At 64.1% G+C, this 56,214-nt stretch carries 49 protein-coding genes and 4 tRNA genes (1 of these 53 only partly in view); 29 read left to right on the top strand and 24 right to left on the bottom strand.

The window, feature by feature from the left end; all coding sequences use genetic code 11:
- The 6 genes from IB255_RS27680 to IB255_RS27655 all read right to left on the bottom strand — a co-directional run.
- On the bottom strand, positions 1 to 488 hold the 5' portion of the coding sequence (locus IB255_RS27680; RefSeq protein ID WP_192211140.1) for a nucleotidyltransferase domain-containing protein. 313 nt of this gene lie to the left of the window's left edge; 488 of the gene's 801 nt are visible here — the first part of the coding sequence; the start codon lies at positions 486 to 488; the stop codon falls past the left edge of the window.
- An 18-nt stretch (positions 489 to 506) separates the two neighbouring features.
- A complete protein-coding gene (locus tag IB255_RS27675) occupies positions 507 to 1,085 on the bottom strand; it encodes a hypothetical protein (protein ID WP_192211200.1) in 579 nt (192 codons plus the stop codon).
- A gap of 9 nt (positions 1,086 to 1,094) precedes the next feature.
- The gene (locus tag IB255_RS27670) at positions 1,095 to 2,321 is read right to left on the bottom strand and encodes an RtcB family protein (RefSeq protein ID WP_081517321.1); all 1,227 of its coding nucleotides are present in this window, start codon (positions 2,319 to 2,321) and stop codon (positions 1,095 to 1,097) included.
- On the bottom strand, positions 2,318 to 2,716 hold the full coding sequence (locus IB255_RS31075) for a zinc-ribbon domain containing protein (RefSeq protein ID WP_192211139.1): 399 nt from the start codon (positions 2,714 to 2,716) through the stop codon (positions 2,318 to 2,320). The genes IB255_RS27670 and IB255_RS31075 overlap by 4 nt, the downstream gene beginning before the upstream one ends.
- A 31-nt stretch (positions 2,717 to 2,747) precedes the next feature.
- On the bottom strand, positions 2,748 to 3,890 hold the full coding sequence (locus tag IB255_RS27660; RefSeq protein ID WP_081517323.1) for a slipin family protein: 1,143 nt from the start codon (positions 3,888 to 3,890) through the stop codon (positions 2,748 to 2,750).
- A 361-nt stretch (positions 3,891 to 4,251) separates the two neighbouring features.
- Positions 4,252 to 4,324: transfer RNA gene (locus IB255_RS27655), tRNA-OTHER, on the bottom strand.
- Positions 4,325 to 4,608: 284 nt separating this feature from the next.
- Here IB255_RS27655 and rtcR point away from each other — a divergent pair.
- Genes rtcR through IB255_RS27635 form a run of 4 tightly spaced genes read left to right on the top strand, consistent with a single transcriptional unit; the run spans position 4,609 to position 8,828 of the window.
- The gene (gene rtcR / locus IB255_RS27650) at positions 4,609 to 6,222 is read left to right on the top strand and encodes an RNA repair transcriptional activator RtcR (RefSeq protein ID WP_151189392.1); all 1,614 of its coding nucleotides are present in this window, start codon (positions 4,609 to 4,611) and stop codon (positions 6,220 to 6,222) included.
- Between the two features lie 35 nt (positions 6,223 to 6,257).
- Entirely contained in the window at positions 6,258 to 6,827 is a 570-nt protein-coding gene (locus IB255_RS27645) for an NADAR family protein (RefSeq protein ID WP_192211138.1), read from the top strand.
- A complete protein-coding gene (locus IB255_RS27640; RefSeq protein ID WP_192211137.1) occupies positions 6,820 to 7,776 on the top strand; it encodes an SMI1/KNR4 family protein in 957 nt (318 codons plus the stop codon). Before IB255_RS27645 ends, IB255_RS27640 begins: the two co-directional genes overlap by 8 nt.
- Positions 7,773 to 8,828 (top strand): hypothetical protein, encoded by a 1,056-nt coding sequence (locus IB255_RS27635; protein WP_192211136.1) that lies wholly within the window; start codon positions 7,773 to 7,775, stop codon positions 8,826 to 8,828. Before IB255_RS27640 ends, IB255_RS27635 begins: the two co-directional genes overlap by 4 nt.
- 47 nt (positions 8,829 to 8,875) lie before the next feature.
- Here the strand turns inward: IB255_RS27635 and IB255_RS27630 are convergent, their stop codons facing one another.
- The gene (locus IB255_RS27630) at positions 8,876 to 10,741 is read right to left on the bottom strand and encodes a DUF4105 domain-containing protein (RefSeq protein WP_192211135.1); all 1,866 of its coding nucleotides are present in this window, start codon (positions 10,739 to 10,741) and stop codon (positions 8,876 to 8,878) included.
- Between the two features lie 61 nt (positions 10,742 to 10,802).
- Positions 10,803 to 11,291 carry a DUF3015 domain-containing protein gene (locus IB255_RS27625; protein ID WP_038803701.1) on the bottom strand — a complete coding sequence of 163 codons (489 nt, stop codon included), beginning with the start codon at positions 11,289 to 11,291 and terminating at the stop codon, positions 10,803 to 10,805.
- A 231-nt stretch (positions 11,292 to 11,522) separates the two neighbouring features.
- Between IB255_RS27625 and IB255_RS27620 the strand changes: the two genes are divergently transcribed.
- The 6 genes from IB255_RS27620 (at position 11,523) to IB255_RS27595 (ending at position 16,760) form a co-directional block, all read left to right on the top strand.
- Entirely contained in the window at positions 11,523 to 11,846 is a 324-nt protein-coding gene (locus tag IB255_RS27620; protein ID WP_045217219.1) for a TraR/DksA family transcriptional regulator, read from the top strand.
- A gap of 96 nt (positions 11,847 to 11,942) precedes the next feature.
- Positions 11,943 to 14,450: a Lon protease family protein gene (locus IB255_RS27615; RefSeq protein ID WP_081517329.1), complete on the top strand. Its 2,508-nt coding sequence runs from the start codon at positions 11,943 to 11,945 to the stop codon at positions 14,448 to 14,450.
- A 146-nt stretch (positions 14,451 to 14,596) separates the two neighbouring features.
- Positions 14,597 to 14,938 carry a hypothetical protein gene (locus tag IB255_RS27610; RefSeq protein ID WP_081517330.1) on the top strand — a complete coding sequence of 114 codons (342 nt, stop codon included), beginning with the start codon at positions 14,597 to 14,599 and terminating at the stop codon, positions 14,936 to 14,938.
- Between the two features lie 185 nt (positions 14,939 to 15,123).
- Positions 15,124 to 15,618, top strand: coding sequence for a TIGR00645 family protein (locus tag IB255_RS27605; RefSeq protein WP_017521628.1), 495 nt, complete (start codon positions 15,124 to 15,126; stop codon positions 15,616 to 15,618).
- Positions 15,619 to 15,744: 126 nt separating this feature from the next.
- Entirely contained in the window at positions 15,745 to 16,041 is a 297-nt protein-coding gene (locus tag IB255_RS27600) for a DUF6482 family protein (protein ID WP_045217224.1), read from the top strand.
- 101 nt (positions 16,042 to 16,142) lie between these two features.
- Complete coding sequence (locus tag IB255_RS27595) at positions 16,143 to 16,760, top strand: FKBP-type peptidyl-prolyl cis-trans isomerase (RefSeq protein WP_045217227.1); 618 nt, start codon at positions 16,143 to 16,145, stop codon at positions 16,758 to 16,760.
- A 133-nt stretch (positions 16,761 to 16,893) separates the two neighbouring features.
- On the opposite strand, the gene IB255_RS27590 is transcribed toward IB255_RS27595, so the two are convergent.
- Together IB255_RS27590 and IB255_RS27585 are read right to left on the bottom strand one after the other, a co-directional pair.
- Complete coding sequence (locus IB255_RS27590; RefSeq protein ID WP_045217230.1) at positions 16,894 to 17,118, bottom strand: hypothetical protein; 225 nt, start codon at positions 17,116 to 17,118, stop codon at positions 16,894 to 16,896.
- A 170-nt stretch (positions 17,119 to 17,288) separates the two neighbouring features.
- Positions 17,289 to 18,257, bottom strand: coding sequence for a polyprenyl synthetase family protein (locus IB255_RS27585; protein ID WP_081517332.1), 969 nt, complete (start codon positions 18,255 to 18,257; stop codon positions 17,289 to 17,291).
- A gap of 241 nt (positions 18,258 to 18,498) precedes the next feature.
- On the opposite strand from IB255_RS27585, the gene rplU reads away from it, so the two are divergent.
- The 5 genes from rplU to IB255_RS27560 all read left to right on the top strand — a co-directional run bounded on the left by rplU (position 18,499) and on the right by IB255_RS27560 (position 22,135).
- Positions 18,499 to 18,810, top strand: a complete 312-nt coding sequence (rplU, locus tag IB255_RS27580) for a 50S ribosomal protein L21 (RefSeq protein ID WP_015475683.1) — start codon at positions 18,499 to 18,501, stop codon at positions 18,808 to 18,810.
- Between the two features lie 41 nt (positions 18,811 to 18,851).
- Positions 18,852 to 19,109 (top strand): 50S ribosomal protein L27, encoded by a 258-nt coding sequence (gene rpmA / locus IB255_RS27575; protein ID WP_017521622.1) that lies wholly within the window; start codon positions 18,852 to 18,854, stop codon positions 19,107 to 19,109.
- A gap of 158 nt (positions 19,110 to 19,267) precedes the next feature.
- Positions 19,268 to 20,488, top strand: coding sequence for an Obg family GTPase CgtA (gene cgtA / locus IB255_RS27570; RefSeq protein WP_081517333.1), 1,221 nt, complete (start codon positions 19,268 to 19,270; stop codon positions 20,486 to 20,488).
- Between the two features lie 61 nt (positions 20,489 to 20,549).
- On the top strand, positions 20,550 to 21,668 hold the full coding sequence (gene proB, locus IB255_RS27565) for a glutamate 5-kinase (protein ID WP_081517334.1): 1,119 nt from the start codon (positions 20,550 to 20,552) through the stop codon (positions 21,666 to 21,668).
- An 11-nt stretch (positions 21,669 to 21,679) separates the two neighbouring features.
- The gene (locus IB255_RS27560) at positions 21,680 to 22,135 is read left to right on the top strand and encodes a CreA family protein (RefSeq protein WP_081517335.1); all 456 of its coding nucleotides are present in this window, start codon (positions 21,680 to 21,682) and stop codon (positions 22,133 to 22,135) included.
- 130 nt (positions 22,136 to 22,265) lie between these two features.
- Here the strand turns inward: IB255_RS27560 and rpsT are convergent, their stop codons facing one another.
- On the bottom strand, positions 22,266 to 22,535 hold the full coding sequence (rpsT, locus tag IB255_RS27555; protein ID WP_009617555.1) for a 30S ribosomal protein S20: 270 nt from the start codon (positions 22,533 to 22,535) through the stop codon (positions 22,266 to 22,268).
- Between the two features lie 253 nt (positions 22,536 to 22,788).
- Here rpsT and murJ point away from each other — a divergent pair, with 253 nt between their 5' ends.
- The 6 genes from murJ (at position 22,789) to ispH (ending at position 30,217) form a co-directional block, all read left to right on the top strand.
- On the top strand, positions 22,789 to 24,327 hold the full coding sequence (gene murJ, locus IB255_RS27550; protein ID WP_081517336.1) for a murein biosynthesis integral membrane protein MurJ: 1,539 nt from the start codon (positions 22,789 to 22,791) through the stop codon (positions 24,325 to 24,327).
- Positions 24,328 to 24,433: 106 nt separating this feature from the next.
- Entirely contained in the window at positions 24,434 to 25,372 is a 939-nt protein-coding gene (gene ribF / locus IB255_RS27545; protein ID WP_081517337.1) for a bifunctional riboflavin kinase/FAD synthetase, read from the top strand.
- Positions 25,373 to 25,393: 21 nt separating this feature from the next.
- Positions 25,394 to 28,228 carry an isoleucine--tRNA ligase gene (gene ileS, locus IB255_RS27540; RefSeq protein WP_081517338.1) on the top strand — a complete coding sequence of 945 codons (2,835 nt, stop codon included), beginning with the start codon at positions 25,394 to 25,396 and terminating at the stop codon, positions 28,226 to 28,228.
- Positions 28,221 to 28,730 (top strand): signal peptidase II, encoded by a 510-nt coding sequence (gene lspA, locus IB255_RS27535; protein ID WP_081517339.1) that lies wholly within the window; start codon positions 28,221 to 28,223, stop codon positions 28,728 to 28,730. The genes ileS and lspA overlap by 8 nt, the downstream gene beginning before the upstream one ends.
- Positions 28,723 to 29,175, top strand: coding sequence for an FKBP-type peptidyl-prolyl cis-trans isomerase (gene fkpB, locus IB255_RS27530; protein ID WP_081517340.1), 453 nt, complete (start codon positions 28,723 to 28,725; stop codon positions 29,173 to 29,175). The genes lspA and fkpB overlap by 8 nt, the downstream gene beginning before the upstream one ends.
- A 97-nt stretch (positions 29,176 to 29,272) precedes the next feature.
- Positions 29,273 to 30,217: a 4-hydroxy-3-methylbut-2-enyl diphosphate reductase gene (gene ispH / locus IB255_RS27525; RefSeq protein ID WP_081517341.1), complete on the top strand. Its 945-nt coding sequence runs from the start codon at positions 29,273 to 29,275 to the stop codon at positions 30,215 to 30,217.
- Between the two features lie 48 nt (positions 30,218 to 30,265).
- On the opposite strand, the gene IB255_RS27520 is transcribed toward ispH, so the two are convergent.
- The 7 genes from IB255_RS27520 to IB255_RS27490 all read right to left on the bottom strand — a co-directional run bounded on the left by IB255_RS27520 (position 30,266) and on the right by IB255_RS27490 (position 38,193).
- On the bottom strand, positions 30,266 to 30,679 hold the full coding sequence (locus tag IB255_RS27520; RefSeq protein ID WP_081517342.1) for a type IV pilin protein: 414 nt from the start codon (positions 30,677 to 30,679) through the stop codon (positions 30,266 to 30,268).
- Between the two features lie 42 nt (positions 30,680 to 30,721).
- Complete coding sequence (locus tag IB255_RS27515; protein ID WP_081517343.1) at positions 30,722 to 35,443, bottom strand: PilC/PilY family type IV pilus protein; 4,722 nt, start codon at positions 35,441 to 35,443, stop codon at positions 30,722 to 30,724.
- Positions 35,444 to 35,462: 19 nt separating this feature from the next.
- Positions 35,463 to 35,930 (bottom strand): PilX N-terminal domain-containing pilus assembly protein, encoded by a 468-nt coding sequence (locus tag IB255_RS27510; protein ID WP_081517344.1) that lies wholly within the window; start codon positions 35,928 to 35,930, stop codon positions 35,463 to 35,465.
- Entirely contained in the window at positions 35,930 to 36,577 is a 648-nt protein-coding gene (locus IB255_RS27505; RefSeq protein ID WP_230986120.1) for a PilW family protein, read from the bottom strand. The genes IB255_RS27510 and IB255_RS27505 overlap by 1 nt, the downstream gene beginning before the upstream one ends.
- A complete protein-coding gene (pilV, locus tag IB255_RS27500; protein WP_081517346.1) occupies positions 36,574 to 37,041 on the bottom strand; it encodes a type IV pilus modification protein PilV in 468 nt (155 codons plus the stop codon). Before pilV ends, IB255_RS27505 begins: the two co-directional genes overlap by 4 nt.
- Entirely contained in the window at positions 37,038 to 37,511 is a 474-nt protein-coding gene (locus tag IB255_RS27495; protein WP_081517347.1) for a GspH/FimT family pseudopilin, read from the bottom strand. Before IB255_RS27495 ends, pilV begins: the two co-directional genes overlap by 4 nt.
- A gap of 151 nt (positions 37,512 to 37,662) precedes the next feature.
- Positions 37,663 to 38,193, bottom strand: a complete 531-nt coding sequence (locus tag IB255_RS27490) for a GspH/FimT family pseudopilin (RefSeq protein ID WP_081517348.1) — start codon at positions 38,191 to 38,193, stop codon at positions 37,663 to 37,665.
- Positions 38,194 to 38,387: 194 nt separating this feature from the next.
- Here IB255_RS27490 and thiO point away from each other — a divergent pair, with 194 nt between their 5' ends.
- Complete coding sequence (thiO, locus tag IB255_RS27485) at positions 38,388 to 39,497, top strand: glycine oxidase ThiO (protein ID WP_081517349.1); 1,110 nt, start codon at positions 38,388 to 38,390, stop codon at positions 39,495 to 39,497.
- 13 nt (positions 39,498 to 39,510) lie between these two features.
- On the opposite strand, the gene IB255_RS27480 is transcribed toward thiO, so the two are convergent.
- From IB255_RS27480 to IB255_RS27465, 4 genes are all read right to left on the bottom strand, one after another.
- Entirely contained in the window at positions 39,511 to 40,848 is a 1,338-nt protein-coding gene (locus tag IB255_RS27480) for a sigma-54-dependent transcriptional regulator (RefSeq protein WP_081517350.1), read from the bottom strand.
- 15 nt (positions 40,849 to 40,863) lie between these two features.
- Complete coding sequence (locus tag IB255_RS27475) at positions 40,864 to 42,453, bottom strand: sensor histidine kinase (RefSeq protein ID WP_081517351.1); 1,590 nt, start codon at positions 42,451 to 42,453, stop codon at positions 40,864 to 40,866.
- Positions 42,443 to 42,679, bottom strand: a complete 237-nt coding sequence (locus tag IB255_RS27470) for a PP0621 family protein (protein WP_177429479.1) — start codon at positions 42,677 to 42,679, stop codon at positions 42,443 to 42,445. Before IB255_RS27470 ends, IB255_RS27475 begins: the two co-directional genes overlap by 11 nt.
- A 160-nt stretch (positions 42,680 to 42,839) precedes the next feature.
- Complete coding sequence (locus IB255_RS27465) at positions 42,840 to 43,865, bottom strand: outer membrane protein assembly factor BamD (protein WP_081517353.1); 1,026 nt, start codon at positions 43,863 to 43,865, stop codon at positions 42,840 to 42,842.
- 147 nt (positions 43,866 to 44,012) lie between these two features.
- Here IB255_RS27465 and rluD point away from each other — a divergent pair, with 147 nt between their 5' ends.
- The 3 genes from rluD to clpB all read left to right on the top strand — a co-directional run bounded on the left by rluD (position 44,013) and on the right by clpB (position 48,442).
- Positions 44,013 to 44,972 carry a 23S rRNA pseudouridine(1911/1915/1917) synthase RluD gene (gene rluD / locus IB255_RS27460; protein ID WP_192211134.1) on the top strand — a complete coding sequence of 320 codons (960 nt, stop codon included), beginning with the start codon at positions 44,013 to 44,015 and terminating at the stop codon, positions 44,970 to 44,972.
- Positions 44,969 to 45,694 (top strand): peptidoglycan editing factor PgeF, encoded by a 726-nt coding sequence (gene pgeF / locus IB255_RS27455; RefSeq protein WP_192211133.1) that lies wholly within the window; start codon positions 44,969 to 44,971, stop codon positions 45,692 to 45,694. The genes rluD and pgeF overlap by 4 nt, the downstream gene beginning before the upstream one ends.
- Positions 45,695 to 45,877: 183 nt before the next feature.
- Complete coding sequence (gene clpB, locus IB255_RS27450; protein WP_151189409.1) at positions 45,878 to 48,442, top strand: ATP-dependent chaperone ClpB; 2,565 nt, start codon at positions 45,878 to 45,880, stop codon at positions 48,440 to 48,442.
- A 144-nt stretch (positions 48,443 to 48,586) separates the two neighbouring features.
- On the opposite strand, the gene IB255_RS27445 is transcribed toward clpB, so the two are convergent.
- The gene (locus tag IB255_RS27445; protein WP_045217284.1) at positions 48,587 to 48,940 is read right to left on the bottom strand and encodes a PilZ domain-containing protein; all 354 of its coding nucleotides are present in this window, start codon (positions 48,938 to 48,940) and stop codon (positions 48,587 to 48,589) included.
- Between the two features lie 11 nt (positions 48,941 to 48,951).
- Complete coding sequence (locus IB255_RS27440; RefSeq protein WP_081518152.1) at positions 48,952 to 51,249, bottom strand: DUF1631 domain-containing protein; 2,298 nt, start codon at positions 51,247 to 51,249, stop codon at positions 48,952 to 48,954.
- Positions 51,250 to 51,465: 216 nt separating this feature from the next.
- Here IB255_RS27440 and IB255_RS27435 point away from each other — a divergent pair.
- From IB255_RS27435 to IB255_RS27420, 4 genes are all read left to right on the top strand, one after another.
- Positions 51,466 to 51,541 (top strand) — tRNA-Asn (locus tag IB255_RS27435).
- 9 nt (positions 51,542 to 51,550) lie between these two features.
- Positions 51,551 to 51,627: transfer RNA gene (locus IB255_RS27430), tRNA-Pro, on the top strand.
- A 6-nt stretch (positions 51,628 to 51,633) separates the two neighbouring features.
- A tRNA-Lys gene (locus IB255_RS27425) sits at positions 51,634 to 51,709 on the top strand.
- A gap of 289 nt (positions 51,710 to 51,998) precedes the next feature.
- Positions 51,999 to 56,214: Ig-like domain-containing protein (locus tag IB255_RS27420; RefSeq protein ID WP_192211132.1), on the top strand; the 4,216-nt coding region annotated here is incomplete at its 3' end.

The raw sequence follows: 56,214 nt of genomic DNA, 5'->3' as shown, positions 1-56,214 counted from the left end.
TACTTCTTGTAGCGAACCTCTTCGCCCTGCAGATAGCCACGGAAGTTCTTCTTCGCCATCGAGAGGTAGTGCGCCCGTGCTGCGGCGGGTGAGTAGAAATCCTGCGCCAGTTGACGCAGGCCCTCGGTCGCTGCTGCTTCGCTGCGGTACACCAGCGGCGAGTCCAGCCACTCCAGCAACGTCGGGTTGGACTTGCGCAGCAGCCGCAGCGTCTTGCGCAGCTCCCAGCCGCTGAGATCCAGTTCGTCGGTCAGCGGGCGCTCCAGCACGTCGCGCGGCTCTTCCACGCGCAGGTACCAGTCCGGCTGGTGCACGTAGACGAAGCGCACGTCGTAGTCGCTGTCCGGCGAGGCGAAGCCCCAGGCGCGGCTGCCGGATTCGCATGCGTAGAGCACGGTCACGCCGCGCTCCTGTTCCAGTCTTGCCAGTTCTTCCAGCACCCTTTCGCGCATGGCGGCGGGGAGCGGGTGTCGTTCGTCCCTGTTCATGGGGTATTCCTTGTTCTTTCAGTCCGTCGCGCTGGCGGCCAGCGCGGACAATGTTCGTCGTCGCGGGTTGTACAGGGTGAGGCACCAGATGCCCCACCATTCCTTGCCGTCATCGAAGTAGCAGCTCCAGTTGCTGCGATGCGGTTCGGCGTCGCCGTCGCCAACCCAGTCGAGCACCTGCAGGCCTTCGTCCGGATACAGCCGCAGTGCCTGCAGCCATTCGCGGAAGTCCGCGACCTGCAGCTGTGTGCCGTAGGGCGGATCGCGGAAGGCGCGGCACAGCGGACCGTCGTCGCGGTTCAGCTCGCGTATTTCCTCGATGCCGAGTGCCTGTGGGCGGGCCCGCGCCAGGTCCGGCGTCAGGTCCGCCCATTCATGGTTGGCGTATTGCGGGTGGCGGGCGATGACGTCCGCCTGCCAGTTGCGCGCGCGTTCCTGGATGGACTCGAACAGCAGCTGCAACGCCAGGCGATGTTCCGCTTCGCCGGGCGTGGCGGTTGGGTCGAGTGTCAGCACACGGAAGTCGAAGACGCAGCGCTCCTGTTCCAGGCGGCTGCGCAGTTCCTGCATGTGCTGGTTTTCCATGGGTTGCAGCATGTCCTCACCTCATCCTTTCACGCAGACCACCTGGCGCAGGGTATGCAGCACTTCCACCAGCTCGCGCTGGGCGTCCATCACGGCGTCGATGTCCTTGTAGGCCATCGGGATCTCGTCGATCACGTCGGCGTCCTTGCGGCATTCGACGTGGGCGGTGGCGCGCACCTGGTCCTCGACGCTGAACAGCTTCTTCGCCTTGGTGCGGCTCATGGTCCGCCCGGCGCCGTGGCTGCACGAGCAGAACGCCTCTTCGTTGCCCAGGCCGCGGACGATGAAGCTCTTGGCGCCCATCGATCCCGGAATGATGCCGAGCTGGCCTTTCTGCGCAGACACCGCGCCTTTGCGCGTCACCAGTACCTCTTCGCCGAAGTGGCGTTCCTTCTGCACGTAGTTGTGGTGGCAGTTCACCGCTTCCAGGCTCGCCTCGAACGGCTTGCGGATGATCTGCCGCGCGGCGGCGATCACCGATTGCATCATCAGCTCGCGGTTCTGCCGGGCGAAGTCCTGGGCCCAACCCACGGCTTCCACGTAGTCATCGAAGTGCTGGCTGCCTTCCTCGAAGTAGGCCAGGTCACGGTCCGGCAGGTTGGCGATGTGCTGGCGCATATCCGCCTGGGCCAGTTCGATGAACAGGTTGCCGATGGCGTTACCCACGCCGCGCGAGCCGCTGTGCAGCATGAACCAGACGCGGTCCGCTTCGTCGAGGCAGACCTCGATGAAGTGGTTGCCGGTACCGAGGGTTCCCAGGTGCTTGCGGTTGTTGGTTTTCTCCAGTTTCGGGTGCTTGTCGGTAATCACCTTGAAGCGGCCGGCCAGTGCACGCCAAGCGTCGTCGGCATGATCGGGCACGTTTTCCCAGGCGCCCTTGTCGCGGCCTGCCCGGGTGTTGCTGCGACCGTGGGGCACGGCCTTCTCGATGGCGGTGCGCAGGCCGTGCAGGTTATCCGGCAGGTCCGCGGCGACCAGCGAGGTGCGTGCGGCGATCATGCCGCAGCCGATATCCACACCCACGGCCGCCGGGATGATGGCGCCCCTGGTGGGAATCACGCTGCCGATGGTCGACCCCTTGCCCAGGTGCACGTCCGGCATCACGGCCAGGTGCTTGAAGATGAAGGGCATCTTCGCGGTGTTCATCAGTTGCTGCCTGGCGTCGTCTTCCACCGGCACGCCCTGGGTCCAGAGCTTGATCGGTTTGCCGTTGGCGACTTCCAGCAGTTGGAAGGTCTTGGTGCTCATGTTTCGACTCTCTTCATTTGCTTGGCGAGCTGGCCGGTAGCGGGTTGTGCCCGGCCATCGCGAATTCGTTTGTTCAATCGACAGGCGCGGCAGCGTATCGCCGTGGAAAACACCTGTCCCTTACAGTCTTCGTACCACCACTTCTGCTGGGCGGCGGTCCAGGTCTGCTCGGCGCCGCAGTCATGGCAGGTGAAATCCCGGTCCTCGTACCAGCCACGGCGCACGAACAACGGGTCGCTGTAGCTGTTGTAAGGCGCCAGGTTCGAGCGGTTGACCGGGACGCTGCCGGGCGGAGCGACCTGGCCCGAAGGATGCCAGGCTGGCGCGGCCTTCTTCGCCTTGCGTTGCTCGCGCGCCTGGCGGATTTCCCGGCGGCGTTGCTTGTTGCTCTTCACGGTGCCGACTCCTGCGCTGGGCAGGCCTTTGTCAGGCCTGCTTCAGCGTTACCAGTCCATTCAATACCTGATCCAGGCCGCCGAATACCGAGATGCGGTCGATTCGTTCGGCTACCCGCTCCAGGGTTTCCAGTTCCTTCAGGCGCAGGGCGGTGGGGTTGTCCTCCATCACCTTGGCTGTGTTCAGCAGCGAGCGGGTCGCCGAGGTTTCCTCGCGGCGACGGATCACGTTCGCCTGCGCCGCCTTCTCCGCCTCCACCACCTGGGCCAGCAGGGTCTTCATCTCGCCCGGCAGGATGATGTCGCGCACGCCCAGGCCGCTGACCTCGATGCCGGTGCCCGGCAGTCGCTCCTTCAGGTAGGCGCTGACCGAGTCGTCGATGAGCTGCTTGTTTTCCAGCAACTCATCCAGCGAGCGGGTGCCCACCGCCGCGCGCAGGCCGAATTGCAGCTCGCGGTAGAGGTGTTCCAGCGGCTTGGACAGGCTGGAAAACGCTGTCAGCACGTCGCTGTAACGCCAGTTGGCGGCCAGGTTCAGGCGCAGGCTCACCTTGTCGCGGGTGAGGATTTCCTGGCCGCTGACTTCCAGCGCCTGGATCCGCGTATCGATCAGCTCCACGCTGACCTGGCGGTTGTAGCGCCAGAAACCGTACTGGCCTGCCGGCAGCAACTCGACCACCGCGCCGTCGACCTTCAGCACGCCGACCTGGTAAGCCGGTACCAGGGTCACCAGCAGCGCCTCGACGCCGACCACGCTGCGACCGCGCAGGTTGCCCTGCATCTGCTGCAACAGCGCCGGAGCCACGCGGTACTCCTGGCTCAGGTCGATGCGCTCCAGGCGCTGTTCGGTCTGGCCTTTCCAGTACAGCCGGCGGCTGCCGGGCGCGAGGATCTCCGCCAGCACGCCGTCCTCGAAGCGCAGGCCGGCCTCGTTCTCGGCCAGGTCCATGCGGGTGAAGTAGCGTTCGACCAGCGCCGCTTCGGACTGGCGCAGGTAGCCAGCCAGGCGGTGTTCGAACAGCGGGGTGTTCAGGCTGAAGGTTTCCACGCTCAGGCGGTTGTACAGGTCCAGATGGCGGTGGATGCCCGGCTCGAGGACTGCCAGGAAATCGCCCTCGGAGTACAGCAGGCCGCGTTCGTTCTTCTTCACGGTAAAGCGCTTCAGCAGTTTCATCTTTCTTCCTTCTTCTGTTGTGCGTGCTTCTGTTGTGCTGGGTGCCGGTGTCCGCCAGCCCGTCGGGTGGCGAGGCGGGGGCCTGCGAGAGCCAGGTGCTGCGGACTGCCTGTCCATTGCGTCGAATCCATCGGCCAGCACTTGCCTTGTCGCGGGCCCGGTCCTCGTACCGGGCGGGCCGGCGGTGGCTTCGGGTCCCTGGCGTGTCCGGCCTTCCTGGCCTCTTTGCGCCTCTCCCGTCGCCCACCGGCGGGGTGTTGCCTTCATGAGTAGCTGCCTTAACAGGGCAGTGTTCGAGCGGGAGTCGAACCCGCGACAGGCCATTTCGTGGATGGCTGCTCTACCGGACTGAGCTATCGAACGGCGCGGGCAGGATTCGAACCTGCGACGGCTCCAGCGAAGTGGAGTGCTCTACCGGGCTGAGCTACCGCGCCATCGACCGTGACTGCTGCAGCGGCATGCACGAAGCCGACACCAGGGGTGGGCTCGGGCACCGGCGGGAGTGGTAGTCCCTGCCCGTGGGCTGCATCAGCGATGCGGTCGAGGGAGATATAGCGAGGGGCGTGCCAGGTTTTTTTCGGGTGGTGTTCTTTTCTGATAACTATTTGATAAATAACAAATTAATTATTTATTTGGTGCGGGAATCCATTCTCGACGATTGGCCGGTTATGGGATTTATGGATATCCTGAGATCGTTATTTATCTTCATGGATAAAAGATGAAAGCCAAGAAAACCGTCGCCATCGGCTTCCTCGGTTCAACCCTGGATCGCGTCGGCAAGGGCGCAGCGCGCTGGCAGAAATGGCGACCCACGGTCGGCCTGTGCCAGCAGCAGGACCTGCTGGTCGACCGCCTGGAACTGATCCACGGGCTGGATGCGCGGGATATCGGGCTGGCCGAGCGCATTGCCGCCGATGTGCGGCTCGTCTCCCCGGAGACCGAGGTGCGCCTGCAGCCCATGGCGCTGCGCAACCCGTGGGACTTCGAGGAGGTCTACGGCGCGCTGCACGATTTCGTCGGCGGCTACGCCTTCGATACCGAGCACGAGGACTACCTGGTGCACATCACCACCGGGACCCACGTCGCGCAGATCTGCTGGTTCCTCCTCACCGAGGCGCGTTATCTGCCGGCGCGACTGGTGCAGGCTTCTCCGTCGCGGCGCAAGGACGAGGCGCGGCAGCCGGAAGGGACGGTCACGGTCATCGACCTCGACCTGTCGCGCTACGACCGCATCGCCACGCGCTTTCGCCGTGAACAGGAGGAAAGCCTGGCCTTCCTCAAGTCCGGCATCGCCACGCGCAACGCCGACTTCAACCGCTCCATCGAGCAGATCGAGCGGGTTGCCGGGCGCTCCCGCGCGCCGATGCTGCTGATCGGCCCGACCGGCGCCGGCAAGTCGTTCCTTGCTCGCCGCGTGTACGAACTCAAGCGCGCACGGCACCAGTTCCAGGGCCGTTTCGTCGAGGTGAACTGCGCGACCTTGCGCGGCGATGGCGCCATGTCCGCGCTGTTCGGCCACATCAAGGGCGCTTTCACCGGTGCACAGAACGCCCGCGAAGGTCTGTTGCGCGCGGCGGATGGCGGCATGCTGTTCCTCGACGAGATCGGCGAACTGGGCCTGGACGAGCAGGCCATGCTGCTCAAGGCCATCGAAGAGAAGCGCTTCTTCCCGCTGGGCTCGGACCGCGAGGTGGGCAGCGACTTCCAGCTGATCGCCGGCACCCACCGCGATCTGCGCGAACGGGTGGCCGAGGGGCTGTTCCGCGAGGACCTGTTCGCCCGCATCAACCTCTGGACCTTCGACCTGCCGGGGCTGGCCGGGCGCCGCGAAGACATCGAGCCGAACATCGATTTCGAGCTGGAACGCCACGCCCGCGAGCAGGGGCGCCTGGTGCGCTTCAACCGCGAGGCGCGCACGCGCTACCTGGCTTTCGCCAACTCGGCGCAGGCCTTGTGGAGCGGCAACTTCCGCGAGCTGTCGGCATCCATCACGCGCATGGCGACCCTGGCCGACAGCGGACGGATCGACGAGGCGCTGGTGGAGGAAGAGATCGGCCGGCTGCGCCGCTCCTGGGGCGCGACCCAGGCGCAGAGCCTGCTGGATCGCTTGCTGGGGGAGGAGGGCGCCGAGGCGCTGGACCTGTTCGACCGTCTGCAGCTGGAAGCGGTGATCGACGTCTGCCGGCAGGCGCGCAGCCTGTCCGACGCCGGTCGCCAGCTGTTCGCTGTCTCGCGCCAGGAAAAGCAGAACCCCAACGACGCCGACCGCCTGCGCAAGTACCTGGCGCGCTTCGGCCTGGATTGGTCCGGGATCACCGATGGGGTGCGCTAGAATCGGCGTTTTGCGGTAGCGGCAAGGAGCCGATCATGGAAGAACCGATGAGTGTCGAGCAGCTGTGCCGACGCATCGAGGCGGGCGAGGCGTTCAAGTACCTGTACTTCTGGGGGCATCGCCCGAAGCACTCCGTGGAAGTCGACAAGAGCTGCTTCAGCCAGTGGTTCGAAGCGGCCTTCGAGATCGACGGAGTGACCTATACCAGTGCCGAGCACTACATGATGGCCGGCAAGGCCCGACTGTTCGGTGACGAGGAGGCGCTGGCGCGGATTCTCGCGGCGCGCACGCCGGCTGAGGCCAAATCCATCGGCCGCGAGATCCTCGGCTTCGACGAGGCTGCCTGGAACGCCGAGCGCCTGGCCATCGTCACTCGCGCCAACCACGCCAAGTTCGGGCAGAACCCGGCCCTGCGCGAATTCCTGCTGGGCACGGGCGATCGGGTGCTGGTCGAGGCCAGCCCGGTGGATGCCATCTGGGGCATCGGCCTGGCGGTCGATCATCCCGACGCGGGCAACCCGGCGCGCTGGCGCGGGCTGAACCTGCTGGGTGTTGCCCTCATGAGCGCGCGCGATGTGCTGCGCCGGGAGAGTCAACATGCCTGAGCTCACGGCTGCCCAGCAGCAACTGCTGCGTGACCACCGCCTGGCCTGGTTCGCCGGGCGCATTATCCATGACGCGCAGCCGCCGATCAGCGATGCCCAACTGGCCGAGGTCGAGCAACGCCTGGGCAGCCAGCTGCCGCGTGAACTGGTCGCCCTGTGGCGCTGCAGTTTCGGTGGCCGGCTGGATTACGAGCTGTGCGTGGACTACGACGGCCACCTGCATCCTTACTCCTTCAACGAGTTGTTCTATCCGGACAGCGACGGCTACAACGACCTCTGGGGCTGGCTGGCGCACGAGCAGGAGTGCGCCGAGGAAGTCGCCGCGGAGAATGGCCAGGAGTGGGACGGCCGCGTGGGCTTCCTGCCCATCGGTGGTTTCGAGTACCTGGAGCGGATCTACGTCTGCGTCGAGCCGGAAGAGTTCGGCGCCATCTATGCCTGGAGTCGCGCCTTGCCGCCAGCCTGGCAGCTGCGTCTGCATGAGGATGCCCTGACCAGGGTGGCAGACGACCTGTATGGCCTGTTCGCGTTGCTGGGCTTCGATGAAGACCCGTTCGCCGAGGGTGCGGATGCCGGGCAGGAACTACTCGAGGCCCTGGATGAGCTGGCCACCTCGGGCGCCGAGGGCGCAGCGCTGGCGCAACAGCTGCAGGATTCGCTGCGGCCGCTGGTACGCGACTGGCGCACGGCGCTGGAGCAGGGGCGGATTGCCGGTGAGCCGGAGCTGCAACGCCTGGCGCTGACGCATGCGGTGCGCAGCGGCGATATCGCGCTGCTGGAACAGCTGCGCGACCGGGGTTGCGACCTTGGCCGGCTGCTGACCGGCGGCGGCAATGCGCCGGTGCATGCGCGGGTGATGCAGCGCGAGGCGGTGATCCGCTGGTTTGCCGAGCAAGGCGTCGCGGAGTATCAGCTCGATGACCCGGCGGCCCGTGGAGAGACTCCATGACCTGCGAAACCACTCTGCCAGAATCGCTGGTCGAGTTCCTGCGCCAGCCGGTGAGTGCACCGGAGGATCGGGTCGAGGCGCAGGATTTCGTCCGCCGCTCCGATGTCCGCGAGCTGTACCGCGACACCCTGGGCACGCCCCTTGCGGACACGATGCTTGCCCAGTGCGCGGCATTGTTTCCCGAGCTCAATCCCAACCGCGCATCGCTGCTGGCGCTGTTCTGCGGCAGTTGGGTGGAAGGTGGTGCCAGCCCGCGTATTGCTTTCGCCGCGGTGCTCGGCGCGTTGGCGCGTGCGCTGGCGATGCTGCGTCCGTACTGCGCTGACGAAGCGGTCGAGGACGACGAAGAAGCGCAGGCCGCCGCCCGGCAGGCCCGCGCGCGGCTTGATAGCCTGACGCCTTCGCAGTCGCTGCTCATCGACAGCGCGCATCCGGCGGTCGATCTGCTGGTGCTGCCGCTGATGACCATGCTGATGCGTTCGCGGGAAAATCACCGCGATTTCCTGGCCCATGGCGAGCTGCTCCGCGACATCGATGCCATGGTGAAATCCAACACCACGCTGCCCTTCGAGAATCTGCACTTCCTCGACCATGCCGCGGCGCTGACCTACGAAGACGAGCTGGTGGTCGTGCTGCCCGCGACGCGCAGTGGTCTGGTGGTGAGTGCGCAGGGCATCAATTGCAACTTCCATGCGTTCTCCCTGCTGCAGCCGCTGTTGGCTGCCCATGGTGAGCAGCTCGGGTTGCGGGTCGCGGCACCGCTCCCGGTTGCCGACGTGCCCAGGGAAGACAGCGCACAGTACCTGTGGCTGCAGGCCTTCGCCTTCGAGAAGGGCGAGCTGGTCAACAATCTGGCCTGGGCGTGGGGCGAGGCGCCGCTGCGCAGCAATAGCCGCAAGCATGGCCGCTGCGTACTGATTGCGCTGGATACCGAAGAGGGCGTGTCACGCTCCTGGTCGGGCTTTGCCGATCGGCTGCACGATGCGCATCAGCCGTCGGTGGAACTGGTGCGTTTCCTCAGTGCGGAAGAAGTGGCTGCCTATCTGGAGTGACGCCGGCGAAGGCGCGCACGGCATTGGCCGCAGCGCGCCTTCCCCGGTCAGTAGTGGTACCAGCGCAGTTCCAGCATCACTTCGTTGCGCGGACTGGCCTCATGGCTGAATTCGCGCTGGGCCGACAGGCGCAGGCCGAGGTTGCGGCCCAGTTCCACCTGCTGGCCAAAGCTCAGGGTGCGGCGCACTTCGCCGTTGTGGAAGTAGTCGCCCTTGCCCTCGAGGCTGAGGTTGCCCAGCGGGTTGCTCCACAGCACGCCGGTGTCGAAGCCCATGGCCGGGGCGATGGTGGCGGCGAAGTCCTGGTTGTTCTCGATGCGCGCGGTGCCCAGGGCATAGGCCTGCAGGTCGTCGGAGAGCTTCCAACTGCCGCCGGCGCCGCCGTTGAGGTGGCCGACCAGGGTGTCGTGGTCATTGTCGCTGTGCTTGCCGATCACTCGTTCCCAGCCGCCGGCAACCTGCCAGGACAGCGGTTTCAGCAGCTCGTTGCGCGGCGTCATGGAGCGGATGGTGACCAGGTCCAGTTGCTGCAGCTGCCAGCGGTTGCCTTCGTACTGGCGCAGCTTGAGCTGGCCGATCTCGATCTGCGCGCCGAGGGGGAAGCCGTAGGCGTTGTCGTCGAGGTCGTGGTAGGCCATGCGCAGGCCGTACTGGGCGAAAGCTTCGCCGTCGCGGCTGCCGGCGCCTACCTGCCAGGTGCGCGATTCGTGGCCGTTTTCCGGCTGGCCGGGGCGCTCCACGTCCAGCGCCGGCGGTGGGTTCTTGTTGATCGCCTTGAGCAGGTTGTAGCTGCGCGAGGCAGTGGACTGGTCGCGTTCCTGGCCGGTGGCGCGGTAGCGCACCAGGCGGAAGGCGGTGTCCTGCACCAGCGCCTGGCGGTCGGCGGGCAGGGCAGCGAACTCGGGGCTTTGCAGCTGACTGTCGTCGTCGGCGATGTGGCGGGCCAGCACCTTCTCGTCGTGGCTCAACGGTTCACCGCGGGCCAGCAGTTCGCGCTCGCGGGAGGGGCGGTAGTCCACCCGGTCGATCAGCCCGGCGTCCTTCACCGCGCGCACCGTGTCGGTGGGGATGGCGGTGATCGGGAAGTGGTCGGTGAGCTCAGTTCCGGGGCGGGCGATCTCCAGCAGCTCCAGCAGGCGGAAGGAGCAGTTCTCGTCGAAGAAGTAGTACTTGAAGCGGATCTGCTTCAGCTCCCAGACGTGCTCGACCATGCGCGCAGTTTCTTCCGGCGTCAGGTTCAGGCGGTATTCCCAGAGGTCGCGGTTCTCCAGGCGGCTGTATTCGGAGAGCTTCTCGCGGTAGGGCACCAGGGCGAACAGGCCGGGATAGCCGCCCATCAGGCCCTTCCAGGCGTAGAGGATGCTGTTGTCCATGCCCTCGATGTAGGCGCCGAAGTTGAGCGCGTAGCTGAGCAGGGCGGTGTTGTCGGAGTCGACGTCGGCCTGGTCGATGCGCAGCAGGGTGTGGCCGAACATCGAGGACGGGCTGTTCAGGTAGGCGGCCGGGAACACCAGCACGGCGCTGTGCGGGTTGATGTCCTGGTACCAGGTGGTGAATTCCTTGCACTCCACGGCCGGCAGGTCATCGAGCTGCAATTGCTGGCGCAGCCAGCGGGTGCGCGCCGGGTACACGCACTGGGCATGCTTGTCGCCGAGGCTGGCCGGGGCGTAGAGCGCCTTCACGGTGGCGGCCAGTTCCGACTGCGGATGGCGGTCTCCGTCCTTGGCGAGGAAGAACTTCGGGTCGTCGACGAAGCTGCGCCAGCCACCGAGCTTGGCGTGCTCGTAGTGACCCAGGGCCAGCCAGTAGGGCTCGTCGGCCAGGCTCTGCAGGCGTTGTGAGTCGATCGCCGGCGAAGCCAGCAGTGGGGTGCAGGCGCACAGCGCCATCCAGGGCAACAGGCGTTTGGGCATCGAGTGGGCTACTGGGAGGGAAGGGTGAGCCCGCCCTCAGGAGGCGGGCTCGCGTTGGCCATCAGGCCTGTTCGGCGTACTTGGCCAGGGTGCTGTCCTGTTTCAGGACGGCCTGGGTGTTGGCGTAGACGTCTTCGGCGGTGACGTCGGACTTGTTGAAGATCTGCGCGAAGTGCTCGTGGGTGACCTGGGCGAAGTGTGCGCGGTCCTCGGGCTTCACGCCCAGCACGACGGCGTAGGTGGTCAGCGCTTCGCCGTCACCCTTGGCCATGTCTTCGGAGAGCTCGTCCATCATGCTGCTGAGCACGATCATCGGCTTGCCGCCGTAGGTCAGCGCGCCGTTGGTGTGGCAACCGTTGGTGCCGGTGGTCATGCCGAAGGTGTTGTTGCCGCTGGTGCCGTTGGTGGTGGCTGCCAGGACGTGGGTGGCGGTGCCGCGCTGGCCCTTGAACAGCATGTTGCCCCAGCCGCAGCCGTCGCTGCCGGGGGCATCGGCGAGGGCGCTCAGGGAGGCGGTGGCGAGGAGGGTACCGAGCAGAATCCTTTTCATCGTTTTTCTCTCTTTTTGAGGTCGGGGACCGGTGAACAGTCGCTGACAGCAAAACAGCGCCTGGTCAGAGCTTTTCTCCAATGCCTTGCGAGTGTCAAGGCAACCGCTGCCGCAGCCAGTATGGCCGGTCACGGCTGAATGGGCCGGGATGACTGGCAGTTGATCGGCATCAGCGGCGGAAGTCTTGGAACCGACCACACTTGAATCAGTTCCCCTTGCGAGGAAGTAGTCATGGTCGATTTCGATCCACGGCCAGCGCTGGACCAGTTGGCGGCCGAGTATTCCAAGCGTGCCGAAGCCATCCGCCGCGACCTCGGTCGCAGCCATTCGCCGGACTTCGCCGAGCAGGCCCAGCAGCGGCAGAACGACGACGTGCTGCGCGCCTTGCTCGCCGAAGCCGACGCGGGCATGCGCCTGGTGGGCCTGGCGCGCCTGCGCCTGGCTGACGGCACCTACGGCGAGTGCGCGCGCTGCGGCGAGGCCATCGAGGAGCGCCGCCTGCGCGCGCTGCCGGCCGCCGAGCACTGCCTGCGCTGCGCCGATGCGGTGGACTGAAACTGTCACCAATACTGCCTTGCCAGTGGCGCGCGGGCGGCGCGAGAATGCGGTCGAATCTCCGCGGCCTCGCGCCGCCCGAAGCAAGGACCTCCAATGCCCGATTCCGTTGCTGCCGGCCTGCGCCTGGCGCCCGATGAACTGACCCGCCCCTTCACCCCCGAACAGTTTCCCTTCAAGACCACCGAAGAACTGGAGCCTTTCCTGGGCGTGCTCGGACAGGAGCGCGCGGTCGAGGCGCTGCAGTTCGGCGTGGCGATGCCGCGTCCGGGTTACAACGTATTCGTCATGGGCGAACCGGGAACCGGTCGCTTCTCCTTTGTGCAGCGCTATCTGAAGGCCGAGGGCAAGCGCCTGCCGACGCCGGCCGACTGGGTCTACGTCAACAATTTCGACGATTCGCGCGAGCCGCGCGTGATCGAGCTGCCGCCGGGCAGCGCTGCCGAGTTCGGCACCGATATCGACCACCTGATCGACAACCTGCTCTCCACCTTCCCCTCGGTGTTCGAGAACCCGGCCTACCAGCAGAAGAAGAGCGCCATCGACCGCGCCTTCAACCAGCGTTACGACAAGGCCCTGGACACCGTCGAGCGCCTGGCGCTGGAGAAGGAGGTCGCCCTCTACCGCGACAGCTCCAACATCGCCTTCACCCCGATGAAGGACGGCAAGGCGCTGGATGAAGCCGATTTCGCCCAGCTGCCGGAAGAGGAGCGCGAGCGCTTCCATGCCGACATCGCCGACCTGGAAGAGCACCTCAACGAGGAGCTTTCCAGCCTGCCGCAGTGGAAGCGCGAGTCGAGCAACCAGCTGCGTCAGCTCAACGAGGAAACCATCACCCTGGCGCTGCAGCCACTGCTGGCGCCGTTGGTGGAGAAGTACAACAACAACTCCGGGGTCAGTGCCTACCTGCAGGCCATGCAGCTCAACCTGCTGAAGACCGTGGTCGACCAGTTGGTGGACGCCGAGCGCACCGACCCGCAGCGCAAGCAGAGCCTGGAAGAGCAGTACGCGCCGAACCAGGCGATCGGCCACCACGCCACCAGCGGCGCACCGGTGGTGTTCGAGTCGCACCCGACCTACGACAACCTGTTCGGACGCATCGAGTACGCCTCCGACCAGGGCGCGCTCTACACCAGCTACCGCCAGCTGCGCCCCGGTGCTCTGCACCGCGCCAACGGCGGCTTCCTGGTGCTGGAGGCGGAGAAGCTGCTGAGCGAGCCGTTCGTCTGGGACGCCCTCAAGCGCGCGCTGCAGTCGCGCCAGCTGAAGATGGAATCGCCCCTGGCCGAACTCGGCCGCCTCACCGCCATGAGCCTGACGCCCCAGGTGATCCCGCTGAACATCAAGGTGATCATCATCGGCTCGCGGCAGATCTACTACACGCTGCAGGACCTCGATCCGGACTTCCAGGAGATGTTCCGCGTGCTGGTGGACTTCGACGAGGATATCCCGCTCGCCGAGGACAGCCTCGAACAGTTCGCCCAGCTGCTCAAGACCCGCACCTCGGAAGAGGGCCTGGCGCCGCTCAGCCGTGAAGCCGTGGCGCGCCTGGCGACCTACAGCGCCCGCCTGGCTGAACACCAGGGTCGCCTCTCGGCACGCATCGGCGACCTGTTCCAGCTGGTCAGCGAAGCGGACTTCATTCGCCAGCTGGCCGGTCAGGAGGTGACCGACCTGGGCCACATCGAACGTGCCCTGAAGGCCAAGGAAACCCGCACCGGCCGTGTGTCGGCGCGGATTCTCGACGACATTCTCGCCGGCATCATCCTGATCGACAGCGAAGGCGCCGCGGTGGGCAAGTGCAACGGCCTGACCGTGCTGGAAGTCGGCGACTCCGCCTTCGGCATGCCGGCGCGCATCTCCGCCACCGTCTACCCGGGCGGCAGCGGCATCGTCGACATCGAGCGCGAAGTCAACCTCGGCCAGCCGATCCACTCCAAGGGCGTGATGATCCTCACCGGCTACCTCGGCAGCCGCTACGCCCAGGAATTCCCCCTGGAGATTTCCGCGAGCATCGCCCTGGAGCAGTCCTATGGCTACGTGGACGGCGACAGCGCCTCGCTGGGCGAGGTCTGCACGCTGATCTCCGCCCTGTCGCGCACGCCGCTGCGGCAATGTTTCGCCATCACCGGTTCGATCAACCAGTTCGGCGAAGTGCAGGCGGTCGGTGGGGTCAACGAGAAGATCGAAGGCTTCTTCCGCCTCTGCGAGGCGCGTGGCCTGACCGGCGAGCAGGGGGTGATCATCCCGCGTGCCAACGTCGCCACCCTGATGCTCGACGAGCGCGTGCTGCAGGCGGTGCGCAACGGCCAGTTCCACATCTACGCCGTGCGCCAGGCCGATGAGGCGCTGAGCCTGCTGGTCGGCGAGCCTGCCGGTGCGCCGGATGCCAAGGGCCACTTCCCCAAGGGCAGCGTCAACGCCCGTGTCGTCGAGCGCCTGAAGGAAATCTCCGAGCTGGGCATGGACGAGGAAGAGAAGGAAAAACCGGCCAAGGAGCCCGCCGCCGCCAAGCCCGCCAGCAAGCCGAAGGCGGAGAAGGTGCCGGTGGAAAAGGCTCCTGTGGAGAAAGAGCGCGCCCGCAAGAAGAAGGACGTCGACTGATTGACGTCAGGACAGGGGCGCCGCTTCGGCGTCCTGTCCGCGCGTTTTACACTCCGTTGTCTGCAAGATGTCGGGATAAATCCGCGCTTTCGCGTGTCGGAACCTGGGTGTAGTCTCGAACTCAGGACAACCGCGAGGGTGCCGCCATGCCGCGTAACCTCTGCCTTATCCGCCCCTGTCTGGGGCTGACCACGCGCATCGAGTGCGAGATCAGGCCGCTGGCCGGAGAGAATGGACTCTGGACCTTGTTGTGCGCTGCCGGGATGTCCGGCGCGCAGCCCACCGCCATCAAGGCGCAGGGCCCGTTCTGCGGGCCTTTCGTGGCCGAGGGCGTGCTTGAGGCAATCTCCGACTGCCTGGCCCAGCAGGGCTACATCGTGGCGGAGGATCCCCCTATCTGGCAGTTGCACCTGCAGGGCGAACTGCGCCGCCTGAACGGCGAACGCTCACGCCATGTCGGCAACTTCCAGTTCCGCCCCGAAGGCTGACGGCCGCTTGCGCAGGCCCTGCACAATCCGCTGAAGCTCGCGGGGCGCCTGTTCGCTACGGTTCCACACCGTGGCCGTTGCCTATTTATCCACAGACATATTTATCCATAGAAAGCCGGGAAAACTCGCAAAAGCCATCCGCTATACTGCGGCCGCCCTTTCCCAAGATATTTCCTACGATCACCATGGAACGATTCGTCGAAAACTCCCTGTACGCCGCGCGCTGGCTGCTGGCGCCGATCTACATCGGCCTGTCGCTGGCCCTGCTGGCGCTGACCATCAAATTCTTCCAGGAAATCTTCCATATCCTGCCCAGCATTTTCAGCATCGCCGAGGCGGACCTGATCCTGGTGCTGCTGTCGCTGATCGACATGGCGCTGGTCGGTGGCCTGCTGGTGATGGTGATGTTCTCCGGCTACGAGAACTTCGTCTCGCAGCTGGACATCGATGAAGGCAAGGAAAAGCTCAGCTGGCTCGGCAAGATGGACGCCAGTTCGCTGAAGAACAAGGTGGCCGCCTCCATCGTGGCGATCTCCTCGATCCACCTGCTGCGCATCTTCATGGACGCCAAGAACATCGAAGACAACAAGCTGATGTGGTACGTGATCATGCACCTCACCTTCGTCCTCTCGGCCTTCGCCATGGGCTACCTGGACAAGGCCACGCGCCACGACCACTAAGGCGTTGCTGCGTCATTCCCGCCGCCCGGCCGTTGCAAAACGGACGGGCGGTTGCGTTTTCGGCTTGCGGTGAGCGCCTGCTGTACAAGACTTTTTGCGTGGATCAATCCGCAGGAGGTGCAGCACATGAATCTGCAGGAACTGACCAGCCGCTCCGTCGCCGGCGACATCGACGAAATCAACCTGGTGTCGCTGGAAGGCGATATCTACGTGCTGGAGGCACGGATGGGCGCGCGCTTCTATCCGGTCCAGGACGAGGCCGGGCATGTCATCAGCGTGCGTTCGGTCGCCCATGCGCGGGAGGTGCTCAAGGCGCTGCCCAACGTCCCGTTCCATCTGGTGCACGCGGTGGTGCATGACGAGATGTGCGGCATGGACGACGAGCGCGACATCGGCGCCGGCGTGACCATCCCGTTGCACTGAGTCTGTTGCGCGGCGCGCTGCGCGGGGCTCGCGCGGTGGGGGAGGCGGTGCATCTGTGCTAGGCTGGCGGCCCTTTTTAGAACCCCCAGCGGAGCGCCGCCATGAGCGAACTCAACCTTTCCACCGACGAAGCCCGCGTCAGCTACGGTATCGGCCGTCAGCTGGGCGACCAGCTGCGCGAGAACCCGGTTCCGGGCATGACCCTGGACGCTATCGTGGCCGGCCTGTCCGACGCCTACGCTGGCGCCGAAAGCCGCGTTCCGGGCGAAGCCCTGTCCGCCAGCTTCCAGGTGATCCGCGAGCGCATGCAGGCTGAAGCCCAGGCGAAAGCCGAAGCCGCTGCCGCCGTTGGCCGCGAGTACCTGGTGGAAAACGCCAAGCGCGAAGGCGTGACCGTCCTGCCGTCCGGCCTGCAGTACGAAGTGCTGACCACCGGCGAAGGCGCCAAGCCGTCCCGCGAAGACACCGTGCGTACCCACTACCACGGTACCCTGGTCGACGGCACCGTCTTCGACAGCTCCTACGAGCGCGGCCAGCCGGCCGAATTCCCGGTGGGCGGTGTGATCGCCGGCTGGGTCGAGGCGCTGCAACTGATGAACGCCGGCAGCAAGTGGCGCCTGCACGTGCCGAGCGAGCTGGCCTATGGTGGCCAGGCCGTTGGTAGCATCCCGCCGCACAGCGTGCTGGTGTTCGACGTCGAGCTGCTGGAAATCCTCTGATTCCCGAAGGTTCGCTGCGCAGTGCCATCCCTGGCGACTGCGCAGGAAAAGGGGCGCTCAGGCGCCCCTTTGTGCATCCGCCTCCCGGGCGGCGGAGCACCGACGGCGCTTCCTGCGCCATCGTAAAGAGCGTTCAGCGCAGCGCGCGGGCGTAACAGAACAGGAACAGGTTGCGCACCAGCTCCTTGAGCACCAGCGGTTCGCTGGTATTGAGCTCGGACAACTCCAGGCCGCCCTGTTCGCGCAGTTCATCCAGCGCTTCTTCTTCCAGCACCGCGCAGACTTCCCCGGTGTCCCGATGCAGGATGCGCAGGTAGGGGTGCGGGCGATCCAGCCAGGCGTCGATCATGTAGGTCATGGCGTGTTCCTCCGTGCAGACCGTTTAATGAGAATAATTCTTATTATCTTAATAGCAAGCCTGAATTGGAAAAATTTTTACGCAGGCGACGATCTGTTGTTCCCGGTCAAAAGACAGGCAACAAAAAGCCCGCCGCGGCGAACCGGGGCGGGCTTTGGTGAAGCGGCAGATCAGTGCGTGCGGGCGACGGCGAACTCGGCCAGTTCGATCAGCGCGGCGCGGTATTCGTTGTCCGGCAGCGCCTTCAGGCAGTCGATGGCGCGGGCAGCGTACTCGCGGGCCAGGTTGGCGGTGTAGTCCAGCGCGCCGGCGGCTTCCACGGCGGCGCGGATGCCTTCCAGGTCCTGGCTGCCGCCCTGCTGGATGGCCTTGCGCACCAGCGCAGCCTGTTCCGGGGTGCCGTCGCGCATGGTGGCGATCAGCGGCAGGGTGGGCTTGCCTTCGGCGAGGTCGTCGCCGACGTTCTTGCCCAGGCTGGCGGCGTCGCCGCGGTAGTCGAGCAGGTCGTCCACCAGCTGGAAGGCGATCCCCAGGGCGTCACCGAACAGGCGCAGCGCCTCGGATTGCTCCGGCTGGGCGTTGGCCAGCGCGGCGGCGCTGTGGGTGGAGGCTTCGAAGAGCATCGCGGTCTTGCCGCGGATGACTTCCATGTAGGTTTCTTCGGTGGTGCTGGCGTCGCGGACCTTGGACAGCTGCAGCACTTCGCCTTCGGCGATCACGCGGGTGGCCTGGGAAATGATGCGCATGACCGGCATGGAGCCCAGTTCGACCATCATTTCGAAGGAGCGCGCATAAAGGAAGTCGCCCACCAGCACGCTCGGTGCGTTGCCCCACTGGGCATTGGCGGTGGCGCGGCCGCGGCGCAGGCCGGAGGCGTCGACCACGTCGTCGTGCAGCAGGGTCGAGGTGTGCAGGAATTCGATGGTGGCGGCCAGCAGCTTCAGGTCATCGCCCGAATAGCCCAGGGCCTTGCCCGAGAGGAGCACCAGCAGCGGGCGAAGACGCTTGCCGCCGGCGGAGATGATGTAGTCGCCGATCTTTTCCACCAGGGGAACGCGGGAAGTGAGTTGGCGACGGATGATGCCGTCGACGGCGGTGAAGTCGTCCGCCACCACGCGATAGAAAGCCTGGGGTTGCATTAAAGACAGCGCTCCTCGTAGATTGCGCGGCATGCTAGGTGCCGCTGTTTGGGCTGTCAAGGCAAGGCCCCATGGGGCTTGATCCGCACCAGGGGTTTGCGTACAATCGCGGCCCCGAACTTCCCTGGCATATCCTGCCTTACGCAATTGCACGGGCGTCCTTTCCGGCCCCATGCAGCCATGCCGACCGATTCCTCTTTCTATAAAGCGTCGGGTGAGCAGGTCTAACGGAGACATCCAGATGTACGCAGTAATTGTTACTGGTGGCAAGCAATACAAAGTCACCGAAGGCGAATTCCTCAAGGTCGAGAAGCTCGACGTTGCCACCGGCGAAGCGATCAACCTGGATCGCATCCTGCTGGTCGCCAACGGCGATGACGTCAAGATCGGCCTGCCGGTGGTAGAAGGCGCGAAAGTGACCGCAGAAGTGGTTTCCCACGGTCGTCACGACAAAGTGCGCATCATCAAGTTCCGCCGCCGCAAGCACCACATGAAGCGTCAGGGCCACCGCCAGTGGTTCACTGAAATCAAAATCACCGGCATCCAGGCCTAATTCCTTTTTAGGGCTGCTTCCTGTTTTAGGAGAATTGACTCATGGCACACAAAAAAGCTGGCGGTAGTACCCGCAACGGCCGCGACTCAGAAAGCAAACGCCTTGGCGTGAAGCTGTTCGGTAGCCAGGCTGTGAAAGCAGGCAACATCATCGTGCGTCAGCGCGGTACCCAGTTCCACGCTGGCTACGGCGTTGGTATGGGCAAGGATCACACCCTGTTCGCTAAAGTCGACGGCGTGATCAAGTTCGAAGTGAAAGGCGCCTTTGGCCGTCGCTATGTAAGCGTCGTCGCTGCCTAAGCGAGCTCTCACTGAAAAAGCCCTGTCTCGCGACGGGGCTTTTTTGTTTCTGGCGTTTCCAGGCGAGGTGTGCCGGTTCGGGCGTTTGCGCGGACTTGGCTGTATCCTATGCTCCTTTTCTTATTTTCAACCCGCAGGTGCTGCGGGAGGCGTTCGCAATGAAATTCGTCGACGAAGTATCCATCCACGTGAAAGCCGGTGACGGCGGCAACGGCCTCATGAGCTTCCGCCGCGAGAAGTTCATCGAGAAAGGCGGTCCCAACGGCGGTGACGGTGGCGACGGCGGCTCGGTGTACCTCGAGGCCGACGAGAACCTGAACACCCTGGTGGACTACCGCTACACCCGTCGTTTCGACGCCCAGCGTGGCGAGAACGGCGGCAGCAAGGACTGCACTGGCGCCAAGGGTGACGATCTCGTCCTGCCCGTGCCGGTCGGTACCACTATCATCGATGCCAACACTCAGGAAATCATCGGTGACCTGACCGCTGCCGGTCAGCGCATCATGGTTGCCCAGGGCGGCTGGCACGGCCTGGGTAATACCCGCTTCAAGTCCAGCACCAACCGTGCGCCGCGCCAGACCACGCCGGGCAAGCCTGGTGATGCGCGTGACCTCAAGCTGGAGCTGAAGGTCCTGGCGGACGTCGGTCTGCTCGGTCTGCCGAACGCGGGCAAGAGCACCTTCATCCGTGCGGTGTCCGCCGCCAAGCCGAAGGTCGCCGACTATCCCTTCACCACCCTGGTGCCGAACCTGGGCGTGGTCAGCGTGGGGCGCTTCAAGAGCTTCGTGGTCGCCGACATCCCCGGCCTGATCGAGGGTGCTGCCGAAGGCGCCGGCCTGGGCATCCGCTTCCTGAAGCACCTGGCGCGTACCCGTCTGCTGCTGCACATCGTCGACATGGCGCCGCTGGATGAGAGTGATCCGGCCGATGCCGCGGAAACCATCGTCCACGAGCTGGAGAAATTCAGCCCGGCGCTGACCGAGCGTGATCGCTGGCTGGTGCTGAACAAGATGGACCAGATCCTCGAGCCTGAGGAGCAGGAGCGTCGCAAGCAGGCCGTGGTCGAGCGTCTGGGTTGGGAAGGTCCGGTCTATGTGATCTCCGCCCTGGAGCGTGAGGGCACCGAGAAGCTGAGCCAGGACATCATGAAGTACCTCGACGAGCGCACGCTGCGCATCGAGGAGGAGCCGGCCTATGGCGAAGCCTTGGCGGCCCTGGATCAGCGCATCGAAGACGAGGCTCGTGCCCGTCTGCAGGCCCTGGACGATGCTCGTGCACTGCGTCGCTCCGGTCTGAAGAATGTCGACGATGCGGATGACGATGATTTCGAGGATGACGAAGACGACGGCGACGGGCCGGAAATCTTCTACGTGCCTTGATCGGAACGGCGCCCGCCGGTCCGGATGAAACGTGTGAAGCCTGACTTCTAAGGTTGAGGGTATGCGTGAGAAGGTCACTGGCGCCAAGCGCTGGGTAGTCAAGATTGGCAGTGCGTTGCTGACCGCCGATGGTCGCGGTCTGGATCGTGATGCCATGGCGGTATGGGTCGAGCAGATGGTCGCGCTGCATTGCGCGGGCGTTGAGCTGGTTCTTGTGTCCTCGGGCGCCGTCGCGGCGGGCATGAGCCGCCTGGGTTGGGTTTCCCGACCTAGTGACATGCACGAGCTGCAGGCGGCCGCCGCGGTGGGGCAGATGGGTCTGGTCCAGGCCTGGGAGTCCAGCTTCGGCGTGCATGGCCTGCAGACCGCGCAGGTGCTGCTGACTCATGACGACCTGTCCGACCGCAAGCGCTACCTGAACGGGCGCAACACCCTGCGCACGCTGGTCGATCTCGGCGTGATCCCGGTGATCAACGAGAACGATACCGTCGTCACTGACGAGATCCGCTTCGGCGACAACGACACCCTGGCGGCGTTGGTGGCCAACCTGGTCGAGGCTGACCTGCTGGTGATCCTCACCGATCGTGACGGTATGTTCGACGCCGACCCGCGCAACAACCCCGATGCCGAGCTGATCTTCGAGGCTCGCGCTGATGATCCTGCCCTGGATGCGGTGGCTGGCGGTACCGGTGGTGCGCTGGGTCGTGGCGGTATGCAGACCAAGCTGCGCGCTGCCCGTCTGGCGGCGCGTTCCGGCGCGCACACCGTTATCGTTGGTGGTCGTATCGAGCGCGTGCTGGATCGCCTGCGTGTTGGTGAGCGGCTCGGTACGCTGCTGACTCCCGAGCAGAGCCGCAAGGCGGCGCGCAAGCAGTGGCTGGCGGGGCATCTGCAGATGCGCGGCACGCTGGTGCTGGACGATGGCGCAGTGAAGGCTCTGTCGCAGGATCACAAGAGCCTGTTGCCGGTCGGCGTGAAGGCCGTGCAGGGCAGCTTCCGTCGCGGAGAGATGGTGGTCTGTGTGGATCAGCAGGGTCGCGAAATTGCTCGCGGCCTGGCGAACTACAGCGCTCTCGAGGCGCAGAAGATCATCGGCCAGCCGACCGATGCCATCGAAGGCATGCTTGGTTATGTCGATGGTCCGGAACTGGTGCACCGCGACAACCTGGTGCTCGTCTGAGGAGATTCTTCATGCGCAAGGGATTGATGGCGGCGCTGATGCTGCTGCCGGCGCTGGCCCGGGCCGACGTGGTCGGTGAGGTGTCCACCGTCTTCAAATGGGTCGGGCCGAACGACAAGATCGTCGTCGAGGCTTTCGATGATCCGAAGGTGCAGGGTGTCAGTTGCTACCTGTCTCGCGCCAAGACGGGTGGCGTGAAGGGGGGGCTGGGGCTGGCGGAGGATCGCGCCGAGGCGTCGATCTCCTGTCGTCAGGTCGGGCCGATCCGTTTTGCCGGCGAGTTGAAGGATGGCGAGGTGGTCTTCCAGCAGCGCACTTCGCTGGTATTCAAGACCATGCAGGTGGTGCGCTTCTTCGACAAGAAGCGCAATGCGCTGGTCTATCTGGTCTACAGCGACCGGGTGATCGAAGGCAGTCCGCAGAATGCGGTGACGGCGATTCCGATCATGCCGTGGCCTGAGAAGTAAGAAAGGAAGGGGCGGGTGACCGCCCTTTCTTTTTGCCTTTGCAAAAGTGAGCTTGTGGATAACGCTGTGCTGATCAAATCGCAGGCAATAAAAAACCGGCCCTGAGGCCGGTTTTTCAAGAACGGAACGCTTACGCGGTGGCCAGGGCCTTCACGTGGGCGTTCAGGCGGCTCTTGTGACGAGCGGCCTTGTTCTTGTGGATGATGCCTTTGTCGGCCATACGGTCGATGACCGGTACAGCAGCAACCAGAGCGGCCTGGGCCTTCGGCAGGTCCTTGGCGTCGACTGCTTTGACTACGTTCTTGATGTAGGTACGAACCATGGAACGCAGGCTGGCGTTGTGGCTGCGACGCTTCTCAGCCTGTTTGGCGCGTTTTTTGGCGGAAGGTGTGTTGGCCACCGTCGAGCTCCTCGAAAAAAACTTGGGATGTTGCGAATAAATTAAGGCCGCGAATAATGCCGTTGCATCAGGGCCTTGTCAAGGGTATGCGCGGCCTCCGACGAGTGGTGCGACGGGCGCACGCTGTCCGGCGGATGGGGTGATTTATTCGCCCCGCGGCCCTACACTGCTGCGCTTCGCCTGACGGTCGAGCAATCGCTCTAGGCCAGGGCTGCACCCTGCAGGGGCGGCCATTCTACCAGTTCTGGACGCTATGAACCTACTCAAGTCGCTGGCCGCGGTCAGCTCGATGACCATGATCTCGCGGGTGCTCGGCTTCGTGCGCGACACGATCGTCGCGCGCATGTTCGGTGCCGGCATGGCGACCGACGCTTTCTTCGTCGCCTTCAAACTGCCCAACCTGCTGCGCCGCATCTTCGCCGAGGGGGCGTTCTCCCAGGCCTTCGTGCCGATCCTGGCCGAGTACAAGACCCAGCAGGGGGAGGAGGCGACCCGCACCTTCATCGCCTATGTGTCCGGCCTGCTGACCCTGATCCTGGCGCTGGTCACCGCGCTGGGCATGCTCGCCGCGCCCTGGGTGATCTGGGTGACGGCGCCCGGCTTCGTCGATTCGCCGGAGAAGTTCGAACTCACCAGTGCCCTGCTGCGGGTGACCTTCCCTTATATCCTGCTGATCTCGCTGGCCTCCCTGGCGGGGGCGATCCTCAATACCTGGAACCGCTTCTCGGTGCCGGCCTTCGTGCCGACTCTGCTGAACGTCAGCATGATCCTCTTCGCGCTGTTCCTCACGCCGTACTTCGACCCGCCGATCATGGCGCTGGGTTGGGCGGTGCTGGCCGGCGGTCTGGCACAGCTGCTCTACCAGCTGCCGCACCTGAAGAAGATCGGCATGCTGGTGCTGCCGCGCATCAACCTGCGCGATTCCGGTGTCTGGCGCGTGCTCAAGCAGATGGGCCCGGCGATCCTCGGCGTCTCGGTCAGCCAGATCTCGCTGATCATCAATACCATCTTCGCTTCCTTCCTGGTTGCCGGTTCCGTGTCCTGGATGTACTACGCGGATCGGCTGATGGAGCTGCCGTCCGGCGTGCTCGGCGTGGCGCTGGGCACCATCCTGCTGCCGTCGCTGGCCAAGACTTACGCCAGCGACGACCGCCACGAGTATTCGCGGCTGATGGACTGGGGCCTGCGCCTGTGCTTCCTGCTGGTGCTGCCGTGCTCCCTGGCGCTGGCGGTTATTGCGGAGCCGCTGACCGTCGCGCTGTTCCAGTACGGCAAGTTCAGCGCCCATGACGCCCAGATGACCCAGCATGCGCTGATCGCCTACGCGGTCGGCCTGCTCGGCATCATCCTGGTGAAGGTACTGGCACCGGGGTTCTATGCGCGGCAGAACATCAAGACGCCGGTGAAGATCGCGCTGTTTACCCTGGTGTCCACCCAATTGATGAACCTGGTGTTCATCGGCCCGCTCAAGCATGCGGGCCTGGCACTGGCGATCAGTCTGGCGGCCTGTCTGAACGCCGGCCTGCTGTTCTGGCAACTGCGCAAGCAGCAGTTGTTCGAGCCGCAGGCGGGCTGGGGCAAGTTCATCGCCAAATTAGTCGTAGCTGTACTGGTGATGTGTGCGGTGCTGATCGGCATGATGCACTTCATGCCGGCCTGGGATCAGGGCGGCATGCCGATTCGCCTGGTGCGCCTGGGCGCGCTGGTGGTGGCCGGTGTGGTCGCCTATTTCGGTATGCTGGCGATCCTTGGCTTCCGCTTGCGGGACTTCTCCCGCCGCGCGGTGCTGTAACCTTCGCCGGGCAAAGCATTGCATCGGTTTGCGGCGACGGCATTTTGCCTGTCGCATGGCAACGGGTGCAGGTATAATCGACCACTTTCTGAGCAATACGCGCGCTATGCAGCTGCTTCGAGGCCTTCACAACCTGCGGCCCCTGTCCGGGGGCTGTGTCGCCACCATCGGTAACTTCGACGGCGTCCATCTCGGCCACCAGGCGATCCTGGGGCGTCTGCGCGAGCGGTCGCTGGAGCTGGGCGTGCCCAGCTGCGTGGTGATCTTCGAGCCGCAGCCGCGCGAGTACTTCGCTCCCGATGCCGCCCCGGTGCGCCTGACGCGCCTGCGCGAGAAGCTCGAACTGCTGCGCCAGTACGGCGTCGACTTCGTTCTCTGCCTGGCCTTCAACCGCCGTCTGCGCGAGTTGTCAGCCGCCGAGTTCGTCCGCCAGGTGCTGGTCGAGGGCCTGCGGGTCCGCCATCTGGAAGTGGGCGACGATTTCCGCTTCGGCTGCGACCGCTCCGGCGACTTCGCCTTCCTGGTCAACGCCAGCGCGGAGCAGGGCTTCACCGTCGAAGCCGCGACCACCGTGGAAGTCGACGGCATGCGCGTGAGCAGCTCGCGTATCCGCAAGGACCTGGCCGATGGCGACCTGCACATGGTCGAGCGCCTGCTGGGTCGTCCGTACAGCCTGGGCGGCCGCGTGCTGCACGGGCAGAAGCTGGGTCGCACGCTGGGCTCGCCCACCGCAAACATCCAGCTCAAGCGCCGCAAGGCGCCGCTCAACGGCGTTTACCTGGTCAGCACGATGGTGGCTGGCCAGCGCCGCAACGGGGTTGCCAACATCGGCACCCGACCGTCTGTGAATGGCGACGGCCGGCCCCACCTGGAAGTGCATCTGCTGGATTTCGCTGGCGATCTCTACGGCCAGCATCTGGACATCACTTTCCACCAGAAGCTGCGTGATGAGCAGCGTTTTGCCTCGCTCGAGGCACTCAAGGCGGCCATCCTCGCCGACATCGCCGCCGCCCGGGCCTACTGGCTGGGCCAACCGCTTGATTGAAGATCCTGAACAGGCCCTGAGATGACCGATTACAAAGCCACTCTGAACCTTCCCGAAACCGACTTCCCGATGAAAGCCGGCCTGCCGCAGCGCGAGCCGCAGACCCTGAAGCTCTGGAACGACATTGGCCTGTACCAGAAGCTGCGGAAGATTGGCGAAGGTCGCCCGAAATTCATCCTGCACGATGGCCCGCCCTACGCCAACGGCAGCATCCACATCGGTCACGCGGTCAACAAGATCCTCAAGGACATCATCGTCCGTTCCAAGACCCTGGCCGGCTACGACGCCCCCTATGTGCCGGGCTGGGACTGCCATGGCCTGCCGATCGAGCACAAGGTCGAGACCACCCACGGCAAGAACCTGCCGGCGGACAAGACCCGCGAACTGTGCCGCGAATACGCCGCCGAGCAGATCGAGGGGCAGAAGGCCGACTTCATCCGCCTGGGCGTGCTGGGCGAATGGGACAATCCCTACAAGACCATGAACTTCTCCAACGAGGCCGGCGAAATCCGCGCGCTCGCCGAGATGGTCAAGCAAGGCTTCGTGTTCAAGGGCCTGAAGCCGGTGAACTGGTGCTTCGACTGTGGCTCGGCCCTGGCCGAGGCGGAAGTCGAGTACGCCGACAAGAAGTCCGATGCCATCGACGTCGCCTTCCCGGTGGAAGACGCTGACAAGCTGGCCGCCGCCTTCGGTCTGGCCAGCCTGCCCAAGCCGACTGCCATCGTCATCTGGACCACCACCCCCTGGACCATCCCGGCCAACCAGGCGCTGAACGTCCATCCCGAATTCACCTACGCACTGGTGGATGTCGGCGATCGCCTGCTGGTGCTGGCCGAGGAACTGGTCGAGTCGAGCCTGGCGCGCTACGGCCTGGAAGGCAAGGTCATCGCCACCGCCCAGGGCGAGGCGCTGGACCTGATCCGTTTCCGCCACCCGTTCTACGAGCGCTTCTCGCCGGTCTACCTGGCCGAGTACGTCGAGCTGGGCGCCGGCACCGGCGTGGTTCACTCCGCCCCGGCCTACGGTGAGGACGACTTCCGTACCTGCAAGCATTACGGCATGAGCAACGACGACATCCTCAGCCCGGTGCAGAGCAATGGCGTCTATGTGGCCGACCTGCCGTTCTTCGGCGGCCAGTTCATCTGGAAGGCCAACCCGGCCATTGTCGCCAAGCTCGATGAAGTCGGCGCACTGCTCAAGCACGCCAGCATCAGCCACAGCTACATGCACTGCTGGCGCCACAAGACCCCGCTGATCTACCGCGCTACCGCGCAGTGGTTCGTCGGCATGGACAAGCAGCCGCAGACCGGTGCCACCCTGCGCGAGCGCGCGCTGGAGGCCATCACCCAGACCGAATTCGTGCCCACCTGGGGCCAGGCGCGCCTGCATGGCATGATCGCCGGCCGTCCGGACTGGTGCATCTCGCGTCAGCGCAACTGGGGCGTACCGATCCCGTTCTTCCTGCACAAGGCCACCGGTGAACTGCACCCGCGCACCGTCGAACTGATGGAAGCCGTCGCCCAGCGCGTCGAGAAGGAAGGCATCGAGGCCTGGTTCAAGCTCGACGCCGCCGAACTGCTGGGCGATGAAGCCGCGCAGTACGACAAGATCAACGACACCCTGGACGTCTGGTTCGACTCCGGCACCACCCACTGGCACGTGCTGCGCGGCTCCCATGCCGAGTTGGGCCACACCAGCGGTCCGGCCGCCGACCTCTACCTGGAAGGCTCCGACCAGCACCGCGGCTGGTTCCACTCCTCGCTGCTGACCGGCTGCGCCATCGACGGCCACGCGCCGTACCGCCAGCTGCTGACCCACGGCTTCACCGTGGACGAGTCCGGCCGCAAGATGTCCAAGTCCCTGGGCAACACCGTGGTGCCGCAGACCGTGATCGACAGCATGGGTGCCGACATCCTGCGCCTGTGGGTCGCGTCCACCGACTACTCCGGCGAGATCGCAGTTTCCCAGCAGATCCTCCAGCGCAGCGCCGACGCCTATCGTCGTATCCGCAATACCACGCGCTTCCTGCTGTCCAACCTGTCCGGCTTCGACCCGGCCAAGGACCTGCTGCCCAACGACCAACTGCTGGCCCTGGACCGCTGGGCCATCGACCGCGCGCTGCAGCTGCAGCGCGAGCTGGAAGAGGCCTACCGCGACTACCGCTTCTGGAACGTTTACTCCAAGGTGCACAACTTCTGCGTGCAGGAGCTGGGCGGCTTCTACCTGGACATCATCAAGGACCGCCAGTACACCACCCAGGCGGACAGTGTCGCCCGCCGTTCCTGCCAGACTGCGCTGTTCCACATCGCCGAGGCCCTGGTGCGCTGGATCGCGCCGATCATGGCCTTCACTGCCGAAGAGATCTGGAGCTTCATGCCGGGCGAGCGCGCCGAATCGGTGATGCTGAGCACCTGGTACGACGGTCTCTCCGAGCTGCCGGCCGACGCCGAGCTGGACCGCGCCTACTGGGATGAAATCATGGCTGCCAAGGCTGCCGTGAACAAGGAACTGGAGAACCTGCGCAGCGCCAAGACCATCGGCGGCAACCTGCAGGCCGAGATAACCCTCTACGCTGAAGACTCCCTGGCCAAGCGCCTGGAGAAACTGGGCAACGAGCTGCGCTTCGTGCTGATTACTTCCGCCGCCACCGTTGCGCCGCTGGCCGATGCACCGGCTGATGCGGTCGAGAGCGAACTGCCGGGCCTGAAGCTGAAGGTGGTCAAGTCCGCCCATGCCAAGTGCGGCCGTTGCTGGCACTTCCGCGCCGACGTGGGCAGCCACGCCGCGCACCCGGAGCTGTGCGGTCGCTGCGTCGAGAACATCGATGGCGCGGGCGAGGTGCGTCACTATGCCTAACGCCGATCGCTTCGGCCGCCTGCCCTGGCTGTGGATCACCGTGGTAGTGTTCGTCCTGGATCAGGTCACCAAGGCCTTCTTCCAGTCCGAACTGACCATGTACCAGCAGATCGTGGTCATTCCCGACCTGTTCAGCTGGACCCTTGCCTACAACACCGGCGCCGCGTTCAGCTTCCTGGCCGACAGCTCGGGCTGGCAGCGCTGGCTGTTCGCGCTGATCGCCATCGTGGTCAGTGTCGTGCTGGTGGTCTGGCTCAAGCGCTTGAAGCGCGGCGAGACCTGGCTGGCCATCGCCCTGGCCCTGGTGCTGGGCGGCGCGCTGGGCAACCTGTACGACCGCATGGTCCTGGGGCACGTGGTGGACTTCATCCTCGTGCACTGGCAGGACCGCTGGCGCTTCCCGGCCTTCAACCTGGCCGACAGCGCCATCACCGTCGGCGCCATCATGCTGGCGCTGGATATGTTCAAATCGAAGAATTCCGGAGAGACCGCCAATGGTTGATTCCTCTGACACCATTCAGCGCATCGGCGGCGACTCGAAGGTCACCCTGCATTTCGCCCTGAAGCTCGATGACGGCAACATCGTCGACAGTACCTTCGACAAGCAGCCGGCCACTTTCAAGGTCGGCGACGGCAACCTGCTGCCGGGCTTCGAGCAGGCGCTGTTCGGCCTGAAGGCTGGCGACAAGCGTACCCTGAGCATCGAGCCGGAGCAGGGCTTCGGCCAGCCGAACCCGGCCAACGTGCAGGTGATGCCGCGCGACCAGTTCCAGGACATGGAACTGGCCGAGGGGCTGCTGGTGATCTTCAACGATGCCGCCAAGACCGAACTGCCGGGCGTCGTGAAAGAGTTCGACGAGCAGCACGTCACCATCGACTTCAACCATCCGCTGGCCGGTAAAACGCTAGCGTTCGAAGTCGATATCATCGACGTACAACCAGCCTGATTGGCTGCACGGCTCGCCGCTGGCGGGCCGTTGCGCTTGAGGCGAAGTATTCCTACCGGCCCCTCGTGGGCCGGCTTGCGTAGCACCCGAGGCCACCATGCAAATCAAACTCGCCAATCCCCGCGGCTTCTGCGCCGGCGTCGACCGGGCGATCGAGATCGTCAACCGCGCCCTCGATGTCTTCGGCCCGCCGATCTATGTGCGCCATGAAGTGGTGCACAACAAGTTCGTGGTGGAGAACCTGCGCAACCGCGGCGCCGTGTTCGTCGAGGAACTCGACCAGGTGCCGGACGACACCATCGTCATCTTCAGCGCCCACGGCGTTTCCCAGGCGGTACGCAAGGAAGCCGAGAACCGTGGCCTGAAAGTCTTCGACGCCACCTGCCCGCTGGTGACCAAGGTGCACCTGGAAGTCGTGCGCTACAGCCGCGACGGCCACGAATGCATCCTGATTGGCCACGAGGGCCATCCGGAAGTGGAAGGCACCATGGGCCAGTACGACGACTCCAATGGCGGCGCCATCTACCTGGTGGAAGACGAGGAAGACGTGGCGGCGCTGGAGGTGCGTAATCCTGAAGCGCTGCACTTCGTCACCCAGACCACGCTGTCGATGGACGACACCTCGAAAGTGATCGACGCCCTGCGCGAAAAATTCCCCGCGATCATGGGGCCGCGCAAGAACGACATCTGCTACGCCACCCAGAACCGCCAGGATGCGGTGAAGGAACTGGCCGACCAGTGCGACCTGGTGCTGGTAGTCGGCAGCCCGAACAGTTCCAACTCCAATCGCCTGCGCGAGCTCGCCGAGCGCATGGGCACCCCAGGCTACCTGATCGACGGTGCCGAGGATATGCAGAAGGAGTGGTTCGACGGCGTGCAGCGCATCGGCATCACCGCTGGCGCTTCGGCTCCGGAAGTGCTGGTGCGCGGCGTGATCCAGCAACTGCGTGACTGGGGTGCGGAACCTGAAGTCGAGCTGGATGGGCGGGAAGAGAACATTACCTTCTCGATGCCCAAGGAGCTGCGGGTGAAGGCGATATAGATTTCGCGAGGATTAAAAAAGGTCGGCAATTGCCGACCTTTTTTGTTTTCAGATGCCGTTACAGGAGCCCCATTTGGTTGCCAACTCCCCGGTACCACCGCGGGCACCGGTCGAGCTGAGGGTAAGGGTGCCCTTGCTCCGCAGACGCCCCCCGGTAGTGGGCGTGGCGGTCAGGGTATAGCTGGTGGCATCCGACGCGGTGACTGCGATAGTCGCATCCTTGGCGGAGCCGTCTACGGGGCTGGACGCGTAGCCACCCAGGTTGGCGCCGGAATAGGTGTTGTTCTGCGCCCGGAATCGCTCCATCACATTGCCTGCACCTACCAGAACACTCTTGGCATTCTCGCAGGCCGCACGCCGGACATAGCCCTGGTAGCTCGGCAGGGCTATCGCAGTCAGGATGCCCACCACGATGACGGCCATCATCAGCTCGAGGAGGGTGAAGCCGGTTTGTCGTTTCATTACGAGATTTCCTTATGGCGGGTGTCGAGCACCCGCCTTGCATCAAGGATTGTTGGTGTCTATCCAGTAGGTTTTGCCCAGTGGCGGCATCGGGATCTTCTTGGGATCGATGGACGGGTCGGGCAGGACGTAGCAATCGTTGCCTGTGCAGTACAATTGCGGGTCGCCGGAAATACCTTCACTGTTGCTGTTGGTATAGCGATCAGAGTAAGTGCCGCTACCGCCAACTGGCACCGAAACCGGCGTGGCGTCCAGTAGCCGTACTCCGTAGGAGCGGTTGCGTCCGACCGACGCCTTGCATAGGGCGTTCGCCGAATTGGGCTCATAGGTGTTGAAGTACAGTTGCCCGCCTGCAGTGAGGGCACGCGACAGGACTTTCTCGCCACTGGCCTTCAAGGCGATATACCAGCCGCCGGAAGTAGACGCGAAGGCATCTGCCGCCGCCTGCTTGGCCGTGGCGTCCGTGCCCTGCACCAGGTTCTCGGTGGCGTTGTACAGGCTGCTTTCGGTCAAGGTGCCTTCGCTGGTAGTTGCTGCTGGCTTGACCAGAACGGAGGTGCGGAAAGCGTAGAAGCGATCCTGAATCACTTGGTTCAATGGATGCCCGCGGTAACCACTGCCGATATTGATGCTCAGTGCCGGGGTGCCTTTGACATTCAGCAGTGCGACGTCCGGCTCATGGTAGAAGCGCCGTGCAGCCGCGGCGGAGGTGCCGCCGATGCTGGCGAATACGCCATCATTGGAAGTGCCTGCGGGAGTGATGAGGTTGGCACCGCTCTGGCCGTTATTGATATAGAAGCGCCAGACCTGTCCGCCCATGTCGCCAACGAAGAACTGGTCGGCAAGGTGTTCCGAATCGCTGACCAGCGCTCCGCTGGCATCCTTCTGAATGTCGATGACGCGGACCGAGCTGGGCATGCTATAGCGCATCTTCGCCAGGGTGGCTGTGTGACCGGTAGCATTGCTTGCTGACCAGATCAGTCCGCCGGTACGGGCGTTGACGATGTAAATAGCGTTACCCTGAGTATCGACGGTATAGACGCTGTCGCCATTGTTGAGCGTGTCCTGGTTCGGGTCATAGCCGCCAGCAAAGATCAGGACATCGGTCAGTGTCCCGCCCACGTTGATACGGGTTTTCACCGGTGCTGACCACGTCTGCCCCAGTTTTGTGAAGCTGCCGGAGCCACCGTTGATCTGCCAGAGGAGCTTGGGATTAGCCTTGTCGGTGATGTCCATCGCGTAGATGTTCCGCCCCCCGCGGCCCATGGTGGCGTAGGCATAGACGAACTCGCCGTCGTTCAGTCCGCTGGTGGTGCGGGCTGTTGGGTCGCCATAGATCACCCCATTGTTGTTGGCGTCGTTGACCCAGACCGTCACGCTGCTGTCCATGCCATAGCGTCGCGGTTTCTGCGAAGTGGAACGGTCATCTGCGCGCAGGAGATCAATGTTGGGTAGCAGTGCCTCCGGTATGAAGCCGAACTGTTCTACGCCGCTCGAAGTATCGAACAACTGCACGAAGCCTTCGTTGGTGCCGACGATGGCGTACTGATCGGCATTGTCCTCGCCCGAGCTGGTGAGACATTGACCTGCACTGTTGTAACCCTTGCAGCCGTAAGTGAAGAGGCGAGGCGTGGAGTGGATCATGTCGCCAAGGGCGTTGCGGGCCGTCGTGCCGTTGCTGTCCAGGCCGCGGATGTAGTTGATCGCCTGATCCTTGAGGGTGGCGTTTCCTACCTCGAACATTGTGGTGGTGAGGTTGGTGTTGTTGGTCAGCAGCTTGTACGCATTGGCGTTCAGGTTCACTCCGCCGCTGGGGACCGCGCCGTAATAGGTAAACAGCTTGCGGTCCGCCGGTGCCTGCAGTTTGTGCGCTGCGCCACCTTTTGCGATGTCGTTACCGTCGCGCCCATTGTCCGGGTCAGGCCAGTAGCTCTGGGCGTTGCTCTTGAAGAAGCCGGTGTTGGGATCAATGGCTGCGGCCCCGTCGGCATCGACGATGGTAGCGACGCCATTTTCTGTCTTCAGGCGATAGCGTTTCAGGTTTCCAGGCCAGCGATCGGTTGCCGAGGGGCGGAAGAGGGCGAAGTACAGCTGGTCCTTGTTGTCCTGGCGGTTGAAGCTGTTCACCGGGGCGCTTGAGTTGACAAACGTGGTGTTGGTCGCCAGCGCCTCCTGGAGGATCGCATTGAAGGCTTTCGCCAGATCGCTGGCATTGTTGGCGGTGTAGCTCGTGCCGCCGCCATTGTGGGCTAGATCGTCCAGGAAGGTCTGCGCCTGCTGGTTGGCCTGCAAGGCGAAGCCAATGGTGTGGGTGGTGACGAAGTTGTTGCCGTCGAAGTCGGTCTGGTCAGTGGTGGCCAACCAGCGTGTGAGTTCTCGCCCGCACAACTCATCGTCGTTCGAGTTGCCGCAGGACGTGCCGGTCATGTTGGCGATGCCGCGAGTTGCTGTCGTGGTATTGCCGTTGGCCTGGCCATCGGTCAGCAACACCATGAAGGTCGCCTGACAGGCGCTGGTAATGGGGCTGGTGTTGGTGTTGTTGTGCTTGGTCGGCAGTTGGGTGAGATACCCGGCGGCCTCGTAAAGAGCTGGCACGAGTGGTGTACCGCCATCCGCAGTCATGTTCTGCACCAGGTCATTGGTGTAGTTGCGGATGGTGTAGCTGTTGCTTCCCAGGCCGCCGGTCTGCAGCTTGATGTTCAGTTTGATGGCATCGGCCGGACTGTTTTCATAGGTGCGCAAGGTCAGGTTGCTGGTGCTGGGCTGGGTCAGGAAAACGCTCAGGGCGTTACCGTCGACCCAGTTGTTGCTAGTGGCGAAAACGCTCTGCAGGTTGGTCACCAACCCGGCTGCCTTACAGGTGACCGGAATACCGGGGCCAGTACTGGTGAAGGTGCAACTGGTGCCTGCGGTCTTGCTGCGCGAGCCCAGGTTGTTGTCTGCGGCGCTGAAGGCGGCCGAGTTGGCGCTGCGTTCGAAGCTCACGTTGACGGTGCCGGTGGTGCCCGCGGCAGAGTTGGGAGTCACGGTGATTCCCGCTTCCATGACCGTAGCGCCTGCCCTGACCGGAACCTTCTGGAAGCGCGCGCCAATGATGCTGTAGCTCACGCGATTGGCGGTGGTCTCCAGCGGCACCGAGGTTTCGGTGATGCTGACCTTGTTGGGGTTGTCCGAGCCGAACCAGCTGGTCGTCGGCAGATAGTACTGGCGACCGTCGTCCTTGGGGTCAAGCATGGACACATCGAGAATGGGGTTCAGGCAGCCGGTATCACCTCCGGTGTAGGTGACCTTGAGCACGGGCTGCAAACTGCTGCCGTCATCGTAGGAGTAGGCCACGCGATTGCCGTTGCCGGAGGTCGGGGTGAGGAAGAACGCCATGGCGTTGTTGCCACACCAACTGGAGTTGCTGACGACCGCCTGGACTTGCGCCCTGACTTCGGGGCCTTGCACATAGAGCGGCGGATTCTGCGTACGCCATTCGGGCGCGGCCCAGGATGCGGCGCTCGTTTTGGTGCGGGCAGTGAAGTCTTCCGTTGCCGTGAAGGTCGCAGCGTTGCCCGCATTCTGCGCGGTAACGTCAAAGGTTACCGGGCGGTCGTCGGACCCTGCGGGCACGAAGTCGATGCGAGCCGAAGTGATGTTTGCGCCCTGGGGGATGGCGACGGTCTGGAAGCGCAAGCCCGTGGTGCGGCTGTTGTCTTCGCTGCCGCTATAGGTGACGACAAGTTTGGGCGAGCTATTGGTGTCGCCGACGTTATAGGTGAAGTTATTGTTGTTGGTCGAGCGCAACCGCAGCGCGACGTCGGAGATCGGATTCTTCGCCGGTGCTACATCTTTGAGGGAATTCAGCAGCGCCGTGACGTCGAGGGAATGATCGAGTGTGGTACCGACCTTGACACTGTTCTTGGCAGTCGTCGCGGTGAAGATGCTGGAGTCGATCAGAGTGCTGTCGTTGAAGGCACCTGGCGTCTTTGCATTGACTGCCGAGATGTTGAACGCCCTGCTGGCTGTGTCCGTGGTAGTGGTGATGTAGAGCTTGGCGTCAGTGATGGTAACGCCTGCCGGGATGTTGAGGTTGCGGAACAGGAACAGCCCGTCATAGCGCAGGGTGCCTGACCCGCTACGCGCGTTGAGGGTGGTGGTGGGGCCGGAGCAGACGCTGCTGGAGGATGCCGCCTTGACCGAGCAGGTGTAGTTGCCCTGGATGTAATAGGAGGAATTGTTGTTCGAGTAGGTCGAGTCGACACTGAGGGATCGGGTGATACTTGCCGTGTTGGGGGCGGCGTTTCTGACATAGCCCATGACCAGCGAGTCGTCACTCAACTGGTTGCCGGTCGTGCCGGTCGTCTGCCGTGTCACGTCATCGGTGCCGCTGGCCAGCGAGGGAGTCGGCATCTTGGTGTTGATCGACTGCTCGATGTACTGCACGGGCGAAAGGATTCGCGAGTTGTTCGTGGTCTGGTTCAGGTCCATGACCCCGACGTTCACACCGGTGGTGCCGTTGAGAAGTGTCGCGAACGTTTCCTTCATGGTCGGCATGCGGGTCGCGCCGCCATTGCAGCGCGTACTGTCGCGGTCCAGGCAATAGGCCATGGAGCCGGAGTCATCGAGGATGAACAGTACGTTGGGGCGAATACCCTGGTCGATGGCGGAGCCGCCGAAAAAGATTTCGGTATCGTCGGCGTAGCTGGCACCGCCCTGGAACAGGGTGCCGAACAGCAACGAGGAGGCCAGGAGCGGGCGGATACGGGTTTTCTTGTGCATGGCGAATCCAGGTTGATGTTCAGTAACGTACCAGGTAACCCTGCAGGTGCTTCGCGCGCGCAGGGTTGTTGGAATCGGCGCAGCCGGTGTCGGCACAGGATTTACCCGTGCTCTCGATGTTGAAGCAGGCGTACTGGAATGAAGCTCCGCCGTCCGCTGCGTTGAGCGAGTAAGCCGGGATCACTGATACGCAGGTTCCAGGCGCTGCTGCGGTTGCGCTGTACTTCACCTTCCCTGCCCAGTCGCTACTGGCCCCGGGCGTGATGGTGATCGCCTGGACCCGCGGGCTTTTCAGATAGCTATCGATCCAGCCCTGGATACCGCTTTCCGCTGCCTGGAAGGCGACGTTCTGCTGCTGACTGTTGGCCGCCATGCGCTCCTGCAGTGTCGAGCGGGAGGCCGCGGCGATGGCGATGATGGTGAGCAGCAGCAGGAGTACCAGGCTGACCACCAGTGCGACACCGGTTTGTGAAGTACGAGAATTCATCAGAGGCGATTCCTGAGTTCGTAGGTGCCGGTGAAAGAACGCGAGACTTCGTTGCGGCTGTCCGTGATGGTCAGTGTCAACCTCACCGCCCTGGCCGCGTCGAGTTGCGTTTGGGTAGCGGCACTGCTGTCTTTCCAGCTCATCAAGCCGGCTTCTTCCACTCCAAGTTGCACGGAGCTGATGGCAGCGTTGGCGAGAATGGGGGTGGCGTTACCGCCATTCAGCGATTGGCAGATACGTGAAACGCCGTTGGCCGTGCAGGTTGAATAGGTCACGTTGTACAGATACAGCGTGGCGTCGCTACACGTTTTGTTGCCGCCGAAGGTCGTGCCGGTGTTGGCGGTGGTGGCATAGCGGAAAGTGATGCCATTGGTGGCCTTTGCCAGGGCGGCAGAGGGAAAGGTCAGGCTGCCGACCGGCAGGGAATTCGAAGGGGAGCTGCATCCCAGATATCCCGAACGTCGAGCGTCGGCGCCTATCACCTCCAGCGCAATGCGACCGCTCTCCTGGACCTGTGCGAGGGCGCTGTTGGTCTTGTCGGTCTGGCTGGTGTCGCTGAACAGTTGCAATACGCCGAGCAGCAAAAGCGAGCTGATCAGGATTGCAATCATCAGCTCGATAAGGGAGAGACCGGATTGTCGATTCACAGGTCGATCCTCAAGCTGAACGACGGGTTGGATGAGCTCGATATGGCAGAGCCTGTATCCGACCAATTGATAGTGATGGTGTACTGGTTGGGGGCGACCCGGCCTATGGTGGCGGTGGCATCGGGGAGCGCCGTTTTCAATGCGCCTCGCCACTGGAATAGATCCAGCTGAGCCTGCTGCTGGGCTGTGCAGCCCGCCGTGTTGCAGGAAGGGGCGGTGCTGTCGGCGGCGCCACTGGCCAGTGTGTAGTCATTGCTGCTGATGGCCTGGGTGCGGTTGACGCGCATGCGCTCCACCAGGTCGTAGGCCATCAGGCTGGCCTGGCTGCGCCGGTAGGCGCCTTGACTGGATTGCAGACTGGTTGTCATCAGCGTCGCCATGCCGAGCAGGCCGACCGCCAACACCACCAGTGCGATCATGACCTCAATGAGAGTGAAGCCTTGCTCCTCACGGTTCCTCCTCATGGGCACGCGCTCCCGCTGCAGGCCTGGCCGATGGCGTTGACGGATATCTGGCGCGATGAGGGCCGAGAATCGGCAATGGTGATCGTGGCAGCGCTGGTCGTGCCATTCGAGGAATAGGTGATTTGGCTGGCGGAACCGGTGATGGTCACCGCATCGCTGACCGCAGGGATGACCTTGACTATGGTCGTGCCGCGCTTCACCAGTGCGCCGAGGCTCCAGTTGGTGTCGGTTGAGCAGGCACTGGCATCGGCGTTGGCGCCGCATATGCTGATATCGGTGCGCTGCATTACCGCTTCGCTGCGCGCAAGCTGGAGCGCTCCCAGCAGCGAGTTGGTCGTACTGGTAAGTCTGTTGTCGAGTATCAGTGTGCGAAAGCTCGGGATGCCGATCGAGGCAAGGATGGCGATGATCGCTATGACCACCATCAGTTCGATCAAGCTGAATCCAGATATGTCCTTATGGCGCGACATGTGCGCATGTCCTCACGGTTTATTGTGGGCAATGCTGTCAACTTGCGTAGGAAATGTCCCTTTTTGAATGATGACCGATACAAATCGCGCGATGTTCGGTCATGTGCCTTTGTCATTTGTGAGCGCCTTCTCGGTATGAGTGTGAAGACGTCTAGTTCGCACAATAGAGCTCGGTTGTGCCGGCTTCGGTACGGATGCGCCCCGCCTTGTTGAACACGATGTGGTAACTCGTTCGACCCGCGCCGCAGAGCGTCAGCGTGCCGGAGTGGAAGGCGCCGTTGGGCTGGATCGCATTGCCGCGCGGCGTGAAGTGGAGGTAGCGCCGCGAGGTGCTGTCGGTGTGGATGCTGATACCACTCAGGGGGCCATGGGCCGCGAGCGGAAGTTGTTGTGGGGTGCGGATGCCGCTATTGCTGGCGTCGGCGAACACCTCCCAGCCGGCGGCCCAATCGCTGCCGGTCGCTGCGATGCTGACCGGTTGTCCGCTGTGTGCGGCCGATTCACGGGCGAAGTTCAGGGCGTTGCGCAGTTCCTGGGTCGCTGTGCTAGCCCGCTGGTTCTGCAGCAGTTCGCTGAAGCTTGGGGCCGCGATGGAGAGTGCGATCGCCAGTATCGCGAGGGTGAACAGCAGTTCAACGAGGGTGAAGCCCAGCTCCCTGGTAACGGATCGTTCCCTGGCCATGGTTCGCTTCCTGGCAGTTGCGGTGCGGGAAGTATTGGCCGCTGACCACCACCTGCATGCCAGTAAGTTGGGTAGACACTGTAGGAGCGGTCCGATGCCGCACCGACTTCCGTCTTGCTCCGTCGACGGCACATGCCCGGTATAGTGTGCGGCCGGCGATGGGCCGTTGATTTTCCTGTGATGTGGGGCGTGGTATGCCGGACATGATCGTAGTGGGCGGTGGGGTGGTGGGCATGCTGACTGCCTGGACTCTGGGGCAGGCGGGTGCCGAGGTGGTGCTGCTGGAAAAGGGGGAGACCGGGCGCGAAGCGTCCTGGGCCGGCGGCGGCATCGTCTCGCCGCTCTATCCGTGGCGCTACAGCTCGGCGGTCGCCAACCTGGCTCACTGGTCGCAGGACTTCTATCCCCAGCTGGGCGAACGTCTGCTCGCTGATACCGGGCTCGATCCGGAAGTACACGTCACCGGCCTCTACTGGCTGGACCTGGACGATCAGGCCGAAGCCCTGGCGTGGGCCAGGACCCATGGCCGCCCGCTTTCGGAAGTGGATATCGGCGCCGTGCATGAAGCTGTCCCGGTGCTGGGGCAAGGTTTCGAACGCGCGGTGTACATGTCCGGCGTGGCCAACGTGCGCAACCCGCGGCTGGCCAAGTCGCTCCGCCAGGCGCTGGTGCAACTGCCAAATGTGAGCGTGCAGGAGCAGGTCGAGGTGACCGGCTTTCTGAAGCAGGGCGATAGCGTGACAGGCGTCCGCACGGGGCAGGGTGATTTCACTGCCGACGCGGTGGTGCTCGCGGCCGGTGCCTGGAGCGGCGAGCTGCTGGCGAAGCTTGGGCTGGAGCTGCCGGTCGAGCCGGTGAAGGGGCAGATGATTCTCTATCGCTGCGCCCCGGATTTCCTCTCCAGCATGGTGCTGGCCAAAGGTCGCTACGCGATTCCGCGTCGCGACGGGCACATTCTGGTGGGCAGTACGCTGGAGCACGCCGGTTTCGACAAGACCCCGTCGGACGAGGCGCTGAGCAGCCTGCGCGCTTCGGCAGAGGAGCTGATTCCCGCGCTGGCGGGCATGGAACCGGTGAATCACTGGGCTGGGCTGCGTCCGGGCTCGCCGCAGGGCATTCCCTTCATCGGCGAGGTTCCCGGTCACCCGGGGTTGTGGCTGAACACCGGCCATTACCGCAATGGGCTGGTGCTGGCGCCGGCGTCCTGCCAGTTGCTGGCGGACCTGATGCGGAAGCGTCAGCCGATCATCGAAGCGGCACCCTATGCGCCAGAAGGGCGCCTGGTGGCGACGCCCATCGTCTGAATGCGGCTGGGGATCAGTCGATCCCCAGTTTCTTCAGGCGGTAGCGCATGGAGCGGAAGGTCAGTCCCAGGCGCTGCGCCGCCGCTGTCCGGTTCCAGCGCGTCTCTTCCAGCGCCTGCATGATCAGCTTGCGCTCGATGTCCTCGAGGTAATCCTCGAGGTTGTCGATCTGTGCCAGGCTCGCGTCGCCACCGCCGTCTGCCGTGCTGGTTTCGGCCAGGCGCAGGTCGTGAGGCTGGATGACGTCATCCTCGCAGAGCGTGTAGGCGCGCTCCAGCATGTTCTCCAGCTCCCGCACGTTGCCGGGGAAGCGGTAGCTCTTGAGCTTCTCCAGCGCATCGGCGCTGACCGCCGCGGCAGCCAGTCCGTTGTCGCCGGCCAGGCGCTTGAGCACGCGGTCGGTCAGCAGCGGGATGTCTTCGCGGCGCTCGCGCAGCGGCGGAACCCGCAGTTCGATGACGTTCAGGCGGTAGTAGAGGTCCTGGCGGAATCGGCCAGCGGCCACTTCGGAGGCCAGGTCCTTGTGGGTGGCGCAGAGAACGCGCACGTCCACCGCGACCTCCTGCTGGCCGCCCACGGCGCGCACGGCCTTCTCCTGGATGACGCGCAGCAGTTTGACCTGCATGGGCAGCGGCAGGTCGGCGACTTCGTCGAGGAACAGCGTGCCGCCGTTGGCCGCCTGGAACAGGCCGAGCTTGTCTTCCACGGCACCGGTGAAGCTGCCTTTCTTGTGGCCGAAGAACTCGCTTTCCATCAGCTCGGACGGAATGGCGCCGCAGTTGACCGGCACGAAGGTCTGGGTCTCGCGCGGGCCCTGCTCGTGGATCAGTCGGGCCACCAGCTCCTTGCCGCTGCCGGACTCACCGCTGATGTACACCGGCGCCTGGCTGCGGGCGAGCTTGGCGACCTGGTTGCGCAGGGTGCGCATGGGCGGCGAATCACCCAGCAGGCGGCTGTCCACCGGCGCTTCCTCGGCCTCCGGCGAGCGCAGGCGCAGGGCCGAATTCACCAGCTCGCGCAGGCGGGCAAGGTCCACCGGTTTGGTCAGGAAGTCGAAGGCGCCAGCCTTGAGGGCCTGCACCGCGGTGTCGAGGCTGCCGAAGGCGGTGATCATCGCCACCGGCATCTGCGGATGGCGCTGCTGGATGTATTGCACCAGGTCCAGGCCGGTGCCATCGGGCAGGCGCATGTCGGTGAGGCAGAAGTCGAAGGGCTCGCGGGCCAGGAAGTCGCGGGCTTCCTTGACGTTGCGAGCGCTGCGGGTGTCCAGCTTCATGCGGCCGAGGGTGATCTCCAGCAGCTCGCGGATGTCGGGTTCGTCGTCGACGATCAGGGCTTTTTGACGGCTCATGCTCTTTGCGTCTTCTTAGCTTTGTTTGCGCGGGTGGGCGAAGGTGAGGCGGAAGCAGCTGCCGCCTTCGTCACGCGTCTTGTAGTCCAGCCGGGCCTGGTTGCTTTCGCACAGCTCACGAGAGATGTACAGGCCAAGGCCGGTGCCCTTGCTTTCAGTGGTGAAGAACGGCTCGAACAGCTTCACCCGCTGATCGGCAGCGATGCCGGGACCGTCATCGAGCACTTCCAGTACGGGCAGGTCGGTCTCGCTGTCGCGGAACAGACGCAGCCATACCTGGCCGGTGCCGTTCTTCTGAGTGCTGTACCGTAACCCATTCTGCACGAGGTTGGTCAGTACCTGCGTCAACTGGTGCGGGTCCATGCGCGTCTGCACGGTGCCCTGGCCGGTTTCCACATGGATCTGCTGGTCCTCGCGCAGGCTCTCGCGCATCTCGCCGGCGTAGCGGTGCAGCCAGTACTTCAGGTCCAGCAGTTGCGGCTCGGCCTGGCGCCGGCGTGACAGCTGGAGGACGTTTTCGATGACCAGGTTCATGCGCCGCGACTGGTCCTGGATGATCTGCGTCAGGCGCCGGTCAGGCTTGTCCAGTTCCTCGGACTCCAGCAGCAATTGCGCTGCATGGCTGATGGCGCCCAGCGGGTTGCGGATCTCATGGGCAATACCCGCGGTGAGCCGGCCCAGGGCGGCGAGCTTGAGCTGCTGGGCCTGCTGGGCGATCTGCGAGATATCCTCGAGGAACATCAGGATGTGCTGTTCGTTGTCCCGGCGCAGGGGGATAAAGCTTGGCTGCACGGTCGGGCCGGACTCCACGGGCTGCAGGCTCGGTGGGCGCAGGGCGGGGTTCTGCTGCCACTGCTGCAGGCTGGAGACCAGCTGCGGGCTGTACTCTGCCAGCGAGTGGCCGGGAAGGTCGTGGCCGCCCAGCAGGGTGGTGGCGCTCTGGTTGGCCAGCAGTACCCGGTGGCGATCGCCCAGCACCAGGATGCCGGTGCGCATGCGCTGCAGGATCAGCGCATTCAATTCCTCAAGGTTGGCCACCGTGGTGGCGCGCTGCTCGGCGATGCTCTCGACGATCTGCTGGCGCCGTGCCAGGGCCTGGATCAACAGGGCCGAGGCGAAGCTCAGGGCGCCCAGCCCGCCGGCCTGCACGTAATGGTTGATGGCCGTGGGTTGGCTGAGGCTCAGATAGAAGGTCAGGTAGATCAGGCCGATGGCGGCGATGGCGGCGATGAGCAGGCCGATGCGGCCCCGCAGCAGGATGTTGGCGATGGCCACCGCAACCACCATCAGGTTGCCGATGCCGCTGGGAATGCCGCCCGCGGTATAGAACAGGGCGCTGAGTAGAAGTATGTCCAGCGCCGCCAGGAGGAAGATCGGCAAGAGCTGGCGCGGCGTTGGCATCAGCACTGCGATCAGGATGTTGAGGACCAGGTAGATCCAGCAGCCGACGTGGAACAGCTCGGGGTGGGCCAGTTTCAGCAGCTCATCGTCCAGGCTGCTGGAGATCAGCAGCACCAGCACCAGCCCGATGGTCAGGCGGTACAGGTGGTACAGGCGCAGGACCCGCAGGCCCTGCCCCGTGAGGGAGATGCCTTCAGCGACCACGGTCGGCGCGGTCCTGTTCGAGGTGCGCGCGGCTGCAGTACCACTGGCTCTCGTCCTGCAGGGCGTGGGTCTGCGGTACATGCACGCCGCACTGCGCACAGCGGACCATCGGTGCGGCCGGGTCGTCGCCCTTGGGCTTCTCGGCGGGGCGGGCCGGCCGGGTAGCTTTGCGCCACAACCACCAGCCGAAGGCGAAGAGGGCGATCCAGAACAGCAGACGGGTCATGGCAATCCCTTGTGCATAAAGAGCGGCAGTTTATCCAAGCCACGCGGCGCCGCACAGTGAGCCCGTGCGCGCACCCGTCAGACCATGGGCAAAAGCGCCGATGCTTTGCCCGAATGAAAAAGGGAGGCCGAAGCCTCCCTTTTTCTTGTGCCTGCCGGTATCAGTCGAAGATGCCGAAGGTCATGTAGCTGAACCAGGAGCGGTCGCTGCTGCCGGCGTTGCCTTCGGACTCGTGCTGTTCTTCCTGCACGTCGCTCTGGTTCTCGGGCTTGAGTTCGGCCGGAATCTGCTGTTCGGCGTCCTCGTACTGCTTGATCACGTCCTTGGATGCCTGGGTTTCCATGTGCGGCGGGGCATCGTTGGTCTCGATCAGGCCCAGGGTGGCCTTGGCCAGCCAGGAGCGGTTGTCGGCTTCGTCTTCGCGCGGAACGAACTGGCCATCCTTGAGGCTGGCGTTGTCCGGGTAGTTCGCCTTCAGGGTTTCCAGGCTGGAATCGGCCAGGTCGTTCAGGCCCAGGCGCTGGTAGGCCTCGACCATGATCGCCAGGCCATCGCCGACGGCCGGGGTTTCCTGGAAGTTCTCGACCACGTAGCGGCCACGGTTGGCGGCGGCGACATAAGCCTGGCGCTTGAGGTAGTAGTGGCCGACGTGTACTTCGTAGGCCGCCAGCAGGTTGCGCAGGTAGATCATGCGCGCCTTGGCGTCCGGGGCGTAGCGGCTGTTCGGGTAGCGGCTCACCAGCTGGGCGAATTCGTTGAAGGAGTCGCGGGCAGCGCCCGGGTCGCGCTTGGTCATGTCCAGCGGCAGGAAGCGCGCCAGCAGGCCACGGTCCTGGTCGAAGGAGGCCAGACCCTTGAGGTAGTAGGCATAGTCGACGTTCGGGTGCTGCGGGTGCAGGCGGATGAAGCGCTCAGCCGAAGCGCGGGCGGCCTCGGGCTCCATGTTCTTGTAGTTGGCGTAGATCAGTTCCAACTGGGCCTGCTCGGCGTAGCGGCCGAACGGATAGCGGGACTCCAGCGCCTTCAGCTTGGCGACGGCGTTGGTGTAGCTCTTGTTGTTGAGGTCTTCCTGTGCCTGCTGGTACAGCTGGCTTTCGCTCAGGTTCTCATCCACCTTCTCACCCTTGGAGGAGCAGGCGGTGACGAAGGCGAGGGTGGCGATCAGCAGCAGGTGTTTCACTTGCATGGCGAGTTGCGTCCCTGGACGGTCGGCTGTCGCGGCCGCAACCGTCTGTTATGATTGGCGCCCCAGGGATACCCCTGGGACAAAGGCCTCGTATTTAACCACAGCGCGCAGCCGAACCAAAAGGCCGCGCGCCCTTCGTGTCCCGTCATGTCCAATATCATCCAACTCGCGGCAGAAGTGCCGTTCGACCTCGGTGGTCAGCGTCTCGACCAGGTCGCCGCTCAGCTCTTCTCCGACCACTCCCGCTCGCGCCTGGCTGGCTGGATCAAGGACGGCCGCCTCAAGGTCGATGGCGCCGCGCTGCGTCCGCGCGACATCGTCCATGCCGGCTCGCGCCTCGAACTGGATGTCGAACTGGAGGCCCAGGGTGAATGGGTTGCCCAGGACATCGAACTGGACATCGTCTATGAAGACGACCAGATCCTGGTCATCGACAAGCCGACCGGTTTGGTGGTTCACCCCGCCGCCGGCCATCAGGACGGCACCCTGCTCAACGCGCTGCTGCACCACGTGCCGCACCTGGCCAACGTGCCGCGCGCCGGCATCGTGCACCGCCTCGACAAGGACACCACCGGCCTGATGGTGGTGGCCAAGACCCTGGAAGCGCACACCAACTTGGTCGCCCAGTTGCAGGCGCGCAGCGTCAGCCGCATCTATGAGGCCATCGTCACCGGCGTGATCGTCGCCGGCGGCACCGTCGACGCGCCCATTGGCCGTCACGGCGTGCAGCGCCAGAAGATGGCGGTGATCGAGACCGGCAAGGTCGCCATCAGCCATTACCGCGTGCTGGAGCGCTTCCGTGCGCATACCCACACGCGGGTGAAGCTGGAAACCGGGCGTACCCACCAGATCCGCGTCCATATGACGCACATTGGCCACCCGCTGGTGGGCGACCCCACCTACGGCGGGCGTTTCCGCATTCCGCCGGGGGCCAGCCCGACCCTCGTCGAGTCGTTGCGCGATTTCCCGCGCCAGGCCCTGCATGCGCGTTTCCTGGAACTGGATCACCCGGCCACCAACGTGCGCATGAAGTGGGAATCGCCGCTGCCGGATGACTTCACCTGGCTGCTGAGCCTGCTGCGGCAGGACAACGAGTCCTTCGTATGAGCCCCTGGCTGACGCCTGACTGGCCGGCTCCGGCGAACGTCCGCGCCTGCGTGACTACCCGTGCCGGCGGCGTCAGCGTCGAGCCTTTCGACAGCTTCAACCTCGGTGACCACGTCGGCGACGAGCCGGCCGCCGTGGCCGAGAACCGCCGTCGCCTGACCGCCGAACTGGGCTGCCAGCCAGCCTGGCTGAGCCAGGTGCATGGCATCGACGTGGTCGAGGCCGATCCGTCTGCCGTCGCTACCGCGGATGCCAGCTGGAGCGCCACGCGGAGTATCGCCTGCACCATCATGACGGCCGATTGCCTGCCGGCGCTGTTCTGCGACCGCGCGGGGACCCGTGTCGCTGCTGCCCACGCCGGCTGGCGCGGGCTGGCGGGCGGCGTGCTGGAGGCGACCGTGGCCGCCATGGGCGTCGCGCCGGCGGAATTGCTGGTCTGGCTCGGCCCGTCCATCGGTCCGCAGGCCTTTGAAGTCGGCCCGGAAGTGCGTGAAGCCTTCCTGGCGGACCACGCCGAAGCCGCGCGCGCCTTTGTGCCCAGCACCAATGCCGGCAAGTTCATGGCCGACATCTACGAATTGGCGCGCATCCGCCTCGCGGCGAAGGGCGTGACTGCCGTCTATGGTGGGGACTTCTGCACCTTCACCGACACCGAGCGTTTCTACTCCTACCGTCGCAGCTCGCGCACCGGCCGCCAGGCCAGCCTGATCTGGCTGGCCTGATCCGTTTTCCTGCAGGTTCAACTCCGTTCCGGAGGTCCTTTCGAAGGCACTAACTGACGGGTGTCATGGCCAAATGGCTTGAACCGACCAAAATCGTCCTTATCTATCTGGCATCCCGGCGGGTTAGTCGTGACCAGGGGCACTCATCGCTCCGGCCCGCTATAGAAAGGAAGGACGACCCTCATGCGAATAGACCGTTTGACCAGCAAGCTCCAGCTTGCACTCTCCGATGCCCAGTCCCTGGCCGTCGGACATGACCACCCGGCCATCGAACCGGTGCACCTGCTTTCCGCGCTCATCGAGCAGCAGGGTGGCTCCATCAAGCCCCTGCTGATGCAGGTCGGCTTCGATATCCCTGCGCTGCGTGCCTCCCTCAATAAAGAGATGGACACGCTGCCGAAGATCCAGAACCCCACCGGCGACGTGAACCTGTCGCAGGATCTGGCGCGCCTGCTCAACCAGGCCGACCGCCTGGCCCAGCAGAAGGGCGACCAGTTCATTTCCAGCGAGCTCGTGCTGCTCGCCGCCATGGATGACAGCACCAAGCTCGGCAAGCTGCTCACCAGTCAGGGCGTCTCCAAGAAGGCCCTGGAGAATGCCGTGGCCAACCTGCGCGGCGGCGAGGCGGTCAACGACCCGAACGCCGAGGACTCGCGCCAGGCGCTGGACAAGTACACCGTCGACATGACCAAGCGCGCCGAGGACGGCAAGCTCGACCCGGTGATCGGCCGTGATGACGAAATCCGCCGGACCATCCAGGTCCTGCAGCGCCGTACCAAGAACAACCCCGTGCTGATCGGCGAACCCGGCGTCGGCAAGACCGCCATCGTCGAAGGCCTCGCCCAGCGCATCGTCAACGGCGAAGTGCCTGACGGCCTGAAGGACAAGCGCCTGCTGGCGCTGGACATGGGCTCGCTGATCGCCGGTGCCAAGTTCCGCGGCGAGTTCGAGGAGCGCCTGAAAGCCGTCCTCAACGAGCTGTCCAAGCAGGAAGGACGGATCATCCTGTTCATCGACGAACTGCACACCATGGTCGGCGCCGGCAAGGCCGAGGGCGCCATGGACGCCGGCAACATGCTCAAGCCGGCCCTGGCCCGTGGCGAGCTGCACTGCGTGGGCGCCACCACCTTGGACGAATACCGCCAGTACATCGAGAAGGACGCCGCCCTGGAGCGCCGCTTCCAGAAAGTCCTGGTGGATGAGCCGAGCGAGGAAGACACCATTGCCATCCTGCGTGGCCTGAAGGAGCGCTACGAGGTGCACCACGGCGTCACCATCACCGACGGCGCGATCATTGCCGCGGCCAAGCTCAGCCACCGCTATATCACTGACCGCCAGCTGCCGGACAAGGCCATCGACCTGATCGACGAAGCCGCCAGCCGCATCCGCATGGAGATCGACTCCAAGCCGGAGGAGCTGGATCGCCTGGATCGCCGCCTGATCCAGCTGAAGATCGAGCGCGAGGCGCTGAAGAAGGAAGACGACGAGGCGACCAAGAAACGCCTCGCCAAGCTTGAGGAAGACATCGCCAAGCTCGAGCGCGAATACGCGGACCTCGAGGAAATCTGGAAGTCGGAAAAAGCCGAGGTTCAGGGTTCCGCGCAGATCCAGCAGAAAATCGAGCAGGCCAAGCAGGAGATGGAAACCGCGCGGCGCAAGGGCGACCTGGAAACCATGGCGCGCATCCAGTACCAGACCATTCCGGACCTGGAGCGCAGCCTGCAGATGGTCGACCAGCACGGCCAGACCGAGAAGCAGCTGCTGCGCAACAAGGTGACCGACGAGGAAATCGCCGAGGTCGTCGCCAAGTGGACAGGTATCCCGGTCTCCAAGATGCTCGAAGGCGAGCGCGAGAAGTTGCTGCGCATGGAAGACGAGCTGCACAAGCGCGTCATCGGCCAGAACGAGGCCGTGGTGGCTGTCTCCAACGCTGTGCGCCGTTCCCGCGCAGGCCTGGCGGACCCGAATCGCCCCAGCGGCTCATTCCTCTTCCTCGGCCCGACCGGGGTGGGCAAGACCGAGCTGTGCAAGGCCCTGGCCGAGTTCCTCTTCGATACCGAGGAAGCGCTGGTGCGCATCGACATGTCCGAGTTCATGGAGAAGCACTCCGTGGCGCGCTTGATCGGTGCACCTCCGGGCTACGTCGGCTATGAAGAAGGCGGTTACCTGACCGAGGCCGTGCGTCGCAAGCCGTACTCCGTGGTGCTGCTCGACGAAGTCGAGAAGGCCCACCCGGACGTCTTCAACGTGCTGCTTCAGGTACTCGAAGATGGTCGCCTGACCGACAGCCATGGGCGTACCGTGGACTTCCGCAACACCGTGGTGGTGATGACCTCGAACCTCGGCTCGGCGCAGATCCAGGAGCTGGTGGGCGATCGTGAAGCCCAGCATGCGGCGGTCATGGATGCAGTGAATGCGCACTTCCGTCCGGAATTCATCAACCGGATCGACGAAGTAGTGGTCTTCGAACCGCTGGCCCGCGAGCAGATCGCCGGTATCGCCCGCATCCAGATGGGGCGCCTGCGCAAGCGCCTGGCCGAGCGCGAGCTGAGCCTGGAGCTGAGCGACGAAGCCATGGACAAGCTGATCGCCGTCGGCTTCGACCCTGTGTATGGCGCGCGGCCGCTCAAACGCGCGATCCAGCGCTGGATCGAGAACCCGCTGGCGCAACTGATCCTGGCCGGCAAGTTCAACCCTGGCACGCAGATCCACGCCAAGGTCGAGAACGACGAGATCGTCTTCTCCTGATCGGAGCTCCACGAGAAAGCCCGCCAAGTGGCGGGCTTTTTCATGCGCTTTGTAGGAGCGAGCCGCAGGACCCGGCATTCCTTTGCAGGAGTGGGCCATGCCCGCGACCGCGCGCCTGGCGCGCTCCTGCAGGTATTTCGGCGATCAGCCGGTTTCGCGGGCTCCACCCAGCAGGACCAGCAGTTGCTCGATCAGCTCGGCCTGATCCTCGGCGATATCGATGATGTGGAAGCCCGCCCAGCCCAATTGGCCGTCGGTGCCGGCGCGACTCCACAGGCAATCGGCGCCGAGCTGGATTTCGCCGATCTCGTCCAGCGGCGGCGCCGGCACCAGATGGCACTCCCAGACCGAGTCGGCCTCCGGCACGTCCACGCCGCAGAGCATGAACCCTTCGGCGGACAGGTCGGCGAGCCGGCCCAGGCTGCGCCCGGAATGGCGGTCGAAGACTTCCACGGTCAGCCCGGTCTGCTGCCGGCTATGCTGGCGACGTTCACTCATCGACTGCTCCTTCAGGTCTGTGCCGGGCTGCGCCCGGAAGTAAAGCGTTGCAGGACGCGGTAGATCGCACTCAGCGCACGATCCATCAGCGGGGCGGACTGTTCCGTCGGTACCAGGCGGACCTTGCCGGCTTCCATCTCCTGGGCCAACTGCACTATCGGTTTGACTGCCACCCGCTGCCCGGTGTGGTCGACGAACATGTAGTTGCGCGTGGTCGGGCTGAACCACGACAGCTTGAGCCGGCGCGCCGGCGTGGTGTCGCTGAATTCGAACCAGGTGCCGAATTCCAGGTGGCTCAGTTCCTTCATCAGTACCCGCACACGCTCGGAAAGCGCCTCGCCGTCGGGCTTGACCAGTGTGTGCCCCTCGGCGCCGAGCATGGCGCCCAGTGGGCTCTCCGGCAGTTCCTGCTTGAGTTGTGCGGCGATCTGCGGTTGCTGTGCCTGGATCGCGTGCTGACAGGCAACCAGATCCTGCAGCAACCGGCGGATGCCGTCCTCGTGGTAACCGCCGAGCACTTCCAGGCCCTTGCGCAGCTCTTCCAGAAGGGCCAGGCGGATTGCCTGCAGGTGATCGCGGCCGGCGGAATCCAGCGGTGTCACGCTCCAGGCCAGCTGTTCTCCCACTTCGCAGGCGCGTTTCCATTCGTCGCTGTGCTCACCGCTACGCAGCACGATGAAGGTCAGGGCATCGCACCAGCTCATTTCCAGGAAGTTGCGTACCAGCTCCGGCAGGTCGCGGTCCTGTGTCACCCTGGCGATGGCGTCCAGCGCGTGCTCGCGGGCGGCCAGCAGGCGATCGCGGCCACGGGCAGCCTCCATGGCGCGGCGTTCGCGCAGTTCGACCTTCTGCCGCAGGTTGGTGACGTACTCGCTGAACTCACCCAGCAGGCTGTCGAACAGCGACAGGTCTCCGACGAAATCCTGGATCACCCGCTCGACCACCCAGTGCATCTTCGCCAGCAGGGCGCGCTCCTCACCCTCGCCGCCATACAGCACGCCGGCCTGAGCCATGGCGTTGAGCAGCTTGCGGGCGGGGTGGTGATGCTGGGTGAACAGCTGCTTGTCCAGCAGCGCCACCTTGAGGAAGGGGGTGTGCAAGTGGGAAAGGGTGGTCTTGCAGCTGTCGGGCAGGTTCTCGTCATCGAGGATGAAGTCGAAGACCATGCCCACCAGGTCGATGACATCGGCTTCCTGGTCGGTCAGCCGGGTGTTGTTCGGTTGTGCGCTGCCGGATTCCAGCTGGCGCTGCAGGTCGGCCTTCAGTGCATCGACCGGCTGCGGCTGGCGCAGCCGGTGGGCCAGTTCGCGGGCGGACTCGCGCTGCAGGCGGTTCAGCGCCTCCAGCAGCTCGTTGGCGCTGTAGGTCGTGGTAGCCGAGCTGGGACCGAAGCTGACGATGCTCTGGGTATTGCCGAACAGCGTGGCCTTGTCACCGCGCCGACGGTGCTCGGCGAGCAGCACCGCGAGGCCGCCGAACAGGGCATTGCGGTCGCCTGGAGGCACATCCGGCAGGTCACTGGCGGCGTAGGGCGGTGCTGCTGCTCCACCGCCCGTCGTCGCGGTGCTTTTCTCGGTCACGGTCGGGCGCGGCGGGGGTGGGGAGGCCTGGCGCTGGCCTTGCGGGCGGTATTTCAGGTTGGGCAGAACACCGCCATCGGCCAGGCGCTTGTTCAGCTGTTCATATAGAGGTTGCAGATGCTGCATGACCTGTTGATCGAACAGCACATAAAGGATGGTCTTGATTCGCAGAGGGAAGGCACTGCGCGCCAGGGTGTCGCGCAATGCCTGGGCAATGGCCTGTGGGCCGAAGGGATTGCGGTCCTCGCCCAGCTTGCTGCCGTTGTTGAGCAGCGCCAGGCGCTGGTCCAGCGCGAACAGCTGCTGGGCGCAGTGGGCGCGCACCTGGTTGACCATGTTGGTCACCAGCAGCGTTTCTTCGTATTCATCGTTGCCGACCAGGGTCAGCTGGTCGATATCCAGCTCTTCCAGCGGCTCCGCAAGGGGCAGTTTGCCTTCAAGGAAGTCGCTCAGGCCCTGGGCGATGCGCTGGTGGTAGAAGCGCTCGAGGTTCGGTCGGTCGCGGCGGACTTCGCGCATGGCATCGAAGAACAGGGCCTGGACCTGATTGTTCTCGGCTTTCTCGGCGCATTCGAAGAGCGTGTCGTCCACCTGGGCGAAGACATTACCCAGGAGTTCGGCGAGGTGATTCATCGCCAACTGACGGCAGCCCTGCACCAGTTCGCCGAAGCGCGGCTGAATCATCCGGCTGGCGATGGGAGAGGGTGGTGGGGTGTCCTTGTTGCTCATGGCCATCCTGTGCGTGATCGTTCCGTTTGCACCCGCGGTGGATCACTCGAGTTTTTCCATGCAGATATAGCAATCAGCCCGGCCCCCTGCAAAGCAGAGAAAAACTTTTTGGATCAGAGTGTTGACAGACGTTTCGATATACGTAAAATGGCGCGCCTCTGATACGGGAAACCGGTGAAGCCGGAAGAAAGTAGAGGAGATTGAAAGGTTCGTAGTTCCGCGATAGCTCAGTCGGTAGAGCAAATGACTGTTAATCATTGGGTCCCTGGTTCGAGTCCAGGTCGCGGAGCCAACTTTCAAACGGGGTATAGCGCAGTCCGGTAGCGCGCTTGCTTTGGGAGCAAGATGTCGGGAGTTCGAATCCCCCTACCCCGACCAACATTTGGGTCGTTAGCTCAGTCGGTAGAGCAGTTGGCTTTTAACCAATTGGTCGTAGGTTCGAATCCTACACGACCCACCATATTGAAGGCATCGGCGCTGCTGAATGCCTGAAGCGGAATGAAAGCCGCTTCTCAGGAAAAGCCCACCTCTCGAGGTGGGCTTTTTCGTTTCTGCCCCGCCGCCATGCGCTTCGCCCCAGGCCCGGTCCGCTTCCTCCTTCCGCCCGTCAGCTGTCCGCAGCCGCTTTTTGCCGCCGAAACTACGTCATCAGAAATCCCGGGAGCCTTGTCAGAGTGTTCTGATCTTATTGATTGCTCCGGAAAATTAATCTCCTCACCTCGAAAACGTGTCCCCGAGGTGGGTTAGAAATGGCAATTGAAACTATCGGTCTTGTCGCCGTCACCGAGAACGCAGCGAAGAAGCTTGCGGTCAAGACTGGTGGCAAGATCAAGGCACACGCAGGTACCAAGTACCTGCTGCAAGTGGAAAACAGCGACGTCGCGCCGGAAAACGTGACCGTCAAGCGTGTCGGCAAGGACCTGCTGGTCCAGTTCGAAGGCAGCGAAAAACCCGACCTGACTATCCAGGACTTCTTTGCCGAAGGCATGGACAGCCAGCTCTACGGCGTAGCCGAAGATGGCCAGCTGTACGCCTATGTGCGCACCGACGGCGAGACCTTCGGCGACAGCCAGTTGTTGCTGGCAGACGGCGACACGGCGCCTATCGCCCTGGGTGGCGATTCCCTGGGTAATGGCGCGGCCTATCTGGCCTCCACCTTCGATGACGCCGCCGGCTTCGTCCTCTGGCCCTGGCTGCTTGGCCTGGCTGGCGTGGGCGCTGCCGCCGCCGCGATCATCCATCACAACAAGGACAATGGCGGCCATCACCACGGTCCTGAAACCAGCCCGGCCCCGACCAACAACAAGGCCACCGACAATGTCGGTCCGACCCAGGGCGAGCTGCACAATGGTGACGTGACCGACGACAAGAGCCCGGTCATTTCCGGCGACGGCGTCCCCGGCGCTATCATCCACGTCATCGACAACGGCACCGAAATCGGCAGTACCGTGGTCAAGCCGGACGGCACCTGGGACTTCAAGCCCGATCTGCCCGACGGCCCGCATGAAATCGATGTCACCCAGGAAGTTCCGGGTGAGAAGCCCAGCGAGCCGGTCCATGTGATCGACATCGTCGTCGACACCGTGGCGCCGGAAGCGCCCTTCGTGGAGCTCGACCCTGCTTCCGACAGCGGTATCCAGGGCGACAACATCACCAACGACACCACCCCGACCATCGACGGCAAGACCGAGCCGGGTGCCGACGTGGTCGTCATCTTCCCGACCGGTGAAGAGATCCACGCCAAGGCCGACGAGAACGGCGAGTGGTCGGTGACCCCGACGCAGCCCCTGCCCGAGGGCAATAACGACATCACCGTCATCGCCACCGACCCGGCGGGTAACACCAGCGAGCCGACCGTCATCACTGTCGTCATCGACACCACTGCTCCGTCCGCAGACGCCTGGCTGGACCCGGCCTCCGACAGCGGCACCAAGGGCGACGGCATCACCAACGACACCACGCCGACCATCGACGGCAAGACCGAGCCGAACTCCGACGTGACCGTCACCTTCCCGACGGGCGAAGAGATCCACGCCAAGGCCGACGAGAACGGCGACTGGTCGGTGACCCCGACGCAGCCTCTGCCTGAAGGCGACAATCAGATCACTATCGTCGTCACCGACCCGGCGGGTAACCAGAGCGAACCTGCTGTCCTGCCCATTGTGATCGATACCTCGATCGACAAGCCGGATGCCTGGCTGGACCCGGCTTCCGACAGTGGCACCAAGGGCGACAACATCACCAACGACACCACGCCGACCATCGATGGCAATACCGAGCCGGGTGCCGACGTGGTCGTCATCTTCCCGACCGGTGAAGAGATCCATGCCAAGGCCGACGAGAACGGCGACTGGTCGGTTACTCCGACCCAGCCGCTGCCCGAAGGCAACAACGACATCACCGTCATCGCGACCGATCCTGCCGGCAACCAGAGCGAGCCGACCGTCATCTCCGTTGTGATCGATTCCACGGCTCCGTCGGCTCCAACCATCGACAGCATCGTCGACAACGATGATCCGTCGAACCTGATCGACATCCCGAAAGATGGCTCTACCAATGACACCACCCCGGTGATTTCCGGTGGCGGCGCCGAGCCGGGCGACATCATCCACGTCTTCGACGGCGGCAAGGAGCTGGGCTCCACCACCGCCAAGGACGACGGCACCTGGTCGTTCGAAGTGCCGGCGGACAAGGCCCTGCCCGAAGGCGAGCACGACTTCACCGTCAAGGCTGAAGACCCGGCTGGCAACATCAGCGAACCGTCGCAGCCGTACCCGATCGTCATCGACACCACCGCACCGACCGCACCGGTCATCAAGGACGTGGTGGACAACGATGATCCGTCCAACCTGATCGACGTGCCGAAGAATGGTTCGACCAACGACACCACCCCGGTGATTTCCGGCGACGGTGCCGAGAAGGGTGACATCATCCACGTCTTCGACGGCGGCAAGGAGCTGGGCTCCACCACCGCCAAGGACGACGGCACCTGGTCGTTCGAAGTCCCGCCTGACAAGGCCCTGGCCGAAGGCGAGCATGACTTCACCGTCAAGGCTGAAGACCCGGCGGGCAACATCAGCGATCCGTCGCAGCCGTACCCGATCGTCATCGACACCACTGCACCGACCGCACCGGTCATCAAGGACGTGGTGGACAACGATGATCCGTCCAACCTGATCGACGTGCCGAAGAACGGCTCGACCAACGACACCACTCCGGTGATTTCCGGTGACGGTGCCGAGAAGGGCGACATCATCCACGTCTTCGACGGCGGCAAGGAGCTGGGCTCCACCACCGCCAAGGACGACGGTACCTGGTCGTTCGAAGTCCCGGCTGACAAGGCCCTGGCCGAAGGCGAGCATGACTTCACCGTCAAGGCCGAAGACCCGGCTGGCAACATCAGCGATGCGTCGCAGCCGTACCCGATCGTCATCGACACCACTGCGCCGACCGCACCGGTCATCAAGGACGTGGTGGACAACGATGATCCGTCCAACCTGATCGACGTGCCGAAGAATGGCTCGACCAACGACACCACCCCGGTGATTTCCGGTGACGGTGCCGAGAAGGGCGACATCATCCACGTCTTCGACGGCGAGACCGAACTGGGCACCGCCATTGCTGGTGAAGATGGCAAGTGGTCGTTCGAAGTTCCGGCCGACAAGGCTCTGGACGAAGGCGAACACGACTTCACCGTCAAGGCTGAAGACCCGGCTGGCAACATCAGCGATCCGTCGCAGCCGTACCCGATCGTCATCGACACCACCGCACCGACCGCACCGGTCATCAAGGACGTGGTGGACAACGATGATCCGTCCAACCTGATCGACGTGCCGAAGAATGGCTCGACCAACGACACCACCCCGGTGATTACCGGTGACGGTGCCGAGAAGGGCGACATCATCCACGTCTTCGACGGCGGCAAGGAGCTGGGCTCCACCACTGCCAAGGACGACGGCACCTGGTCGTTCGAAGTCCCGGCCGACAAGGCCCTGGCCGAAGGCGAGCATGACTTCACCGTCAAGGCTGAAGACCCGGCTGGCAACATCAGCGATGCGTCGCAGCCGTACCCGATCGTCATCGACACCACCGCGCCGACCGCACCGGTCATCAAGGACGTGGTGGACAACGATGATCCGTCCAACCTGATCGACGTGCCGAAGAATGGCTCGACCAACGACACCACCCCGGTGATTACCGGTGACGGTGCCGAGAAGGGCGACATCATCCACGTCTTCGACGGCGGCAAGGAGCTGGGCTCCACCACCGCCAAGGATGACGGCACCTGGTCGTTCGAAGTTCCGGCTGACAAGGCCCTGGCCGAAGGCGAGCACGACTTCACCGTCAAGGCCGAAGACCCGGCTGGCAACATCAGCGATGCGTCGCAGCCGTACCCGATCGTCATCGACACCACGGCTCCGGACGACAAGACTACCCAGCTGACCATCGACACCGTGGCCGGCGATGATGTGCTCAATGCTGCCGAGGCAGATGTCCAGCAGACCATCAGCGGCAAGGCCTCCGGCGAGTTCCAGAAGGGCGACGTTGTCAGCTTCACCCTGAACGGCACCGAGTACAGCGCCAAGGTTGCGGCAGACGGCTCCTGGAGTGTGCAGGTAGCCGGATCCGACCTGGCCAAGGAAACCAACATCCACGCCACTCTGGTTGCCCACGATGCCGCGGGCAACGCCGGCGAAATCACTGCTGACCATGGCTACACCGTATCCATCGTACCCGGCAGCGTGACCCTGGCCATCGACGTAGTGGCGGGCGACGACGTCGTCAACTTCGCTGAGTCGCAGGTCCAGCAGACTATCAATGGCAAGGCCGTAGGCGAGTTCACGGCTGGTGACGTGGTGAGCTTCAAGCTCAACGGCACCGACTACAGCGCCAAGGTCGCGGCAGACGGCAGCTGGAGCGTGAAGGTGGCCGGTGCGGACCTCGCAGCGGAAACCAACATCCACG

The organism is Pseudomonas sp. PDM22 (assembly GCF_014851965.1).
Taxonomy (GTDB): Bacteria; Pseudomonadota; Gammaproteobacteria; order Pseudomonadales; family Pseudomonadaceae; genus Pseudomonas.
This window is presented reverse-complemented; position numbering and strand designations above follow the sequence as displayed.

Excerpts from the sequence above, each read along its gene's own strand:
- IB255_RS27470 (WP_177429479.1), bottom strand. The coding sequence starts at position 42,679 with ATGACCCGTCTGCTGTTCTGGATCGCCCTCTTCGCCTTCGGCTGGTGG.
- IB255_RS27615 (WP_081517329.1), top strand. The coding sequence starts at position 11,943 with ATGCCCGATTCCGTTGCTGCCGGCCTGCGCCTGGCGCCCGATGAACTG.
- ispH (WP_081517341.1), top strand. The coding sequence starts at position 29,273 with ATGCAAATCAAACTCGCCAATCCCCGCGGCTTCTGCGCCGGCGTCGAC.
- IB255_RS27610 (WP_081517330.1), top strand. The coding sequence starts at position 14,597 with ATGCCGCGTAACCTCTGCCTTATCCGCCCCTGTCTGGGGCTGACCACG.
- IB255_RS27620 (WP_045217219.1), top strand. The coding sequence starts at position 11,523 with ATGGTCGATTTCGATCCACGGCCAGCGCTGGACCAGTTGGCGGCCGAG.
- ribF (WP_081517337.1), top strand. The coding sequence starts at position 24,434 with ATGCAGCTGCTTCGAGGCCTTCACAACCTGCGGCCCCTGTCCGGGGGC.
- IB255_RS27640 (WP_192211137.1), top strand. The coding sequence starts at position 6,820 with ATGCCTGAGCTCACGGCTGCCCAGCAGCAACTGCTGCGTGACCACCGC.
- lspA (WP_081517339.1), top strand. The coding sequence starts at position 28,221 with ATGCCTAACGCCGATCGCTTCGGCCGCCTGCCCTGGCTGTGGATCACC.
- rplU (WP_015475683.1), top strand. The coding sequence starts at position 18,499 with ATGTACGCAGTAATTGTTACTGGTGGCAAGCAATACAAAGTCACCGAA.
- IB255_RS27590 (WP_045217230.1), bottom strand. The coding sequence starts at position 17,118 with ATGACCTACATGATCGACGCCTGGCTGGATCGCCCGCACCCCTACCTG.
- murJ (WP_081517336.1), top strand. The coding sequence starts at position 22,789 with ATGAACCTACTCAAGTCGCTGGCCGCGGTCAGCTCGATGACCATGATC.
- IB255_RS27445 (WP_045217284.1), bottom strand. The coding sequence starts at position 48,940 with ATGAGTGAACGTCGCCAGCATAGCCGGCAGCAGACCGGGCTGACCGTG.
- IB255_RS27490 (WP_081517348.1), bottom strand. The coding sequence starts at position 38,193 with ATGGCCAGGGAACGATCCGTTACCAGGGAGCTGGGCTTCACCCTCGTT.
- IB255_RS27480 (WP_081517350.1), bottom strand. The coding sequence starts at position 40,848 with ATGAGCCGTCAAAAAGCCCTGATCGTCGACGACGAACCCGACATCCGC.
- IB255_RS27510 (WP_081517344.1), bottom strand. The coding sequence starts at position 35,930 with ATGAATTCTCGTACTTCACAAACCGGTGTCGCACTGGTGGTCAGCCTG.
- thiO (WP_081517349.1), top strand. The coding sequence starts at position 38,388 with ATGCCGGACATGATCGTAGTGGGCGGTGGGGTGGTGGGCATGCTGACT.
- IB255_RS27465 (WP_081517353.1), bottom strand. The coding sequence starts at position 43,865 with ATGCAAGTGAAACACCTGCTGCTGATCGCCACCCTCGCCTTCGTCACC.
- IB255_RS27625 (WP_038803701.1), bottom strand. The coding sequence starts at position 11,291 with ATGAAAAGGATTCTGCTCGGTACCCTCCTCGCCACCGCCTCCCTGAGC.
- IB255_RS27605 (WP_017521628.1), top strand. The coding sequence starts at position 15,124 with ATGGAACGATTCGTCGAAAACTCCCTGTACGCCGCGCGCTGGCTGCTG.
- IB255_RS27645 (WP_192211138.1), top strand. The coding sequence starts at position 6,258 with ATGGAAGAACCGATGAGTGTCGAGCAGCTGTGCCGACGCATCGAGGCG.
- IB255_RS27515 (WP_081517343.1), bottom strand. The coding sequence starts at position 35,443 with ATGCACAAGAAAACCCGTATCCGCCCGCTCCTGGCCTCCTCGTTGCTG.
- IB255_RS27585 (WP_081517332.1), bottom strand. The coding sequence starts at position 18,257 with ATGCAACCCCAGGCTTTCTATCGCGTGGTGGCGGACGACTTCACCGCC.
- cgtA (WP_081517333.1), top strand. The coding sequence starts at position 19,268 with ATGAAATTCGTCGACGAAGTATCCATCCACGTGAAAGCCGGTGACGGC.
- rtcR (WP_151189392.1), top strand. The coding sequence starts at position 4,609 with ATGAAAGCCAAGAAAACCGTCGCCATCGGCTTCCTCGGTTCAACCCTG.
- IB255_RS27670 (WP_081517321.1), bottom strand. The coding sequence starts at position 2,321 with ATGAGCACCAAGACCTTCCAACTGCTGGAAGTCGCCAACGGCAAACCG.
- IB255_RS27635 (WP_192211136.1), top strand. The coding sequence starts at position 7,773 with ATGACCTGCGAAACCACTCTGCCAGAATCGCTGGTCGAGTTCCTGCGC.
- rluD (WP_192211134.1), top strand. The coding sequence starts at position 44,013 with ATGTCCAATATCATCCAACTCGCGGCAGAAGTGCCGTTCGACCTCGGT.
- IB255_RS27520 (WP_081517342.1), bottom strand. The coding sequence starts at position 30,679 with ATGAAACGACAAACCGGCTTCACCCTCCTCGAGCTGATGATGGCCGTC.
- IB255_RS27675 (WP_192211200.1), bottom strand. The coding sequence starts at position 1,085 with ATGCTGCAACCCATGGAAAACCAGCACATGCAGGAACTGCGCAGCCGC.
- pgeF (WP_192211133.1), top strand. The coding sequence starts at position 44,969 with ATGAGCCCCTGGCTGACGCCTGACTGGCCGGCTCCGGCGAACGTCCGC.
- proB (WP_081517334.1), top strand. The coding sequence starts at position 20,550 with ATGCGTGAGAAGGTCACTGGCGCCAAGCGCTGGGTAGTCAAGATTGGC.
- IB255_RS27595 (WP_045217227.1), top strand. The coding sequence starts at position 16,143 with ATGAGCGAACTCAACCTTTCCACCGACGAAGCCCGCGTCAGCTACGGT.
- IB255_RS27600 (WP_045217224.1), top strand. The coding sequence starts at position 15,745 with ATGAATCTGCAGGAACTGACCAGCCGCTCCGTCGCCGGCGACATCGAC.
- IB255_RS27630 (WP_192211135.1), bottom strand. The coding sequence starts at position 10,741 with ATGCCCAAACGCCTGTTGCCCTGGATGGCGCTGTGCGCCTGCACCCCA.
- IB255_RS27495 (WP_081517347.1), bottom strand. The coding sequence starts at position 37,511 with ATGTCGCGCCATAAGGACATATCTGGATTCAGCTTGATCGAACTGATG.
- clpB (WP_151189409.1), top strand. The coding sequence starts at position 45,878 with ATGCGAATAGACCGTTTGACCAGCAAGCTCCAGCTTGCACTCTCCGAT.
- pilV (WP_081517346.1), bottom strand. The coding sequence starts at position 37,041 with ATGAGGAGGAACCGTGAGGAGCAAGGCTTCACTCTCATTGAGGTCATG.
- ileS (WP_081517338.1), top strand. The coding sequence starts at position 25,394 with ATGACCGATTACAAAGCCACTCTGAACCTTCCCGAAACCGACTTCCCG.
- IB255_RS27560 (WP_081517335.1), top strand. The coding sequence starts at position 21,680 with ATGCGCAAGGGATTGATGGCGGCGCTGATGCTGCTGCCGGCGCTGGCC.
- IB255_RS27440 (WP_081518152.1), bottom strand. The coding sequence starts at position 51,249 with ATGAGCAACAAGGACACCCCACCACCCTCTCCCATCGCCAGCCGGATG.
- IB255_RS27660 (WP_081517323.1), bottom strand. The coding sequence starts at position 3,890 with ATGAAACTGCTGAAGCGCTTTACCGTGAAGAAGAACGAACGCGGCCTG.
- rpmA (WP_017521622.1), top strand. The coding sequence starts at position 18,852 with ATGGCACACAAAAAAGCTGGCGGTAGTACCCGCAACGGCCGCGACTCA.
- fkpB (WP_081517340.1), top strand. The coding sequence starts at position 28,723 with ATGGTTGATTCCTCTGACACCATTCAGCGCATCGGCGGCGACTCGAAG.